The organism is Clostridium estertheticum subsp. estertheticum (assembly GCF_001877035.1).
Classification (GTDB): Bacteria; Bacillota; Clostridia; order Clostridiales; family Clostridiaceae; genus Clostridium_AD; species Clostridium_AD estertheticum.
In genome coordinates, this window is record NZ_CP015756.1 from 115,001 (window position 1) to 172,671 (window position 57,671).

Sequence of the window (57,671 nt, forward strand, 5' to 3'; positions counted from 1 at the left end):
CGGGTTAACCGGGAGGAAGGTGGGGATGACGTCAAATCATCATGCCCCTTATGTCTAGGGCTACACACGTGCTACAATGGTGAGTACAAAGAGATGCAAGACCGCAAGGTGGAGCCAAACTCAAAAACTCATCCCAGTTCGGATTGTAGGCTGCAACTCGCCTACATGAAGCCGGAGTTGCTAGTAATCGCGAATCAGCATGTCGCGGTGAATACGTTCCCGGGCCTTGTACACACCGCCCGTCACACCATGAGAGTTGGTAACACCCGAAGTCCGTGAGGTAACCGTAAGGAGCCAGCGGCCGAAGGTGGGATCGATGATTGGGGTGAAGTCGTAACAAGGTAGCCGTAGGAGAACCTGCGGCTGGATCACCTCCTTTCTAGGGAGTAGATGTATTGACTTCGGTCGATGCAATAGAAGAATTTAATTATTCTTCGAAATATCTATTGTAATTACTCGTTCCTATTTCTCTGTTTAATTTTGAGAGACTAATTATATTAACTCTTAGGAGCTAATTAATTAATAGTTTTTCTTAAAATGTTCTTTGAAAATTGCACAGTGTATAAAATTGTTTTAAAAAGATTTAGATCCACGAGAGTGGTTATAGGTTAATTTATTATGATTTCGCAAAATTAATATTAAGAAACAAAATAGTTTATGAAAATAAACAGAATCAAAGGTCAAGCTACAAAGGGCGCATGGCGAATGCCTTGGCACTAGGAGCCGAAGAAGGACGCGTTAAGCTGCGATAAGCTTTGGGTAGGCGCAAATAGCCTGTGATCCAAAGATTTCCGAATGGGGGAACCCACATAGTAACAACTATGTACTGCATACTGAATAAATAGGTATGCAGAGGTACACCCGGGGAACTGAAACATCTAAGTACCCGGAGGAAGAGAAAGAAATATCGATTTCCTAAGTAGCGGCGAGCGAAAGGGAAAGAGCCCAAACCTAAGTCTTTGACTTAGGGGTTGAGGATAGATCATAAATACTGTAATTCTTTAATTGAAGATAGCTGGAAAGCTGCTCCGCAGAAGGTAATAGGCCTGTAAATGAAAAGGAAGAACAGTCAGATCTAATCCAGAGTACCACGAGACACGTGAAACCTTGTGGGAAGCTGGGAGGACCACCTCCCAAGGCTAAATACTACCTAGTGACCGATAGTGAAGAAGTACCGTGAGGGAAAGGTGAAAAGAACCCCGGAAGGGGAGTGAAATAGAACCTGAAACCGTGTGCCTACAACCGGTCGAAGCACTTTTTATGTGTGACGGCGTGCTTTTTGTAGAACGAGCCAACGAGTTACGATATGTAGCAAGGTTAAGTACTTAAGGTACGGAGCCGAAGGGAAACCGAGTCTGAATAGGGCGTTCTAGTTGCATGTCGTAGACCCGAAACCGGGTGACCTATCCATGGCCAGGATGAAGCGGAAGTAAAATTCCGTGGAGGTCCGAACCACGTTGGTGTTGAAAAACCATGGGATGAGCTGTGGATAGCGGAGAAATTCCAATCGAACTCGGAGATAGCTGGTTCTCCTCGAAATAGCTTTAGGGCTAGCGTCGATTAATTGAGTAATGGAGGTAGAGCACTGAATGGGCTAGGGGCTGACAACAGTTACTGAACCCTATCAAACTCCGAATGCCATATACTTTTATTTCGGCAGTCAGACTGCGAATGATAAGATCCGTAGTCAAAAGGGAAACAGCCCAGACCATCAGCTAAGGTCCCAAAGTGTAAGTTAAGTGGAAAAGGATGTGGGATTTCTAAGACAACTAGGATGTTGGCTCAGAAGCAGCCACTCATTCAAAGAGTGCGTAATAGCTCACTAGTCAAGAGATCCTGCGCCGAAGATGTCCGGGGCTAAAACTTACCACCGAAGCTATGGGTTTACACAATTGTGTAAGCGGTAGAGGAGCTTTCTGTACTGGCTGAAGTCATACCGTAAGGAGTGGTGGACGGTACAGAAGTGAGAATGTTGGCATGAGTAGCGAGAGTTAAGTGAGAATCTTAACGGTCGAAAACCTAAGGTTTCCTGAGGAAGGCTCGTCCTCTCAGGGTTAGTCGGGACCTAAGCCGAGGCCGAAAGGCGTAGGTGATGGACAATCGGTTGATATTCCGATACCACCAATGGACGTTATTAGAAATGGGATGACGCAGGAGGATAAGATGTGCACACTATTGGATGTGTGTCTAAGCATTTAGGCGGAGCAAGCAGGCAAATCCGTTTGCTCTTAACGCTGAGATGTAATGGGGAAGGCAATTTATTGCTGAAGTATCTGATTCCACGCTGCCAAGAAAAGTCTCTATCGAGGATATTGGTGCCCGTACCGCACACCGACACAGGTAGGTGAGGAGAGAATCCTAAGACCATCGGAAGAATTACTGTTAAGGAACTCGGCAAATTGACCCCGTAACTTCGGGAGAAGGGGTGCCTACGTAAGTAGGTCGCAGAGAATAGGCCCAAGCAACTGTTTAGCAAAAACACAGGTCTCTGCTAAAGCGAAAGCTGATGTATAGGGGCTGACGCCTGCCCGGTGCTGGAAGGTTAAGGGGATTAGTTAGCTGAGAGCTTGCTCTTGGCGAGGCTATGAACTTAAGCCCCAGTAAACGGCGGCCGTAACTATAACGGTCCTAAGGTAGCGAAATTCCTTGTCGGGTAAGTTCCGACCCGCACGAATGGCGTAATGATTTGGGCACTGTCTCAACAGTACATCCGGCGAAATTGTAGTTCCAGTGAAGATGCTGGATACCCGCGATTGGACGGAAAGACCCCGTAGAGCTTTACTGTAGCTTAGCATTGAATTTCGGTATTGTCTGTACAGGATAGGTGGGAGACTACGATACATGGGCGTCAGCCTGTGTGGAGTCATCCTTGGGATACCACCCTGACAGTACTGAGGTTCTAACTGGAGGCCATGAATCTGGTCACAGGACATTGTTAGGTGGGCAGTTTGACTGGGGCGGTCGCCTCCGAAAGAGTAACGGAGGCGCCCAAAGGTTCCCTCAGCGCGGTTGGAAATCGCGCGAAGAGTGCAAAGGCAGAAGGGAGCCTGACTGCGACACTTACAAGTGGAGCAGGGACGAAAGTCGGGCTTAGTGATCCGGTGGTACCTCGTGGGAGGGCCATCGCTCAACGGATAAAAGCTACCTCGGGGATAACAGGCTGATCTCCCCCAAGAGTCCACATCGACGGGGAGGTTTGGCACCTCGATGTCGGCTCGTCGCATCCTGGGGCTGAAGTAGGTCCCAAGGGTTGGGCTGTTCGCCCATTAAAGCGGCACGCGAGCTGGGTTCAGAACGTCGTGAGACAGTTCGGTCCCTATCCGTCGCGGGCGTAGGAAATTTGAAGGGAGCTGTCCTTAGTACGAGAGGACCGGGATGGACAAACCTCTGGTGCACCAGTTGTCACGCCAGTGGCATCGCTGGGTAGCTATGTTTGGAAGGGATAAACGCTGAAAGCATCTAAGCGTGAAGCCCACCCTAAGATGAGATTTCCCATTGTCCACACGTAAGTGTGGTGCAAGTAAGACTCCTGGAAGACCACCAGGTTGATAGGTTAGAGGTGTAAGCATGGTAACATGTTCAGCTGACTAATACTAATAAGTCGAGGGCTTGACCAAGATATAATAATAAAATGCGAAAACACTGTGCAATTTTCAGAGAATATTTATATTCTCATCTGGTGATTATGGCCTGAAGGTAACACCCGTTCCCATACCGAACACGAAGGTTAAGCTTCAATGCGCCGATGGTACTGCAGGGGTGACCTTGTGGAAGAGTAGGTTGTCGCCAGGTTGCAAAAAAACACTAAGTATAACTTAGTGTTTTTTTTACGTTGAAATATAAATTACTCCTTTTAAATAAAGGAGGCACAAACAGTACTCAAAACTTTGCCTATATTGTCGTTAATTACTAAATTGGCTTGATTGTCATACTGGGTTGGAGATTTGTTGATGAGAATTAAATTATTTCCATTGAAATATTTAATTAGGTTTGCTGCTGGATATACTACAAGAGATGTACCACCTACAATTAATGTATCAGCGATACTTATTGCCTTAATGGAACTTTCTAAGATATCCATATCTAACCCTTCTTCATAAAGAACTACATCGGGTTTGACAATACCACCACAACTATCACATATTGGAACTATGGATTTGCTAGCTAATATATAATTTAAACTAAAAGATTTGTTGCATTTCATACAAGAATTTCTGTGTATAGATCCATGAAGCTCATAAACATTTTTTGAGCCTGCCATTTGGTGTAATCCATCAATGTTTTGAGTGATTATAGCTTTTAATTTATTTTTATTTTCAAGCTCTGCTAATGTAATATGGGCAGCATTCGGTACTGCATTAGTAAAAATCATATTAGTTTTATAAAATTTAAAAAAGTCTTCGGTATGATTTATAAAAAAAGAATGACTCAAAATAACTTCAGGAGAAAATTTCAAGTCATTTTTTACATTATATAGACCTTTTGCGGAACGGAAATCAGGAATGGAACTTTCTGTTGATACACCTGCACCTCCGAAAAAAACTATATTAGTACTGTTTTTTACAATTGTTTCTAATGATTTGTAACACATAACATCAACCCCTTATATATATTATAACAGTTAAGCGATTAGTAGTTGTTAAATTAAATATAATAGTATGGTTCAATATTAATTAATATAGGACAAGAAACAATATACTTATCCTAGTGTATCAACATGAGGTATTGGAGGATTAATAGTGAATAGTGGAGAAAAATGAGGATAATTTAGATATATGAACTATAATTTTAATATACAATAATGCCGTTATGATAGAATATTCCTTGTCGTCGTAAGTAAGTGACGATATTGAATATGAAGTTAAATTGGTCTTTGAAAATTAAACAGAGAAATAGGTAAAGAAATGAAATAATATTTTATTTTAACCAGTCAATTACTTTAGTAAAAGTAATATTTAGTCGTAAGACTAAAAGTATGTAATGAGCTTGCGTACCAACGTAATGTTGGTAACCAACTTAACAGTTGGCGCAGATTAATTATTTCAACTAAAAAAGTGTAAACTTTTAAATTGAGAGTTTGATCCTGGCTCAGGACGAACGCTGGCGGCGTGCCTAACACATGCAAGTCGAGCGATGCGATCCTTCGGGGTCAATTAGCGGCGGACGGGTGAGTAACACGTGGGTAACCTGCCTCAAAGAGGGGAATAGCCTCCCGAAAGGGAGATTAATACCGCATAATATGTTTTGATCGCATGATCTTAACATCAAAGGAATTTTTCGGAATTTCACTTTGAGATGGACCCGCGGCGCATTAGCTAGTTGGTGAGGTAAAGGCCCACCAAGGCAACGATGCGTAGCCGACCTGAGAGGGTGATCGGCCACATTGGAACTGAGACACGGTCCAGACTCCTACGGGAGGCAGCAGTGGGGAATATTGCGCAATGGGGGAAACCCTGACGCAGCAACGCCGCGTGAATGATGAAGGCCTTCGGGTTGTAAAGTTCTGTCTTCTGGGACGATAATGACGGTACCAGAGGAGGAAGCCACGGCTAACTACGTGCCAGCAGCCGCGGTAATACGTAGGTGGCAAGCGTTGTCCGGATTTACTGGGCGTAAAGGATGCGTAGGCGGACATTTAAGTCAGATGTGAAATACCCGAGCTTAACTTGGGTGCTGCATTTGAAACTGGGTGTCTAGAGTGCAGGAGAGGTAAGTGGAATTCCTAGTGTAGCGGTGAAATGCGTAGAGATTAGGAAGAACACCAGTGGCGAAGGCGACTTACTGGACTGTAACTGACGCTGAGGCATGAAAGCGTGGGGAGCAAACAGGATTAGATACCCTGGTAGTCCACGCCGTAAACGATGAATACTAGGTGTCGGGGGTCGAACCTCGGTGCCGCCGTTAACACATTAAGTATTCCGCCTGGGGAGTACGATCGCAAGATTAAAACTCAAAGGAATTGACGGGGGCCCGCACAAGCAGCGGAGCATGTGGTTTAATTCGAAGCAACGCGAAGAACCTTACCTAGACTTGACATCCCTTGCATAACTCAGAGATGAGTGAAGTCCTTCGGGACAAGGTGACAGGTGGTGCATGGTTGTCGTCAGCTCGTGTCGTGAGATGTTGGGTTAAGTCCCGCAACGAGCGCAACCCTTATCATTAGTTGCTACCATTAAGTTGAGCACTCTAGTGAGACTGCCCGGGTTAACCGGGAGGAAGGTGGGGATGACGTCAAATCATCATGCCCCTTATGTCTAGGGCTACACACGTGCTACAATGGTGAGTACAAAGAGATGCAAGACCGCAAGGTGGAGCCAAACTCAAAAACTCATCCCAGTTCGGATTGTAGGCTGCAACTCGCCTACATGAAGCCGGAGTTGCTAGTAATCGCGAATCAGCATGTCGCGGTGAATACGTTCCCGGGCCTTGTACACACCGCCCGTCACACCATGAGAGTTGGTAACACCCGAAGTCCGTGAGGTAACCGTAAGGAGCCAGCGGCCGAAGGTGGGATCGATGATTGGGGTGAAGTCGTAACAAGGTAGCCGTAGGAGAACCTGCGGCTGGATCACCTCCTTTCTAGGGAGTAGATGTATTGACTTCGGTCGATGCAATAGAAGAATTTAATTATTCTTCAAAATATCTATTGTAATTACTCGTTCCTATTTCTCTGTTTAATTTTGAGAGACTAATTATATTAACTCTTAGGAGTTAATTAATTGATAGTTTTTCTTAAAATGTTCTTTGAAAATTGCACAGTGTATAAAGTTATTTTAAAAAGATTTAGATCCACCTTGCGTATTGTAAAATACGAGTAAGTGGTTATAAGTTGATTTATTATGATTTCGCAAAATTAATATTAAGAAACAAAACGTTTATGAAAATAGACGCGTCTAGTAATAGACGAAATCATAGGTCAAGCTACAAAGGGCGCATGGCGAATGCCTTGGCACTAGGAGCCGAAGAAGGACGCGTTAAGCTGCGATAAGCTTTGGGTAGGCGCAAATAGCCTGTGATCCAAAGATTTCCGAATGGGGGAACCCACATAGTAACAACTATGTACTGCATACTGAATAAATAGGTATGCAGAGGTACACCCGGGGAACTGAAACATCTAAGTACCCGGAGGAAGAGAAAGAAATATCGATTTCCTAAGTAGCGGCGAGCGAAAGGGAAAGAGCCCAAACCTAAGTCTTTGACTTAGGGGTTGAGGATAGATCATAAATACTGCAATTCTTTAATTGAAGATAGCTGGAAAGCTGCTCCGCAGAAGGTAATAGGCCTGTAAATGAAAAGGAAGAACAGTCAGATCTAATCCAGAGTACCACGAGACACGTGAAACCTTGTGGGAAGCTGGGAGGACCACCTCCCAAGGCTAAATACTACCTAGTGACCGATAGTGAAGAAGTACCGTGAGGGAAAGGTGAAAAGAACCCCGGAAGGGGAGTGAAATAGAACCTGAAACCGTGTGCCTACAACCGGTCGAAGCACTTTTTATGTGTGACGGCGTGCTTTTTGTAGAACGAGCCAACGAGTTACGATATGTAGCAAGGTTAAGTACTTAAGGTACGGAGCCGAAGGGAAACCGAGTCTGAATAGGGCGTTCTAGTTGCATGTCGTAGACCCGAAACCGGGTGACCTATCCATGGCCAGGATGAAGCGGAAGTAAAATTCCGTGGAGGTCCGAACCACGTTGGTGTTGAAAAACCATGGGATGAGCTGTGGATAGCGGAGAAATTCCAATCGAACTCGGAGATAGCTGGTTCTCCTCGAAATAGCTTTAGGGCTAGCGTCGATTAATTGAGTAATGGAGGTAGAGCACTGAATGGGCTAGGGGCTGACAACAGTTACTGAACCCTATCAAACTCCGAATGCCATATACTTTTATTTCGGCAGTCAGACTGCGAATGATAAGATCCGTAGTCAAAAGGGAAACAGCCCAGACCATCAGCTAAGGTCCCAAAGTGTAAGTTAAGTGGAAAAGGATGTGGGATTTCTAAGACAACTAGGATGTTGGCTCAGAAGCAGCCACTCATTCAAAGAGTGCGTAATAGCTCACTAGTCAAGAGATCCTGCGCCGAAGATGTCCGGGGCTAAAACTTACCACCGAAGCTATGGGTTTGCACAATTGTGTAAGCGGTAGAGGAGCTTTCTGTACTGGCTGAAGTCATACCGTAAGGAGTGGTGGACGGTACAGAAGTGAGAATGTTGGCATGAGTAGCGAGAGTTAAGTGAGAATCTTAACGGTCGAAAACCTAAGGTTTCCTGAGGAAGGCTCGTCCTCTCAGGGTTAGTCGGGACCTAAGCCGAGGCCGAAAGGCGTAGGTGATGGACAATCGGTTGATATTCCGATACCACCAATGGACGTTATTAGAAATGGGATGACGCAGGAGGATAAGATGTGCACACTATTGGATGTGTGTCTAAGCATTTAGGCGGAGCAAGCAGGCAAATCCGTTTGCTCTTAACGCTGAGATGTAATGGGGAAGGCAATTTATTGCTGAAGTATCTGATTCCACGCTGCCAAGAAAAGTCTCTATCGAGGATATTGGTGCCCGTACCGCACACCGACACAGGTAGGTGAGGAGAGAATCCTAAGACCATCGGAAGAATTACTGTTAAGGAACTCGGCAAATTGACCCCGTAACTTCGGGAGAAGGGGTGCCTACGTAAGTAGGTCGCAGAGAATAGGCCCAAGCAACTGTTTAGCAAAAACACAGGTCTCTGCTAAAGCGAAAGCTGATGTATAGGGGCTGACGCCTGCCCGGTGCTGGAAGGTTAAGGGGATTAGTTAGCTGAGAGCTTGCTCTTGGCGAGGCTATGAACTTAAGCCCCAGTAAACGGCGGCCGTAACTATAACGGTCCTAAGGTAGCGAAATTCCTTGTCGGGTAAGTTCCGACCCGCACGAATGGCGTAATGATTTGGGCACTGTCTCAACAGTACATCCGGCGAAATTGTAGTTCCAGTGAAGATGCTGGATACCCGCGATTGGACGGAAAGACCCCGTAGAGCTTTACTGTAGCTTAGCATTGAATTTCGGTATTGTCTGTACAGGATAGGTGGGAGACTACGATACATGGGCGTCAGCCTGTGTGGAGTCATCCTTGGGATACCACCCTGACAGTACTGAGGTTCTAACTGGAGGCCATGAATCTGGTCACAGGACATTGTTAGGTGGGCAGTTTGACTGGGGCGGTCGCCTCCGAAAGAGTAACGGAGGCGCCCAAAGGTTCCCTCAGCGCGGTTGGAAATCGCGCGAAGAGTGCAAAGGCAGAAGGGAGCCTGACTGCGACACTTACAAGTGGAGCAGGGACGAAAGTCGGGCTTAGTGATCCGGTGGTACCTCGTGGGAGGGCCATCGCTCAACGGATAAAAGCTACCTCGGGGATAACAGGCTGATCTCCCCCAAGAGTCCACATCGACGGGGAGGTTTGGCACCTCGATGTCGGCTCGTCGCATCCTGGGGCTGAAGTAGGTCCCAAGGGTTGGGCTGTTCGCCCATTAAAGCGGCACGCGAGCTGGGTTCAGAACGTCGTGAGACAGTTCGGTCCCTATCCGTCGCGGGCGTAGGAAATTTGAAGGGAGCTGTCCTTAGTACGAGAGGACCGGGATGGACAAACCTCTGGTGCACCAGTTGTCACGCCAGTGGCATCGCTGGGTAGCTATGTTTGGAAGGGATAAACGCTGAAAGCATCTAAGCGTGAAGCCCACCCTAAGATGAGATTTCCCATTGTCCACACGTAAGTGTGGTGCAAGTAAGACTCCTGGAAGACCACCAGGTTGATAGGTTAGAGGTGTAAGCATGGTAACATGTTCAGCTGACTAATACTAATAAGTCGAGGGCTTGACCAAGATAACATAAGTAACAATTAATATTAATAATGCGATAATACTGTGCAATTTTGAGAGAATATTTATATTCTCATCTGGTGATTATGGCCTGAAGGTAACACCCGTTCCCATACCGAACACGAAGGTTAAGCTTCAATGCGCCGATGGTACTGCAGGGGTGACCTTGTGGAAGAGTAGGTTGTCGCCAGGTTACATGGCTAAATAGCTCAGTCGGTAGAGCAGAGGACTGAAAATCCTCGTGTCCCTGGTTCGATTCCGGGTTTAGCCACCAAGTTATGGCGCTATAGCCAAGCGGTAAGGTCAAGGTCTGCAAAACCTTTATTCCCCGGTTCAAATCCGGGTGGCGCCTCCAAAACACTTTGTATATAATACAAGGTGTTTTATTTATTTGTAACAACAAATGAAAGAGAGTTGTTTATTTTTTTAAGTATAGGTCACGTAGCTTATTATACATAGACAATTAAAATATACATTTTAATTACTAAAAGCTAGTAATTAAGAGGAAAACTTAAAAATACCTATGTTGATGTGTATAAGTTGATATAAATTGTATAAATGCCTTTATATTGCGGTATATACAGTATAGAGAACTTAGTACAAGTAGATTATTATATGAAATGCTAGTATAATCACATATGTTGGGAAGGAAACTGTATATGCATGATTTTTTTAATAAATCTAGGGGGTCTGGGTTTGATGTATAAAGAAATGGTTCAGAGAAAGAAGTTGCCAGCGTTGGTATCGCTGTTTATTACATTAATTATATTTATATGCTTATCAGACTTATTACCTAAGGTGAGTATAGGAAGCATAAATATTAAAACATTGGTAACTTTGGTTTTTAATATAATAATGATCGCTCTTTGTTATATGGAGTTTTTAAAGTGTAAGGTTAGATATAAGTATTTAATTGTAGCAGATCAACTTATTATTCATAGAATAAGAGGTCAAGAGGTCATAATACGAGAAGATATTAAGTTGAAAAATATAGAGTACATTGGTAAGTGTAGTAACTATAGTTCAGATATCCATATAAGTAGTAGCAAAAGGTATATATGTTCTACATTTATTCGAAGTAAATTTTGTTGCGTATATAAAGCAGGAAACAAGTTCAAAAAGTTTTATTTTGAACCTAGTGATGGTCTTATGAACAAAATAAGATTACTAAAAGAAAAAGCAGTATTTTAATGAGAAATATAATATACATAAAAAAGAAGTATAATTTGAAATTAATTATACTTCTTTTTTTGTCGTGAGATATTTATAAAATGGTTTTATATTATTTCAACTCAATAGTAATTTCTCTTAATAAATCTTGTTTCTCAATGATATCAAGGCCTGTAATGGCAAGAGCGTTAGCTGCTTTTATGATATTATTTTTACAAAATTCGGTTTGTGTTTCTAAAGCAAAAGAAGGGGATGGGCAATTTATTAGTTTATTCTCCGTAATAGATATTGATGGGTATATACATGGTGTTATATGGCTTATAGCACCTATACCTAATCCATAAGAACTATTTTTGCAACAAGCAATATTAATAATGCCAGATTCTTTTAGGTTGTGGGCAAGTAATCTTGATAAAGACTTATTAGTTAAAAGTTCCTGCGAAGGCAATTCAAATAGACTTATATCTTCTGGTATACTCATTATTTGAGATAATGAATGAATAAGTTCTATAATTTTTTTCTTAAAAATTTCAGCTTCATTTATGGTAGTAGCTTTAATATAAAACTTGGCCTCAGATTGTAAAAAAGAATTATTACTAGGGGAGACGTTGTTTATAGATATATTGTCAATAAAACAGTTAGTAGTTAATCCTTTTAGCAAGTGGTTTAATGAATTAAATACAAATAAATAGGATTCTAAGGATGAATTATTATTATTATTATTACTATTGTATTTAAGCTTAATTGGAAGTATAGCCATAGATGTACCACTTTCTGCATTAGTTATATCACAATGAGGTGCAATTATAATATCTATATCTTCAAAACACTTTTCTTTCATTATAGTTAATTCTGCTCCATTATAATATTCACCAGGGCATCCTAGTACAATTACACTCCCACTACTTTTAGAAACCACTTTTGATAAACCTAATGCTGAGGCGACGGAGATACTAGCATTAACGTTATTACCAAAAACATGACCTGATTTCTCAGTGGCTGTGTATTTGCATATATAACATATTTTAGGATGACCAATGCCGAATTGCGCATAAAAAGCAGTAGGGATATTACAGTAGTTTTCTTTCACATTAAAACCATGAGTTTTTAACATGTTTATTATGTAAGCGGAACCTTTATATTCTTTATAATTTGTTTCTGGATTATTATAAAGGTAGTTTGACAAATTGTATATATCATCCTTTATACTATCTATATAACTTATAATTTCTTGTTTCATAGATTGTTCTCCTCCCAAAATATTATGATTATTAATATGATTAGTATAACCAAGTTACATAAATATATTGATAATAACAAATAAAATAATTAAGGTAAATAAAAATAAGTATTAAATTAATTATGTAGAACAGACGATTATACGGACTTATTATTCATTTTAAGAAACTTAAGGTCAAATAGTAAATTTAAATAGCTGGTTATGGCATAAAATGTAGATAAATATATTTTAAATAATTATGTGGACAAAATAAGAAACTGCACCTAGTTGAATAAAATATATTATAGAGGCCAAACTTTGGGTAGTTTTAACGTAATTTAATAATGGTTTATCTGATTTATAGAAAATGATTTGGGGTAGAGAGGTTAAGGAGGGAATTATGCAAAAAGAAAAGTGTATTATATGTAGAAAGCCTCTAAATGGTGGTATAATAATAAATGGAAGAGGAATTTGCAACAATTGCGAAGGAAGAATTATAAAAGCAAAGCCTAATACCGATTTCTATGAATATTACAAGAACTGTATAAGAAAGACTTTAGTACAGTTTATACCAAGAGGAGTGACTAAGGATTGTCAAGATTACCACTTGTAGATGGAGTGTTAACATATATAAAAGAAAAAAATGTTCCCTTTTGTATGCCAGGCCACAAAGGAGGTCTTGGTTTTTTAAAAACTGCGAAAGGTAGAGAACTTTATGAAAATTTTATTAAAGGAGATATTACTGAAGTTGATGGATTAGATAACCTTCATCATGCAGAAGGAATAATAAAAGAATCTCAACAATTATTGAGTAGCTATTATGGTAGTATAAAATCTTATTTTTTAGTTAATGGTAGTACTAGTGGAAATTTTACTATGGTTTTTTCCACATTCAATGAGGGTGATAAGATTATTGTAGAGAGAAATTGTCATAGATCAATTTTTAACGCAATAATTATGAGAAAGTTAAAACCAGTATATATTAAAAACAAAATTAATTCAAAATATGATGTTCCTTTTCCTTTTGATAAGGAATCTTTTCTTTATTTAATTCACGAAAACAAAGATGCCAAAGGAATCATTATCACATATCCAAATTATTACGGCATATGCCTTGATTTGCCATATATTATTGCTACAGCTAAAAAATACAATATTAAAGTATTGGTAGACGCTGCTCATGGTGCACATTTTGGTGCTAATAAGTTATTACCTGAAAATCCTTTGAAGATGGGAGCTAATATGGTAGTTATGAGTGCACATAAAACTCTACCTAGTTTAACGCAAACAGCCTTTTTACATGTAGGTGAGGATATAGATATAAGTAAGGTCGATTTTTATGTAAGTGCGTTTTTAAGTACAAGTCCATCTTACATGTTTTTATGCTCCATGGATTATGCAAGGTTTTATATTGAGGAGTATGGTGAAAATGATTATGAAGAGTTAATTAAAATATGCAAGTTTAATAGAGTTAAAATTAATAAATTGGATAAATTCCACATACTAGGCCAGGAAGATTTAGAGGATGTATCAGGAAATTCAATTAAATATATTAATAAGTATACACTGGATTTAACTAGATATATATTAAATGTGCCTAAAGGTTATAGTGGTCATAAATTGTTAGAATATTTAAGGATAAACAAAATACAAGCTGAAATGAGTGACAGCAGGAATGTAGTTTTAATATTTTCACCTTTTACTAAGCAGCAAGATTTTGAAAAACTTTACTTAGCTCTTAAAGATTGTGATATGGAATCTCTAAAGGAGCAATATGTGCAGATAATAGATTATGATATCCCATCACAAAGCATGTTTCCCTATGAAGTAATGTTTAGGGAGAAAACTATAGTAGAGTTAAAGAATTCGGAGGGCGAAATATGCGCAGAGGCAATAGTTCCATATCCACCAGGTATACCAATCGTAATGCCTGGGGAAAGACTAGATGAGTACAATATAGCGATGATAATATATTATTTGAAGTATAATGTAACGGTACTTGGAGTTAATGATGGTAAAGTTGCAATAGTAAAATAAACTTTAATGTTATATATACATATGATGGAGGAGATCGAATGGGAAGAGGGCGTATGATAGTACTAGAAGGCCCAGATGGTTCAGGAAAAACTACACAGATAGAATTATTAGAAAAACATTTACAAAAATCTGGATATGAAGTAGTAAGAGTCAGGGAACCTGGAGGCACGGGAATTAGTGAAAAAATAAGAGAAATAATATTAGATAACGATAATTGTAAAATGAGTTATATGTGTGAAGCATTACTTTATGCAGCATCTCGCGCACAATTAGTAAATGAGGTTATAAAGCCAGCACTAGAAAAGGGTAAAATAGTCATATGTGATCGTTTTGTTTATTCTTCAATGGTATATCAAGGCATTGGTCGAGGCCTTGGCATGGAGAGAATAAAGAGTATTAATGAGGTAGCGCTAGATGGTCTTAAGCCTGATTTAACGTTTATGATTGCAATTCCTTACGAGGAAGGGTTAAATAGGAAAAAAAAGCAAGGTAATTTAGATCGCTTAGAAAATAGTGGGAATGAATTTCATAAAAAAGTTTTTGAAGGTTACATGGATATTTGTATAAAATATGATAAAATAGAAGTACTAGATGGTAATAGAAGTGTAGAAGAAATACAAAAGGATATAATAAATACAATCAAAATAATAAAATTATAAAAGGGGTGGGATTATATGAAATTAGTTATTGCAATTGTACAAGACGATGATGCGAACGATTTAATTGAAGAAATAACAGATAAGGGTTTTAGAGTTACAAAACTCGCGACTACTGGAGGATTTCTAAAATCAGGAAATACAACATTACTAATAGGTGTTGAAAAAGAAAAAGTGGATGAAGTTTTAGCTATTATCGAGGAAGTATGTAAGGAAAGAAAGCAAATAATATCATCACCATCACCTGTAGCTGGATCAACAGGAGTCTATATGCCATTTCCTATTGAAGTAGACGTAGGTGGAGCAAATGTATTTGTAGTTGATGTAGATAAGTATATAAAGGTATAACTAATTGGAAGCAAGTATATATAAATTTATACTTGCTTCTATGCATGGAGGACTAAAATGAGTTTTATGGATATAATAGGACATAGTAATATAAAAAATCAAATAACTAAGGCGATACAATTGGATAAATTATCGCATGCTCATATTTTAGTTGGAGAAGATGGTATAGGCAAAAGCATACTGGCAAGAAATATAGGGCTTATGATTTTAGGTGAAAATGAAGATAGGCAGTATGTTGATTTGGTGGAATGGCAAATTGATAAAAACAAGAGCACAATAGGTGTTAGTTCCATAAGAACCTTAATTGAAGAGATTAATAAAAAACCTTTTGAAGGAGATAAGAAAGTTATAATTATTTATCACGCTCACAAAATGACAGTGCAGGCACAAAATGCTTTTTTAAAAACAATTGAAGAACCACCTAAAAATGTGACTATACTCTTATTGTGTGAAAATCTTGAAGTCATATTGGATACAATAAAATCAAGATGTCAGATACATAAGCTAAAGAATTTAAATATAGATGAGATGAAAGAGTTTTTAAGCAAAAATTATTCTGATTTATTAATGGATCAAATAAAAGTGATTTTAGCTTTTAGTGATGGAATACCAGGAAAGGCTGAAAAGTTTATTAAAGATAATAATTTCAAGGATATAAGAGATATTACCTTGGAAATATTACTTAAGTTAAATAGCGCTAAAACTGAGGAACTGATTAAATATGAAAAGAAATTATCCAATCAAAAAGACGATTTTTACGAAATATTAACTGCATTTCTTTCGTATATTAGGGATACTATAATATATAAGGAAGTTGAAGAAGAAAATTTAATTATTAATATAGATAAACTACTAGCTATAAAAGAGTTAGCTAATATATTTTCATTTAACAAGTTAAATGGTATTATAAATATAATCAATGATACTAGAGAGAACTTAGATAGAAACGTTAACCCAGCGTTAGCGTTTGAAGTAATGTTACTTAAAATGCAGGAGGGTTAACGACATTTCAGAAGGAAAGGTCTATCACTTATATAGGTGGGAGATACCTACCTTAGCAAAAATGAAACTTTAGTGGTAGTTAAATCTCCTTTCTGAAGTCGTTAATATGCAGCTGCGAAGGAGATGATTTAACATGGTTACAGTAATAGGAGTACGATTTAAAAAAGCTGGTAAAATATATTATTTTAGTCCAAATGATATAGAGATTAAAAAGGAAGATAGAGTTATTGTTGAAACTGTAAGAGGAATAGAATTTGGGGAATGTGTTATTGGCATAAAAGAGATTAAGGAAGATGATATAGTATCTCCTCTTAAATGTGTTATTAGAAAAGCCACAGATGCGGATGCAGAAAAGGATTTGGATAATAAAAGGAAAGAAAAGGAAGCATATGAAATATGCTTAGAGAAGATACATAAACATGAACTTGATATGAAACTTATAGATGTAGAGTATACTTTTGATAATAATAAAGTTATATTTTACTTTACGGCAGATGGACGTGTGGATTTTCGTGAACTCGTAAAGGATTTAGCTGCAGTGTTTAGAACAAGGATAGAACTTAGACAAATAGGAGTTAGGGATGAAGCGAAAATGGTTGGTGGTCTTGGACCATGTGGTAGACCTATGTGTTGTTCGACTTTTCTTGGTGAATTTGCACCAGTATCAATAAAAATGGCTAAAGAACAAAATTTATCATTAAATCCTACAAAAATTTCAGGTATTTGTGGCAGGCTTATGTGTTGTTTAAATTATGAGCAGGATACTTATGAAAAAATAAGAAAAACTTTACCTACAGTAGGGTCTGTAGTAGATACGCCTTTTGGGAGAGCGGATGTTATTGGCAATAGTGTTGTAAAAGAATCAGTCAAAATCAAGATAAAACTTAATGGTAGTGATGAAGAAATTGTCGAGGTTAAAATTGAAGATTTAACATTAGTTACTGGGAGATACGAAGATGCTGTAAATGATGAAGATATTAAATTAGAACTTGCTAAAAGTGGAGAAGATTTATATATTATAAAGGAATTAATAAAAGACAATTAGGAGGAGGGAAGATGAAGTCAGTTATAAAAGTTTGTAATATGAATACTTCAGAAGATATTAGTAATGTTAATTTAGCAATATCAAATAATCAAGGTGTAATTGCTTGTCAAATAAATATTCAAAGTAAGCAAGTAGAAATAATATATGATGATTATTTTATAACAGCGGATAATTTAATTGAATCTATCGAAGAGGCTGGCTATGCAGTTGTATAAAAAAGCAGAGAGAGAAATTTTCTCTGCTTTTTTATTGTTTTTTGATCGTTAAAATATAAGTAAGGACATTTGAATATGCTTTTCAAAATTGGAGATAATAATTTAAGTAAAGAATTTCAAAGGGAGGAGTAAAACATGAAGAAAATAGCAGTACAAGAGGGATTGAAACCAATTAAAGAGTATTTAAGTAATGAAGGTTATGTTGTCAAAGAATTTGATAATAGTAAAAAGAATGCAGGTCATTTCTTAGATAGATATGATGTTGTTATTGTAACAGGTGAGAATCAAGGGATAATGGGAGACCAGGAAACTATAACATCTACTCCAATTATTAATGCAAGTGGTATGACAGGGGAAGAAGTTAGGGAGCAAATAGATAAAAGTAGTAAAAAATAGAATTTAAAGTTGTAATATATAAAGGCTGTTAACTTAAAAAGTTAACAGCCTAAAGTTTTGTACTATATCGTATTTATAATATATGAGCAAATTTGAAAATAGTATAATTATCAACAATAATAAGAGTTATAACATGTATGAAACCTTTAAATTATGTCAATGATTATAAATATAGTTAATTAACAAATAAATAGTAAAGGGGTTTTAAATATGAGAATGAAAAAAGGAATAATTAGTATATCTACCGTTGCTGTATTGATTTTAGTAGTATTTCTTGCAGTAAGATATGTAGGAGGTCGAGAACACGTTGCCAAGGTAAATGCAGCGGATGCCACTACCACAGATGCTACCACAGTGCAAAATGATAACTCAACTTCTGTAGTCAATACCAATAAAACGACAAATGAAAATACCTTAGAAACAGATACTAATAAAATGGATGTTGCTTATATAAATGATAAAACTAATGTTGGAATTTATACTGTTAAAAAGAATGATACAGTGTTTAGTATTGCTAAAACCTATATGCCTAGTCAGGATAAAAGTAAAATAGTTGAATTTATTAGAAATAGAAATAACATGGGTGAATCTTATAAAATTTCAGAGGGTCAGAAGATAGTAATCCCATATGAAATAAAAGCAGATTCATCAAAATCGGATACATCAAAATCAGATACATCAAAATCTGTAGTTGCAGGAGGGAATACTACTGAATATGTTGTTAAAAAGCAGGATACATTAACTTCAATTGCCAAAAATAATATGCCTTCTTATAGTGTGAAAAAAGCGATTGGAATGCTAAAGGAAACAAATAAAATTGTAGATGAGAATTCAATAAAAGATGGTACACATATTTATATTCCTAAATAATAATCATAAGAAAGAAGTGTATTTTGAGATAATCAAATTTACACTTCTTTTTTTATAATAGTGTCAATTAATTAAAGCAGTTAATTAAAAAATTATTATTTATTAAATCTTAAGTATTTTCATTTCGCTACTTTCGGCAAAAATAAAATCACCATCTAAAGTAAGGAAGAAATCTATATTGTTGCGCTCCGCAGTGGCTATGTGAAAAGCATCATTTACTGATAATAAGCTATCACACATAAACTTTTTAACTAAGAAAATGCATTCTTCAGAAATATTTAGATACTTTATATTTATAATTTTTTCTAATTCTGAAATTATTTCTACAGATTTACTGTAATAGATATTAAGTAAATTTCTTTTCATAGAATTTTTAGAAATATTATCAAAATACCTTTTATATGGAATATGAATAAGTCTGTCTTTTTTCTTTTCTTTTAATATTTTTGTATCATGCCGGCTGAAGCTATTTGTAATAGATCTAATATTATCCATTGAGTTATACGGTCTAACATTATTTATTTTGCATTGAATGTCACTAATAAACAATTTATAAAGTATTTTATTCATGACCTCAGCTGTTATAATACTAGTAGTGTAAAAAACAGATCCCCCCTCTGAAAGTTGTTTTAAGCATGATAAACAATCGCTATGCTTAATATCGTCATCATAAATTAAGCTGATTAAGAAAGATGCATCTAATAACACAGAGTTTTTATTGAAAACTATATTTTTAAATGGATATAATATTAATTGCATTTTTAACCTCATTAAAATCAATTATTCTATACTAATATATATATTCAACAATGATTACTAATAGTAGTTTAATAATTAATTACATATTTATTAAATGAAAATATATATTTAATAATTAAAAAAAATAATAAAGTGTGTATTCTCTTGATTTAGCAATAAAAAGTGAGGTATACTTCTTTTGTTGTGATGTATAAAATAAACGCAAATTTTATAGAAAGGAGATACATAATGGAGTTTTTAAGAACGGATGAAACTTTAGATGATCTTCAACTAAAAGGCATTCACGTTATTCAAAAAAAACACGCTTTTCGATTTGGAGTGGATGCAGTACTGCTTGCTAATTTTGTGAAAGTAAGAAAAAATGCTAAAGTTGTTGATTTATGCACTGGTACGGGCATAATACCTTTTATATTAGCAGGTAAAACTACCGCAAGCAATATAATTGGGGTGGAAATTCAAGAAGAGTTTGTTGATATGGCAAATAGGTCCATAGAATATAACAATTTAGAAGATAAAATTAAATTTATAAATGGAGACTTAAAAGATATAGAACTTATTAAGGGCATTGATAAGGTAGACATTGTTACAGTTAATCCACCTTATAAACTTCAAAACTCGGGCTTAATAAGCTTAAATGATAAGGACGCTATAGCAAGACATGAAATTTGTTGTACATTAGAAGATGTAATTATTGCATGTAGAATTCTCCTAAAGGATAATGGAAGAATGTATATGGTGCATAGACCTGATAGATTAGCTGATATCTTGTGCACTATGAGGAAGCATAGAATTGAGCCTAAACGTATAAGAATGGTGCACCCAAGTGTAAATAAGGCACCTAATATTGTCCTTGTCGAGGGTCAGAGGGATGGTGGGGCATTTTTAAAGTGGGACCCTCCTCTTTATGTTCATGTAGAAGATGGTGGATATACCGAGGAAATTAAAAATATGTATAATTCAGATAGAAAATAATGTAAATACTACAGAGAAGGGTGATAAGTATGGCAGGGAAATTATATTTAGTTCCAACTCCAATAGGAAATTTAAAGGATATTACACTTAGAGCATTAGAAGTTCTTGAAAGTGTGGATATAATAGCAGCAGAAGACACGAGGCAAAGTTTAAAACTTTTAAATCATTTTAATATAAAAAAAATACTTATAAGTTATCATAAGTTTAATGAGTTAGGGAAAAGCGAGGATATAATTAGGCAAGTAAAAGAAGGTAAAAATATAGCTATTATTAGTGATGCAGGAACACCCGGAATATCAGATCCCGGAAGTGTTATAGTTTCAAAGTGTATAGAGCAAAACATAGAATTTGTGGTATTACCTGGAGCTACTGCAATTACTACTGCACTTGTATATTCTGGCCTTGACACTACAAAATTTATTTTTAGAGGATTCCTACCTAGGGAGAATAAAGAAAGAAAACCTATTATTGACGATTTAATAAATAGGAGTGAGACTTTAATTTTTTATGAGGCACCTCACAGACTTTTAAGTACTTTAGAATTTCTATATGAGAATATTGGAAATAGAAAGATATCAATGTGTAGGGAGCTCACAAAACTATATGAAGAGATAATAAGACTAACACTAGAACAAGCAATAGAATATTATAAACAGAATTCTCCAAGAGGAGAATATGTATTAGTAATTGAAGGTAAGAGTAAGGAAGCTATAGATAAAGATGAAAGGGCTAAATGGGATTCGCTAACTATAGAAGAGCATATACAAAAATATATGGATGACGGAATAAATAAAAAAGATGCAATGAAGTTAGTTGCAAAGGATAGAAACCTGCCTAAATCTGAAATATATAAACATTCTTTAAAATTATGAAAATGTGACATAACAATATGTAAATAAATGTATAATAATAGTCATATAATTGAAAAACAAATAAAATTTACAGTATAATCTATGTTTTCGCTGAAGATTATGATAAAATAATGGTACAATGTAACCGTTGATTAAAAAAAAATTTTAAAAAACCAATAAATTGTAAAAAAACATAATATTACATAGGGGGGATTAAGTTGCGTAAAAGAATAATATCATTGATAGTGACAATTGGCGTTGTAGCTACAATAAGCATGCAGGTAATGGCAAATCCATTATCAGATAAACTTAGTAATCAAAAAAGTCAGTTAGAAAGCCAAAAAAACGCATACAAGAAAGCTCAAAGTAACATTCAAAGTATAGAAGCATCAATTGAAAAACTAGATTCAAACATAGAAAAGATGTATACACAAGTTGATAAAACAAAGGTTAAAGTAGGGGAAACCCAGAAACAAATAGTGAAGACAACAAATGATATACAAGTTGCACAGTCTAATATTGAAAAAGAACAAGATTTATTTAATGAGAGAATGCGAAGCATGTATATGAATGGTGCGGGTAGCTATGTGGAAGTTTTATTAGACTCTGATGGAATTGGGGATTTTATTTCAAGAGCTGAAACTGTTAAAAAAATTGTTGAGTATGATAATAGTATTGTAACAGTGTTAACAGCTAAAAAGAGTAAGGTTGAAAACCAAAAGCGAGCACTTGAAACTCAGAAAACAAAGCTATTAGTGTTAAAAGCTGATAATGAAGCAAAACTCGCAAAACTTAAAGATACTAAAAAAGATCAAAGCGTATTAATCTTGGAAGCTACAAAACAAGAAAAATTGTATTCTGGCAAGGTTAATGATGGACAAGCTACAGTAGATGCTACTATGAAACAAATACAACAAATGAAAGATAACCTTCCTAATTACACTGTATCTAGAGGAGGATCATCATCCTTTAGTTCAAATGCTGTAGTTGCATATGCAAGTAATTTTTTAGGTACGCCTTATGTTTGGGGCGCTAGTGGTCCTAAGTTTTTTGATTGCTCTGGATTTATGCAATATGTATATGGTCATTTCGGTGTTTCACTTAGTAGAACTACTTATACACAAATAAATGAAGGTTCATATGTAGCTAGAGGAGATTTGCAACCGGGAGATTTAATTTTCTTTGGTACAGCATCAGATCCACACCATGTAGGAATGTATGTAGGTAATAACTCATATATTGAGGCACCACGTACTGGTGATGTAATCAAAATAACAGAATTGACAAGAGGAGATTATGTTACTGCCAGAAGAGTTAGGTAAAGCTTTATTTAGACAGGCTATTTAAATAGTCTGTTTTTTTTGTTAGTAATAAAATTTGATAAAGATTTAAAACAAGGAATCTTATCATGTTAAATTGAATTTGGTTAAAAATTCATTGAAATAATATAGAAAGCAAATAGCAGAAAAAGATAAATATTGAATGAAAAAAGAAGAAGTGACACTACTTACTACACACAAAAACTAACAGATTATGAACAGGCATTGGTAGACAATGTGGATAAAAATATGTCAGAATAACTTTTAATATGTATAAGCACTGAAATAAGGCTTTCGCATATAAATATAATTGTCCACAGCTTCTGTTGATTAAATGTTAAAAACTGTGGATAACTTATCCTAAATATTAAAAATATAGCTATTTGCAATATTATATTTAAAATAAATCATATTCTATAATGAGAATATTGTAATAAGATAGGGTATAATGTTTACAAAAGGAATAAATGATGCAGATGTTATATATACTGATCTTTGGGCTCAAAGAATTAATTTGTTAAAACCATTAGAAATGATGGATTTAAATTGAAGTTGATATTACATGAAAAATAAATAAAAAATTTAGCATAAACGTCTGTATATTATAATATTTATTTATAGTTGATAAATATTAAGGGGGTAGATATTTATGCTAAATAATATACCGAAATTTATTTATGACCTATGTGGAGAAAAAGTCGAGGTTATGGATTATTCAAAGGTTTTTTTTGAAAATAAGAACGAAGAGGGTTATGTACTACACGTAGAACAACATGATAGAGTTACATCTATAAGTGAATTTGAATTAGAAAGGAGAGAAGAGAAGTATTATTGCACGAGAAAATTGTTTAGTTAATTAAATTTTAATAACATAGATTAAATGGGATTAACACATATAGCTATGAAAGATAATCAAAATAAGGGCAATTCCCATAAGAATTGTCCTTATTTTGATTTAAAGATATTTTAGCGACTCAGGAGATGATTTAACACAAGATTATAAATAGCTATTTTAAAAGACATATAGCATTAGATGATATTCCTGCGCATTGACCAGTGAAACCGAGGCCTTCCTCCGTAGTAGCTTTAATATTAACCTTATCTATAGGCAAATTAAGGGCGGTCGCAATATTTTCTACCATATAGGGTATATGTGGTGCCATTTTAGGCTCTTGTGCTATTATTGTAGCATCAATATTTTCAATTATATAATTTTTATTTTTTATTAGGTTACAAACATTTGTAAGTAAAGAAATACTTGATATGCCTTTATATTTAGTGTCAGTGTCAGGAAAATGTTTTCCAATATCACCAAGTGCAGCAGCACCTAAGAGTGCATCCATAATTGCATGAACTAGAACATCTGCATCTGAATGACCAAGTAAACCAGTCTCGTGGGGTATAGTCACTCCACCGAGTATTAATTTTCTATCGTTAACCAATCTATGAACATCATATCCCATTCCTATTCTCAAGCGAATTACCTCTTTTCAATTTAATTTATAAAGATTTCAAATATATACTTATGTGCCTAATATACCATTTCACGAGATGGTAATCAAGAAATTTTATTAGGGAGATATATTGCAGCTCCACAGGAGAGGATTTAACCGTTTAGACATAGTAAATGCGAGTGATATTATAGATAATAAGTTATTAACATGTTATCAACAAAACTGTGGATAATGTGCATAACTTAATAATTAAATCTTGAATTATTTTATTAAATAAACAGATATTTACATATTATATTCCAATATATACATAATAACGACAAATAACGAATCATTAACATCAACTCCACAAGTTATACACAGAAATGCTGTGGATAATGTGTATAACTATTAAATAGTTCGTAATTTTTAACATATAATTACATATATTAAAAGAGATTGTGGATTAGTAAAACTTAATGTGTACAATCTGTGAGTCTAAATAAAAAAATAATAAATTTAAAATAATTAGTGAAATAAAAAGAAAATAATATAAATTAAATATAATATTATAACTATATGGGCTTATAATTAAATTGGTATAATATATAAGATATAAGATAAAATGTATTTATAAGTTTTACGGCAAAACGTGGCTATAACTAAAATACAATGTGTATAATATAAATTTAAAATGGAGTATAGCTGCGAAATAAGCACTACAGGCCTGAAACATGAAAATGATTACATAGTAGCCTATATTACGATTGAGATCATTAGAGCAGTAGGCAGTGAGTAGTAGCAATTTGAGATAAAGTTAAGGGATTTTACATGAATTTAAGGAGGATAAACAAGTAGTTATTTATAAGTTAAAAGCATAATTTTAAACAAATTTACAACTTAAATATAATAGTTATTATTAACTAAGAATAACAAGTTATCCACAAAATCTGTGTGCACAATGTTGATAACTTTAAAATAAAGCAAAAAACACACAAATTTGTGTGTTTTTCAAGTGTTTTTCAACATCAGAGGTGGTGATTTAATACAAAAACATATTGTGGTTTTTATTTAGAAGCATTTTCAGTTTTTATGGAGTCTGAAATTAGATTATTAATACCTATTAGTTCATTTTTAGATAGATATCTCCATCGCCCGGTAGGTAAATTATTTATAGAAACATTCATAATTCTAAGCCTCTCAAGTCTCATGACAGAGTAACCTAAATACTCACACATTCTTCGTATTTGACGGTTAAGTCCCTGCGTTAAAATTATTCTGAAAACATATTTGCTTTCTTTTTTTACTAAACATTTTTTAGTAGTAGTTTTGAGTATGGGGATACCATTTGCCATATTTTTTATGAAATCAGGAGATATTGGTTTATCTACAGTTACAATATACTCCTTTTCATGACTATTACCTGAACGTAAAATTTTATTTACAATGTCACCATCGTTAGTTAAAAATATAAGACCTTGAGAAGCCTTATCAAGTCGACCGATTGGAAAAATTCTTTTTGGATAATTTATGAAATCTATGATGTTTCCATTAATTTTATGCTCTGTAGTGCATGTTATTCCAACAGGTTTATTGAAAGCTAAATAAATGTGATCTTCTTTGTTTTTTAGTGGGCTACCATTTATTTTAATCTCATCAGTGTTACACACCTGGGTGCCCATTTCAGGTATTTCTCCATTTACTGTGACTTTACCTTTATCAATTAGCTTATCTGCTTCACGCCTAGAACAAAAACCTGTTTCACTTATGAATTTATTTAATCTAGTTTTTGAATCATTAGTTTCATAGTGATTAATAATATTTTTCTCTTTAACGCCTTGTATGATTTTCATTTCGCACCGCCCTTAGAAGTTATAATGTAAATATAAGATAAGTATCTTTAATGTTCATCTAATTAATTATAGGTTGTCCATTATCATTTATTAGAACTTTAAAATTATGCGTCTCTGCATATTTTTCAAACTCAGTTAAGTTTATTGGAGCTTTATTTGGATTGCCAGTAATAAATATAGTAATTTTAAAACCGTCATCTGCATGTGCCTTAGTTAAGTATTTTTGCTTAATAGATTCATCTAAAATTAAATGTAAGGACTGGTTAAGTGATGTATCTTTGAGATTTAGAAGTTGTTTTATTTTATAACCACCAGAGCTAATGCCCTCAACATTTGTAACATCATTTGAAGCATTTACATCCATTTTTAGAGAACAATTCATATTGACGATAACGGAGTAATTATATCTACTATTCATATATAATTGCCTTATTACAAATACTATTAATAAAGAACAAATAAGTGATAAGATGTATTTCCAAAGGGCAAAGGGTTTAACTATTTCACCTACATAAATTTCACCTAGTACAGGCTCAATTACATTTTTTTTGAGAGTTACAAATTCATTGTTTTTGGTAACGACATACACCTTATTTTTTTCAATATTAATTATTTTACCTGATTTTCGCATAGAGGCACCTCTTTCATAAGATAGTAAGCAGTTGTATTAAATGTTTAATAATGCTTGACATAAAGAGAGAAAGTTGTTACGTTCATTGTAGTTATGTATTAAATCAAGTCATAAATATTGTAACCCCATAGCTATAATAAATAATAAATAGAGGTATATTATGATGGAAATATTATCAAACAAATTTTACTTATATATAGGAGTCATAATAATAATAAATATTATAATTATGCATATAGTAATAAAAACAACAATGTTTAAAAAATCAAAGGAATTTGACAAGAAAATCATTTCAAATATTGATATATTTAAATCTACAACAAACATTAATGATATATTTAATAAATTATTAAATAATTTGTATGAAAGTTCAGCTTATGATGCTGCTATAAGTATATTAAAAAATGATACTGAATTTAAAATTATGGCTATTCATGGTAGTAGAGTTGAACTAAACACAAGTAGCTACATTCAGGATAAGAAATTTATTAATCTAATTAATAGAGTTACAGAGTCTGGCACAATGTATTATATTCAGGATTTAAATAAAGTAGATTATGCATTGTATAGTGCCAAATTACAATTATTATTATATCACATGAGAAGCCTATTAATGATTCCAATAATTTATAAAGATGAAATATATGGAGTTGTAATAATGGTTAATTATAAGAAGGCAGCATACAATGAAAGTTATAGGGGTAATGCTTATTCAATAGTTAGTCAAGTAGCTGTAGCAATAGAAAATGCTAAGCTTTTCAAAAAGCTAAAAGATATAGACAAGACGAAAACGGATTTCTTGTCCACAGTTTCTCATGAACTTCGAACTCCATTAACATCAATAATTGGTTTTACAGAAATGGTTAAGAGAAAATTTGAAGGGACTATAGTACCAGAATTAGATCTTTCAATTCAAAAAAATCAAAGCGCAGTAGTTAAAATAAAGAGAAATGTAAATATAATATTATCAGAAGGAGAGAGATTATCGAGTCTTATAAATGATTTGTTAGATATATCAAGGATGGAAGCAGGAAAAGTTGTATTAAATATGAGAAAAATTGATATAGAAGAAATTATAACACAAGTAATAACATTAATGAATCCAATTATTAGAGGTAAATCTCTTCAGGTTATTCAAAGCATAAGTGAAACACTTCCTGAAATTATGGCAGATAAAGACAAATTGATGCAAGTAATAATCAATCTTATTTCTAATGCTATAAAATTTACTCAAAAAGGATGCATAGTATGTAGCGCGAGAGTAGTTGCGCAGAATATAATAGTAAGTATTAGCGATACAGGGGTAGGTATTAGAGAGGAAGATAAAAAATATATATTTAAAAAATTCAGTCAAGTAGGTGATACGCTTACAGATAAACCTACAGGTACAGGACTTGGGTTATCTATATGTAAGTATATTATTGAAGAACATGGTGGAGAAATATGGGTCGAAAGTGAAATAGGAAAAGGAACTGATTTTTCTTTTAGTATACCTATAATAAAAACTAACTGATTAATTAATATATGTAAATAAATATATATAAATAAATATAAATATATATATATATAAATAACACTCCACAAACATTAAAAGGTTTGCGGAGTGTTATTTATTATAGTATTGGAGAAAGTAATCGAGAAATAGATTCCTTAAATTTAACAATAGAACTTCTGTTAGTATATTTTTTTAGAGTTAGTTCATCACAAGATTTTAAATCATCAATAAAAAAACGATCTAAGTTAGAAGTGATCTCTTTATCATAAATAAAAGCATTAATTTCGAAGTTTAAAGTGAAGCTACGAATATCTAGATTCGCTGTACCTACAGAACTTATAGATCCATCAATAGAGAGGAATTTACTATGGAGAAAGCCCTTGGTATAGGTATAACATTTGACACCGGAATCCAGGAGATCTCCCATATAAGATGTAGAAGCCCAATATACAAAGGGATGGTCTGGTTTACTCGGTATAATTATACGGACATCTACCCCAGACAAGGATGCTATCCTTAGAGCCTCAAGTATACTGTCATCAGGAATAAAGTAAGGCGTTTCTATATAAATATTTTTTTCAGCTTTACTTATCATTTTTAAATAGCCATTTTTAATAGAATTCCAAGTGGAATCAGGACCACTTGAAACTATCTGAAGACCTGTTTTACCAAGGTGAGGTCTATGGGGAAAATATTTGTCATCAAAAACAGAATTTTCTTTTGAAGCAAATCTCCAATCCATTAAAAAGTGCAATTGTAGTGCATCAAGTGCATCTCCTTGTATGAATAAATGTGTATCTCGCCAAAATCCGAATTTTTTAGAAAGTCCTAAATATTCGTCTCCAATATTAAAACCACCGATATAACCACACTTACCATCAATAGTACATATTTTACGATGGTTTCTAAAATTTACTCGAAGATTTATATACGGAAGAAAAGGTGGGAAAAAACATGAAACTTTTCCACCAGCTTCTATTAAAGGAGCAAAAAAGTTCTTATGTACCTTAAGGCACCCCATACCATCATAAAGTAATTTTACCTCTACTCCTTCTTTGGCTTTTCTACATAGAATTTCTAGAATAGCTCCTCCTAAATTATCATTTTGAAATATATAATACTCCATATGAATAAATATTTTTGCTTCTTCAAGATCTTTTTTAAGTTGATCAAATTTTGATTTACCATCAGTAAATATAGTTACATTATTATTATTAGTGTAGAAGGAATTATCACTACATAGATTGAGTTTCATTACATCAGAATATTTACTTAAAAAAGGATTAGTTTTAATTAGAGCATCATTACTCAAAAACTCCTTTTGTTTATCTATAATTGACGTGAGATTTTCCTTTTCTTCTTTCTTTAGTGAAAACAATTTCTTCTTTTTTAAATTTTGACCAAGAAATAAGTATAGAATAAACCCTATGCTAGGCAAAAACAATAATACCATAAGCCAGGTCCAAGTGCTTGCAGGATTTTTTCGCTCAAGAAATACAACTGCAAAAGCGAAAAGGATATTAATAATAAATAATAAATTTAAAAAATGCAATAATAGTTCACTTGTAAACATATGAGCCTCCAGAAATTCATTTTATCTTACAATTTGTCGTACAGTGATAGTATACATATAAATGAGTAAAAAGAAACATTGAAAATCCGAAAAAGGTAAAAAAAATAGAAATATTTCAATTATATAATTTATATATTAAAGGAATAGTGAGTTCTATGGTATAATAATATTTAATTGACAAATTCAATTTATGGGCGGTGTATGTACTTAATTGAAATTTAGCTATATTAATAATATATGTCATTTTTTTATTTGTGCATGGAGATTTAAATAAAATGCTGCTTTAAAATGAAAAAGGAATCGAGGATAATGATATGGGCTTAGTTCATAGAACGGTTGATGAGGAAATAAAAAAATCCTTAGAGCTTATAAAAGAATTAGAACATGTGATGAGTGAGATTCAAAGTAATGAAAGCCTATTTATTTCAAATATTCAAAATATGTCATTAGCAGATAAACAAAACATATTAGATAAATGGATTAGTTATGTAAGATGTTATAATGAATTAAATGATATTAGAGAAAAATATAAAAATAAGCTTTTATTTAGGAATACTTCAGATTCTTATAATAAGTATAAAAATATATTATTAATTTATGCATCAACCATAGCAATACGTAAAAACTCTGTTTTGCTTGTAGGTATCATAGAGAAAAACAAGTATTTGGAGTCAATGCTAAATGAACCTAGGGCTGAATACAACATCAATAAAAAACAATATTATTATATTACACAAGAAATTACAGAAATATCTTATATGATATCTTTGTATAGAAATAAGCACTATTTTGATTTTAAGGTTAATTACTATAAGGTTTATGAATTTGAAAGAGATGAGAGCGAAACACAATTATTAGATTACGCAAGTTATAATTATTTGAATGTTATTAAACTAGTTAGGAACCATAGAAGCATTGTTAAAAACAATATGATCGATTTCTTTGGAAAAAATGTTTTTGATTTTTGGTTTCCATTCCAGAAATGGGTTGCAATAAGTATCACTGGGATTGATTATTCTAGTAGAAAAGAAAAATATATTAGTAATGAAGATATCAATATTTTTAAAGAGGAATTGGTACCAGGAGATGTTCTTTTAAAAAGGAATAATTACCAGCTAACCAATATAGGACTTCCAGGATTTTGGACTCATACAGGTATTTATATAGGTTGTTTGGAAAAATTGGATGAGTATTTTGGCGATATGTTATTGGGAGATTGCTTGTGTGTATCAGAGTATGTAAAGGTAATATATCCTAAAGTATATGATAGTTTATGGAGTGAAGAGGTAAATAATAGAGAATATATTATCGAAGTTATTGCTCCAGGTGTTGTAATAAGTCCTTTAGATGCCATTGCAAAGGTAGATTACTTTTCTGCTCTGCGCCCTAGACTATCAAAAGAAGATAAACTAAAGGCGTTATTTACGGCTTTTGAATCTTTAGGAAAGGCATATGATTACAACTTTGACATTATGACAGATAATGCTTTGTTTTGTAGTGAACTAATTTATAAATCATATTTAAGTTCAAGTAATAAAAAAGGAATTACATTTGATCTTCAGCCTAAAGTTGGTAGATTATTACTTTCACCTAATAGTATTATAGAAAAGTTTGATTCAGAATTTAATACTGAAAATGCTGAATTCGATTTTGTAGTGTTTTATGATGGTAATTCAAGGGAAAGAAAGGCTATAAGGAGAAATGCGACTGATTTGAAAAAAACTTGGAAGCTATCTAGGTGGAAGAGGGTAAAGGGTAGAGTTGTTCTAGATGCAGAAACAAGTTATCCTATAGTGAAATTAAGTTCAGTATTGTCAAAACTTAAAATTAAATTGTATGGTATGTTTTATTAATAAAGACATATGTCTATAATATAAGAAGTGAATTAAAAGAGCATCAGAGATGTTGTAACATTAATGACTTAAGAAGGAAGTCTCCTTTTTAAATGTCATTAAATTCTAAAATAGAAGGTAGGATAAATAATAAATATGAGAAATATAAAAATTGTAATTGAATATGATGGTACTAGGTATAAAGGATGGCAGAGACTTGGAGACAGTGATAATACAATTCAGCACAAAATAGAAGCAGTTTTAAGTAAGATGGCAGAAGAAAACATTGAAATAACTGCTTCTGGAAGAACTGATGCAGGAGTACATGCATCAAACCAAGTTGCTAATTTTAGAACAGACTCTACAATGCCTACACATAAAATGCGAAGTTATTGTTACGAATTTTTACCAGAAGATATTGTAATAAAAAGCGTTGAGGAAGTAGATCTTAATTTTCATGCGAGATATAATGCTAAGGTTAAAAAGTATATATATAATATATGCAATAATAAAGTACATGACGTATTTACCAGAAAATATGATTACCATGTACCATTACCATTGAATATCGAAAAAATGAGAAAAGCAGCAGAAGTTTTAGTGGGAGAACATGATTTCCAAAGTTTTACTACACTTAAAACTAAGAAAAAATCTACTATAAGAACTATTTATACAATAAACATTATAAATGATGATGGGAATATAGAAATTAGTGTTCAAGGAAATGGATTTATGAAGAATATGGTAAGAATAATAGTTGGAACACTTGTCGAGGTAGGACTTGGTGAGCGAGATGCAAACGAGATTAGCGATATATTAGATAGAAAAGAAAGAAAATATGCAGGACATATTGCACCAGCTAAAGGATTGTTCTTAGAAGAAGTTAATTATTAAGGAATGATTTAGCTTAACAAATATATAAAGCAAAAAAGGCACATAAGTTAATACTTATGTGCCTTTTTGTTTTATATTATAAAGGCAAAATTAACTACAGGATACCTTCATTTTTTAAGATGTTTTCAATTTCATCAACTTTTTTAGAAAGTGTATAAAAACTTTCTTTTAATATATTTTTTGAAATAGGAGTTTCTTTTATGCTTTTTTCTAGCGACTCAATAGTGTCCAGTGCATCATCAATGCCCTTTTGCGCAAGTTCAAGATTGTTTTCTTTCATTTTTAGGTCTCCTTAACTTATCTTATTTTAATATATACTATTGAATCCTAACATTAGTAATTGTTAATTTCAAGCTGAAAATGATTTTTGACTTTTGTAATTTAGTGAAATCAACCTTTTTTATCCTTATGAATTATCTGTTTAACATCTTTAAAAATAGCATCTAAAGCTTTGAATTTAAGGTCAGGGAATGCTTTTATAATTCGTGAATAATTTGGATATTTTTTTATAAACAAAGAATCATATTTTATTTTAACTTCTTTTATAATATTCTCAATGTTGAATTTCTTCCTACTCATTTTAGTTTCAGCAAGATCTATCAACTGATCCAATTTAATTCTTAACTCAGGTATACTTTTAGTATTACCTAAATTTAATTTGAAATCTAAAAACTTATCAGTTAATTCCGAATATGCAGTAATTAATTGGGTTAAAAGAGACTTTAGTTTGAGTATAGTAATTATAGTAATTATAAAATCTAAAATGAAATATACTAAAGTAATATAAAAAAGGAATACACCAGGATTTGGTGGTATTAAATTCACTATGTATTTAATATAGGGGTGGATTACTTTAAGTATTAAAATTGAAATGAACCCCCATATTATAGAGAATTTTAAGCATATTCTTCCATGAAGATTGTATGGCTCATCGCTATAATCCCACCAAGTACTATCGAATGTAGTTTCTAAAATATAACCCGTTATATATTCAATGAGGGAAGTCAAAAATATTGAACCTAGAAGGAGAAAAATGTAATTATTTTCAATAGGTTTTAGCAAAACAATTATAGATAAGATGGCAAAACCATAAATAGGACAAAATGGTCCATGTAGGAAGCCCCTATTAACAAATTCTTTTTTGCGAATTGTAGTATATACTGTTTCAAGGCACCAGCCCATGAAGGAATAAACAATAAAATAACAAAATAGTGCAAAGACATTAAAATTTAGTAAAGTTATATCAATCATAAATTAACTCCTTCTGTAATGTCGTTAAACAAGAAAATGATAACATAAAATATGCTTTTTTTATAGTGTATTAAATGAACAAAATATTAATATATGCAATTTTATAGAATTAGCTACATATATATTAATAAAACAATGATAAATCAATTTAATATCTAGGAGGAAAATACATGATAAATATCATATGGTTTTTAATTTTATCACTCGGAATAGTTATTGGAATGCTTACTGGAAAAGGAGAAATTGTGTCAAAGTCCCTTGTTTCATCTACAACTAGTTCTGTGGAACTAGTTATGGGTCTTGTTGGAATGATGTGCCTTTGGTGTGGGATAATGAAAATTGCGCAAAAAAGTGGACTAACTGATAAATTAGCAAAGGTACTTAGGCCAATTTTAAAAATGATTTTTAAGGAAACCTCCAAAAGTAATAAAGTTATGTCTAGTATTACTATGAATTTAACCGCAAATATGATGGGTCTTTCTAATGCAGCTACGCCATTTGGTATAAAAGCTATGGAAGAGATGCAGAAAATGAATATAGAAAAAGACACAGTTAGTAATGACATGGCTTTATTCTTAGTTTTAAATGCAACATGCATTCAGTTTTTACCTACTACAGTAATATCTATAAGAGCAGCATATAATTCACAAAATCCAGCGATTATTATAATACCAGCAATTATTACAACGGGTGTTGCTTCAGTCTTAGGTGTAGTTTATTGCAGAATATTACAAAAGTATTTTTAGAAAGATAACCTTTTTACAGGTATATGAATCTAAATGGAGAGTGAATAAATATGGTAATTATAGGTGATTTAATGTCATATATGTTGAAAGGAATAATTCCAATTATTATTATTTTGGTGGTAACTTATGGAGTTATTAAAGGAGTGAAGGTTTATGAGTGTTTTGTAGAAGGGGCAAAGGATGGAATAACAATCTGCCTGAAAATTTTTCCTTATCTTTTGGCTATGATTATAGCTGTTAATGTTTTTAGAGCCTCAGGGGCTTTAGATTTTTTTATTTCTTTAGTAACACCGGTTGTTAAGTTCATTGGGTTACCGCCGGAGGTTGTTCCTTTAGTTTTAATAAAACCTCTCTCAGGTAGTGGAGCTCTGGGAGTATTTACTGACATTATAAGGCAATATGGAGCGGATAGTTACATAGGACGTGTGTCATCTATAATAATGGGGTCAACGGAAACTATTTTTTATACACTGACAGTGTATTTTGGAGCTGTAAATATAAAAAAAATTAGGCATACATTACTAGCCGCAATACTCGCAGATATAACAGCAGTTATAATGGCTGTTAACATAGCTAAGTTTTTCTTCTAAAGATATTTCCGGAGTGATTTGCTTATTATAGTATAATTTTATATTTTTAGGATAAAATTATTGACATAGTGAATTATTTGCAATACAATTATTATTGAATAAATGCAATGATGAGAAGAGTAATAAGCTGAAATGTTAAAAGAGAACTGCAGCTGGTGAAAAGCAGTAGCAAGGTAGTTTATGAACATGGACTCTAAGCAGATTATCCAAATAAAAAGTATAAAAGATTATTGTGATGATAGGCTTTTTTATTTATTTATTAAGGTAATACGGTAGCAACCGTTATATTGACAGGTGATGATAGTCACCCATTGAGATCTTTATAGTGATGTAGGGATGAATTAGAGTGGTAAAACGTTAAATACGTCTCTAAACAGAAGGCTTTTTCTGTTTAGAGATTTTTTTTATTTACCGGGAAATTAATAGTTTAGCTTCAAAGAGATGAATAGTTTAAAAGATAATTATAACTAATTTAAATATGAGAGGTAGGAGAAATTTATGAATAAAAAAACTTTTTACATTACTACACCAATTTATTATCCATCAGCAAAGTTACATATCGGTAATACATATACAACTGTAGCTGCAGATGCAATTGCTAGATTTAAAAGGCTTACAGGTTATGATGTAATGTTTTTAACAGGAACAGATGAGCATGGTCAAAAGATCCAAAGGATAGCTGAAGAAAAAGGAGTTACGCCAAAACAGTATGTAGATAAAGTAGTAGCCGGAATACAAGAACTATGGAAAATGATGGATATAAAATACGATAAATTTATAAGAACTACTGACGAATATCATAAAAAGGCCGTTCAAAAATTATTTAAGCAGTTATATGATAAAGGAGATATATATAAGGGTGCATATGAAGGTTGGTACTGTACTCCTTGTGAATCTTTTTGGACAGAAACTCAAGCCGTAGATGGAAAATGTCCTGATTGCGGAAGACCTGTCGAGAAGGCTAAGGAAGAGGCGTATTTCTTTAAAATGTCTAAATATGCAGATAAACTTATAGAATACATTGAAACTCATCCAGATTTTATACAACCAGAATCAAGAAAAAATGAAATGATAAATAACTTTTTAAAACCTGGTCTTCAAGATTTATGTGTTTCAAGAACAACATTTAATTGGGGCATACCTGTAGAATTTGATCCAGGTCATGTTATATATGTATGGGTAGATGCTTTATCTAACTATATAACTGCGCTTGGCTATAATGGTGAGGATACAACTCTATATGATAAATACTGGCCTTGCGATATACATTTAATAGGTAAAGATATATTAAGATTTCATACAATTTATTGGCCAATAATGCTTATGGCACTAGGGCTACCTCTTCCGAAACAAGTATTTGGTCATGGATGGCTTCTTTTTGATGGTGGAGTAAAAATGTCAAAATCTAAAGGAAACGTAGTAGATCCTGTAATACTAGTTGATCATTTTGGAGTGGATGCTGTAAGATATTATTTGCTTCATGAAATACCATTTGGTTCTGATGGAATATTTACTAATGAAATATTTATAAAGAAAACAAATTCAGATCTAGCTAATGATTTAGGTAATTTATTATCTAGAACAGTAACAATGATAGAGAAATATTTTGATGGAGTTATACCAAAACCAGATGAAACGGCTGATGTGGATAATGAACTTATAGAACTTGCTCTCTCAATTCCAAGTAAGGTAGAAAGTGCTATAGATGACCTTAAAATTCCTGAAGCACTGGATCATGTTTGGACACTCATTAGGAGAACTAATAAATATATAGATGAAACAACACCTTGGATCCTTGGGAAAGACGAAGCTCAAAAGGGAAGACTAGGTACAGTACTTTACAATTTAGTAGAATCTTTAAGAATGACATCAGTATTGATATCAGCATTTTTACCTACTACAAGTAAGAAGATAAATGCTCAAATAAATACCGATGTGGTTACATGGGATAGTTTATCATCATTTGATGGAACTATAGCTGGAACAAAAGTTAATAAAGGTGACGTAATGTTTCCAAGAATAGATGTAGAGGCTAAAATAGAAGAGCTTAATCTACTTGTAGAAGAAGAAAGAAAACTAGCGAGGAAACCTACAATGTTGCCAATAAAAGAAGAAATTACTATAGAAGATTTTGATAAAATAGATATGAGAGTTGTTAAAGTATTGGAATGCGTGCAAATGAAAAAAACAAAAAAACTCCTAAAGTTAAAAGTAGATTTAGGTGGGGAAGTAAGGCAAGTAATTTCGGGAATAGCTATGAATTATAAGCCAGAAGACCTTATCGGAAAGTATGTAGTATTAGTGGCTAATTTAAAACCCGTTAATTTAAGAGGCGAGTTATCACAGGGAATGATAATTGCAGCCTCGACAGATGACGATAGTAAACTATTTACAATATCTATACCTGGTGAGTTACCAACTGGAAGCACAGTGAGGTAGATTTGTAATTGCTTATTTATACTTGAAATTATGAGGAGGAAATAACATGAAGTTTATTATGGGTTCCTTAGTCGGAGCCATTATCGGGTATATAACTAATTGGTTAGCTATAAAGATGCTGTTTAGACCACATAAAGAAATTAGAATATTTAATATTAAAGTACCGTTTACGCCAGGACTTATTCCAAAGGAAAAGTCTAGAATTGCAAGGAGCGTAGGTGAATCTATAGGTCAGCATCTTTTAACAAAGGAAACAATTTTGAAATCCTTATGTAGCGAAGAGATGGATCATCAATTGGATAATTGGGTGCAAGGTAAGGTTAGCACTATGAAAAATAGCAATGCTACAGTAGAAAGTGAGCTAAAGGACATATTAGGCGATGAGTATTGTAATATTAGCCAAAGTACTATAAGTAATGTCTCAAAATCACTTATAAACTATATAAACGACGTGCAAGTTAGAGATGGCATAGCTAAGTATGTATATGCACAGATAATGTCAGAAATAAAGGCAAAACCACAAGCTATTTGTGAGAGTGAATTATATAATTCAATAAAAAACAAAGTATTAAATTTAGTTATAGAGTATAAGGATTCACAAGATTTCTACAAAGGTATTCAAAATATGTTAAAAGCTAAGGTAGCTGAACTAGTGCTTTTAGACAAAAAAATTGAAGATGTTATACCTGGTGAGATAACAAATAGCTTAAAAGTATATGTTTATGGTAAAAGATATAATATTGCTATGGAAATAAAAAAAATGATTAAAGAAGAAAAAAATAGTGAAAAATTAAGAAAAATTGTTGATGAAACAATATCGACTAAACTAAGCCCAATGATAGCCATGTTTATCAGTAAGGATAGCGTTTTTGAAAAAGTTGTAATTGGTATAGATGAATACTTAGATAATGTTGAAAATCATAATGACATTGCTCTAATTATTAATGATATAATAGACAAATTGCTTGAAAATTCAATATCTAGTGTTGTTTTTGATTTGCCAAAAGAGGGAATTGATAATGTTATTGAACCATTAATAAATTTGTTTACAACTAGAATTGTAGATAAAGAACTTATCTTAAGCACCTTTGAAAAACTTGAGAGTAAGTTCAATAGCTACATATCTGTAGCAGAATTGCTCGAAAAGACAGGGATAGAATACAAAAGTGTAATAGAGGGATTTATAAAGAGTCGAATAAATAGTATTATTGAAAATGAGTCTACTAAATCAAAGATTAATGAAATAGTAGGCGTAATGATTAATAGATTGTTACATACAGAGATGAAATCAATATTTAAAGGAGAGGGAGATAAGGTTACCAAATCTGTTTCTAAAGTAGTTAAAACAGTATATAATAAATTCATAGAGAATAAGGCACCAGAAGTAATTGAAGTGTTAGATATAGCCAAAATAGTCGAAGAAAAAATCAATGAATTCGATGTAGCTTTTTCAGAGAGAATTATACTCGAAATAGCGAGTAAAGAGCTTAATGCTATAACTTGGCTTGGAGCATTACTTGGTGCAATTATGGGATTATTATCACCTATACTAGGTTCAATGTAGTATATTATTTGTTATTAAGCAAAAGCCACTTCCGCTAGGAAGTGGCTTTTACTTATTTCAATGTTAGTGATATAATATCTAACATATATTTCGAGTATATTTTAAATCTATAAGTAAATAGAAGGGATGGTGAAAACTGTTATTAGATTACACTCTAAAGTAGCTTATATTAAAGAGTTGAATTAGTGATTTAATGCAGTAGATATTATGATATTTGATTCACATGCACATTATGATGATGAAGCTTTTAATGAAGATAGAGAAAAGGTAATAATGGGGTTAAATGATAAAGGGGTAATAGGAGTATTAAACTGCGGTGCATCACTTGAGGGAGCAAGAATGTCAGTACAATTATCTAATAAATATGATTTTATATATTCAGCCGTTGGAATACATCCTGAATATGCAAATATTGTTAATGATGAAGTTATCAATGAATTAAGAGATTTAACACATCAGCCAAAAGTTAGAGCTATTGGGGAAATAGGACTCGATTACCATACTGAAGAAAACCCAGATAGAGAAATACAAAAGGCAGCATTTAAACTTCAAATGGAACTTGCAAAAGAACTTAAATTACCGGTGGTTATACATGATAGGGATGCTCATAAAGATACTTTAGATATACTAAAAGAATTTCCGCAGGTGACAGGTGTAATTCATTGTTTCTCTGGAAGTGTTGAATTCGCGAGGGAGTGTTTGAAGCTCGGTTATTATATAGGATTTACTGGAGTTATAACCTTTAAAAATGCAAAGAAAACAGCAGAGGTTGCAAGAGAGGTACCAATGAATAGAATACTTGTAGAAACAGATTGTCCATACATGGCACCGGTTCCTCTTAGAGGGAAAAGGAATGAATCTGATTATATTAAATATATAATAGAAAAAATAGCGGAAGTTAAGGAGAAAACTATCAAAGAAATCGAAGATGCAACAATTTACAATATAAAACATTTGCTAAAAATATTAAAATAGAGTAAAATAAGTTATACTTAATTAATGGAATATTTTTACACTTAAATATTTGTAATTAAAATTAAATTTAAACATATAATTTTAATGGCAAATATTGTTTTGCCGGTTTACCCTCAGGACTGGGTTAATTAATTTATTCTGTAATTATAATTAAATATTATAATTGTATGCATAATAATGCATTATCAGTCAAAACTTAGAACAATGGGTCGGAAATTTGACATAATTGTTGCTTCAAGGTATAATACCCAAGTGCTCTTGACTAAGGGAGGGAATTTTTATGATGAGAAACGTGAAGAATAACATTAAGAACTATTTTTCGAACGGACCCAAGACAGTTTTTGTAGTAATGCTATTAGTAATGTGCGTTACGGTGACTATATTTAACATGAAAAAAGCTATATCTGTTATTGTTGATGGTAAGGCTATACAAGTTATTACTCTAAAAAGTAATGTTACACAAATACTAAAAAGTAATAATATAGCATTAGGGGCAAAGGATCAAATAACAGTTAGTTTAGACAGTAAAGTAAAAGACGGAGATAAAATATATATAAAAAAGGCTGTAAATGTTAAAGTAGAAGTCGATGGGAAAAAATACAATATTCTAACTGCTGAAAATACAGTAGAAGATATGCTTAAAGCAGAAAAAATTGTATTGAGCGGAGCAGACAAAATTACTCCATCAAAAAGCAAGGATTTAACATCTGGGTTACAAGTAGTAATAACAAGAGTAAACACCAAGACACTTGAAGAGACAAAAGCAGTAAATTTTGCAACCGAAACCAAAAATAGTGATGAGCTAGATAAGGGTGTAAAGAAAGTTATTCAAAAGGGTAAAGCGGGTCAGAAGGTTATAACTTCATCTGTTGTCTATGAAAATGGAAAAGAGATATCAAGAAAATTAATTAGTGAAAAACTTAAATCAGAGCCTGTTAAACAAATAGTTGCATTAGGAACTACTAACGTTTATACCGCATCTCGTGGAGGAAACGTTCGTTACTCTAGGAAACTGAGTGTAAGGGCAACAGCATATACTGCTGATTATAGTTGTACGGGCAAAGGTCCGGATGACCCTGCATTAGGTATAACATCCACTGGGGTACGAGCAAAAAGAAACGCTGATGGATACAGTACTATAGCTGTTGATCCTAGGGTTATACCTCTAGGTTCTAAAGTTTATGTAGATGGATATGGATATGCCATTGCAGAAGACATAGGCGGGGCTATAAAGGGTAATCACATAGATTTGTATTTCGATTCCAGTGATGAAATGTGGGGTTGGGGAGCACGAAATGTTAGTATCTATATTATGGAATAGGAGCATAAGCTCCTTTTTTTTTGTCTTATAGTTTATTATTAATAATTAAAATGGTATTATATATACAGTAATAGAAGGAAACACTAAGAGAGTTCTTTATTATAATTATATAATAGTGGATATGGTCTTAGTTTAGAATAGCACTTGAGATGACAGTTATTATTTGGAATCTCTCGCGATAAATAGCAAGGGGGATAATATGATTAAAGAAGTGATAGTAGTTGAAGGACGCGATGATGTTACAGCGGTTAAAAGAGCAGTAGAGGCTGAACTCATTTCCGTAGGCGGATTTGGAATTAACGAAAAGGTAATTAACAAAATAAGAGAAGCTCAAAAGAGAAAAGGTGTAATAATTTTTACTGATCCAGACTTTGCTGGAGAAAAAATAAGAAGAATTATTACTAAAAGGGTAGCGAATGTAAAGCATGCATACATATCTCAAAAAGAAGGAACTAAGGATGGAGATATAGGCGTTGAAAATGCATCACCTGAAACAATATTAAGAGCACTTGAAGCTGCAAAATTTGAAGTGCAAGAGAAAAGAAAAGAATTTGATGTGCATGATATGATATTTTTCAAGTTAACAGCGGATATCAAGGCAAGGGAAAGACGAGATGCTCTGGGAAATGAATTAGGTATAGGGTATGGAAATGCGTCACAATTTTTGACTAGGTTAAATAACTATGGAATTATAAAAGAAGAATTTATAGAGGCTTTAGAAAAAATAAACAAGGAGATGAATTATGGCGGATTTGACGATTAGTGAAGTTAGTAAAAAATATGAATTTAGGTTTAAAAAAGGATTAGGCCAGAATTTCTTAATAGATGACTCTGTGCTTGATGATGTTGTAGATGGTGCAGAAGTTAATGAAGATGATTTTGTTATAGAAATAGGACCAGGATTTGGTACATTAACTAGAGCTCTTTTAAGGAGAGCGAAAAGAGTTTGTGCTATAGAACTAGATGATAAACTTTTGCCGATACTAGAAGATGAGCTTAAAGAGTTCGATAATTTTGAACTTATACATAATGATGCTTTAAAAATAGATTTCGATGAATTAATTGGGGATGAAAAATCCGTGAAATTAGTTGCTAATTTACCATATTATTTAACTACTCCAATAATTGTTAAATTACTTACTGGAGGTTATAATTTTAAATCTTTAACTATAATGATACAAAAGGAAGTTGCGCAGAGGATAGATTCAGAGCCTAACTGTAAAGCTTACGGAGCCTTTTCAATATTAGTTCAGTACTATTGTGATACGAAAATACTTCGGCTTGTGCCACCCACAGCATTTTTGCCTGAACCTAAGGTAGAATCTATGGTTATAAGATTAGATAGATTAAAGGAGCCTAAAGTTAAGGTTAATGATGAAGCTTTATTTTTTTCTATAGTAAGAAAATCTTTTAACATGAGAAGAAAAATTTTATGGAATTCTGTTAAGGATATAGGGATTCCTAAAGAAGAGTTACTAAAATGTTTTGAAAAAGCAAATATTGATCCTAAAAGAAGAGGAGAGACTTTATCTCTTGCGGAATTCGCATTGCTTTCTGATGAAATAGGATTTATAAAATAAATTTCAATATGTTGTTCATTTTTTATTATATACTTCATATATTATAATGAATAAGTTTTATATGGAGGTAAAAGAAGGTGACACCTAAAAAAAATTATAGTAGGTATTTCATTATATTACAAGAAGATGAAAAAGGCTATTCATTAGAGTCTGATAAAATTCCTTCTGGTTATGCAAAGCTTGAAATGAAAAACAATAAATGCAAGATTTCATACTATGTACAAAACCTAAAGAAAGAAAAACAACCTTACTACATGATTTTAATATGTGGTAAAAAAGATGTAAACAAGATTATAAAAGTTGGTAAATTGAACATAGACGATCATGGTAGGGTAGACATTTTTCATGAATATGATATGGATAATATAGCGGACACAGGTATTAACGCTGAAAAAATTATTGGAGCAGCAATTGTAAAATTTCTTGATAACAATGTTATTTCAATAATGAGTGGTTTTTCAACAACTGAAAAACCAAATGAATGGAAAAGTTATAAACTAGCGGATTCTAATAAGGAAACTAAAGAAACTAGAACAGATGAAGTGAAAAATGAATTTGATGAATATGAAGAAAGCATCGAAAAAATTAAGGTTAAGAGCGACGAAGCACTCAAACATTTAGAGGTTAAAGAGAATGTAGGTAAGAAAGTAGAAGAAAAGAAAGTAAATATTGTGGAAGAACCAAAAATGGATACTGAGCAAAGGATTAAAGGTAGTGATATTTTACCTTTAGAAAAGCAGAATAATGTAGATGAAGAAGTAAAAGTAGAAGAGAAAGTAGAAGAGAAAGTAGAAGAAATAGAAGTAGAAGAGAAAGTAGAGATTAATCGAATAGATAATATTTGTGACAGTGAAATTCCAGAAAAACTAGAAGAAAAGCCAGAAGAAAAACTAGAAGAAAAAGATGAAATTGATAACTCAGAAGATATTGTTGATTTAAACAGAGATAAATATAAAAAGCAATGTAAAGAAGATAAAAAACAAAAGGACTGTAAGTGTAATAATAAGGAGAATAATGCTTATAAAGGTGAATACCCTAAAGGTGCCATGGGCGATTTCTTCAAGTCAGTGGTTCAAGATTTCACCCAAGTACCTGATTTTACTAAGGAAATAAAGTGGTGTAAATGGTATAAGGTACCGGTTCATAACTTGGAGAATATGTATGATTTGAGTGACTATAATAAATATACCATAGCATATTACCCTATGATTTGTTATTATCCATATATTAGAAATTACAAATCGTTTATGCTAGGATACAAATGTGATTCAAGTGGAAAAATGAAATATATAGTTTATGGTATCCCTGGAAGTAAAAATAAAGCCCATCAGCCCTATGGAGGCAAAACTGGTTTTGTGACTTGGATTGCAGATAAGGGAAATGATGAAATGGGACATTGGTTAATGTTTTATGATTTTAAAAATTCTACAGTTGTTGTCCCTATAAAAAAGTAATATAGAAAGAATAAAATGTGTGACTATAATTTAGTTACACATTTTATTTTTTAATATTCTTATACTATTTATCATATAGTATATTAATATTAATATTTGGGGGGGAACCATTGAAGATTATATTTATAAACAGAAAAAAAGTTGGCATTATAGTAATAGTTTTTGGGCTCATGATTACACTACTTGGGATATCAAAACAATTTGATCAAAAGCTAAAAGTGACTATTCTTGTAGAAAACAATATTAAGTTATCGGATCATTATGTGGTTATAAATGGGAAAGCAAGTTATAAATTGCCTAAGGGATGGACAACAAACGAAAAGAAATTTTCAGGGGATGAGATTCTATACCACAACGATTTTCAATCATCCGATGCAGTAATTCATGGATTCGCAGAAGTATGGAAAGGGAGAAAGGACTTAAAAGCATTTTTGGATAATAGTAAAAACATATCAGAGGTACAAAATAAAATTAAAAGTTATAAAATAGATGACACTACTATTAATGGCAAAAAAACATATGTAGTACAATACTTAATTAATGTATCGGACAATAATTGGTATAAGTCCTATGAATATTTTATTGATGATGGTGAAGAGTTTTATAGATTTTCATTTTTTATAAAAAATGTTAATTTTAAAGAAACCTACGGAGCTATTTTTGAAAGTATAGTTGAAACATTAAAGATACGATAAGATTAATTATATTTGCTTTAAATTTTTTAGTGTATTATAATTTATCTAATAAGAATTAAGTAAATAAAATTATAAGAGAAGCATATGCTTCTCTTAGTGTTTTATTGCGATAAGTATATGGGGTGGATCAAATAAAAGCATAAGTTTAATTAGTAGGGGGGTACAAATGAAACCGATATTATTTGAGTTTTCTTTTGTGAAAATTTATGGATATGGATTAATGATAATGATAGGAATACTTTCAGCACTTTGCTTATTATCTTGCAGAAGTAAGAAAGAACAATATAATGAGGACAATATTTGGGATATGGCTATACTCACAATAATTTGTGGAGTAATAGGCGGAAAGGTAATGTACATAATTACAGATATTAAAGAAGTATTACAAAATCCTTCAGTATTAAAAGATGTTGGAAATGGTTTTGTTATTTATGGAGCTATTTTAGGAGGCATATTAGGAATTTATATCTATAGCAAAAAAAAGAATTGGGATACGCTTAGTGTGCTTGATTTATTAGTTCCAAGTTTACCGCTAGCACAGGGATTTGGTAGGATAGGATGTTTTCTAGCTGGATGTTGCTATGGTAAGGTCACTTCACTACCAATAGGAGTAGAGTTTAACAATTCACTCTTTGCACCTGCAAATGTATCTTTAATACCAACGCAAATTTTTTCTTCAATATTTGATTTTATGTTAGCATTATTTTTACTTTGGTATGATAGACGAGAAAGAAAAAAAGGAAGAGTGTTTTCTCTTTATCTTATTATATATAGTGTAGGAAGATTTTTAATTGAGTTTTTAAGGGGTGACCCAAGAGGAAGTGTAGCAATATTTTCTACATCTCAATTTATTAGTTTGTTTGTCTTAATCATTGGAATTTTATTATTTAATTTTGAAAAAATAAAAAAAAATACTTCTAAATAGTACAAGAACTGTATTTATAAAAATAAGTACAGTTCGTTTTATTGAAATTCTATTAAAAAAGATTAAACATATCATTCTTAAATATATTAGTGAAATTAGAATTATCTAAATCGATAGTATCTCCTATTTTTGAATTTCTAGGTAATCGAGTTATGCTTACATCTATAGTAGTTCCATCTTGAAAATTTATAAAAGCATCTGTACTGTTCATATCTATTATTTTTCCAAACATTATAAAAACATCCTTTCATAAATAGCCTTACTATAGTTTTAGCAAAAGACACTATTATATTCAAGAAAGTTATAATGTTATTATAAATTATATACAGAGATGTCTTAAACTATTAATAATTATATATAGGGGCTTATTTGACATTGTGGTTAGTTTTAAATACGATAAGTTATTATCCAAGGTAAAACTGAATATGATGTATGAGATGTGATATTTCTTCATATAAGCCTTGCTGCTTGTTTTTGCAACTAAATTAAAAAAAACCTATCACAAGGTGATAGGTTTTTTTTCTATAATATAAATTATTATAGATTAATTAGATTTTGAATTACAATCTAGTAACGTTTGAAGCTTGAGGGCCTCTAGCGCCAGTAGTTATTTCAAATTGGACTTGTTGTCCTTCTTCTAAAGATTTGTATCCGTCTCCTTGAATAGCTGAGAAATGTACGAATACATCCTCTTCTCCTTCTACTGATAAAAATCCAAACCCTTTTTCTGAATTAAACCATTTAACTGTACCTGTTTTCATATAACTTTCCTCCTGAATAAAAAAATTTGTAACATTCATAATATAATTATAATGATACTACACTTTAGTATATTTTTAAATAGATTTTAGAAAAAAATAAATATATTTATCATATTTATAGTAGTTTATATTAAATATGTATGCATTGGAACTAATTAATATAAATGTAAATATAAAGTATTTATCTGTTAAACAAAATTTAATATTTTAACGGCTAGAGAGTCGGTCATTTTATCATCAATTACTAAGGTATTACTACCTGTTTTTGTGGCATTTTTCATATATATAAGAAATTTTTCGATACCATCTAAAGGGAGAGACACCTGGGATGTTTTGTAGTGCATAGGTATAACTATTTTAGGATTTATTTTCTTAGTAACTTGTGAGGCCTCTTTTCCGTCTAGTGTGTAGTTACCGCCTACAGGAACAAACAGTATATCTATAGAACCAATAGCATGAAGATCATCATTAGAAAGGGTGTGACCTAAATCACCTAAATGACACACTGAGTACCCATCCATTGTAAAGGTGAATATTATGTTTTCACCACGTTTTGCACCCTTATTTTTGTCATGATAAGAAGGAATACCTTTTATAGGTATATCATAAATAGTGGACATACCAATCCTATTTACAATTTTATAATTGCTAGTAAGTTCTCTAGTGTAATTATGATCAAAATGTTGATGGCTTATAGTTACAATATCGGGGCTACCTTTATAAATTTTATAACCTAAAGTAGCATCAAATGGATCCGTTAAAATCTTATTACCTTTTGAATCTTCTAAAAGAAAACATGAATGACCTAGCCAAGTGATTTTCATGTAATTCCTCCCTTCTTTAAAAAAAATGTATTTATTTACATAAACTGAAACCATTATTTAAATGGAACGTATCTTATAGTGAATGAATATTTTATAATACTATTTATAATTAAATTATGCCACTATTTATAGAGTAATAAACTATAAAAATTTAAAGAAGCAGATTTTTAATGAATAGTTAAAATATATTGTGAATTATTGTAATGATTTTGTTCAGCAATTATGAGGATTTAGGAGGGATTATATGAAAAAGATTTTTAAAACATTTATAATTATGATTTTAGCTTTAGTTGTGTGTATACCTATGCAAACAATAGCAAAGGCTAGTACAGTAACAAATATGGATTCTAAAAAAGATGTAGTAGTTAGTAAGCCTTGGACAGTAAGTTTTAACAAGGTACTTAGTACAACTACGGTGAACACCACAAATATTAAGGTGCTTTCCCAAGATGGTAATTACATAGATATTAAAGTTAGTTTAGAAAATAATAATAAAAATGTAGTGGTCCAACCAGTGAAAGATTATGAATATAATAAGACATATACTTTAATAGTTACAGATCAGGTTAAGTCTTCTGATGGAAAATTTCTTCCAAGTGAAGTTAGGATGAATTTTACTACTAAAAGTGAACCTGCTAAAAGCGAACCTACAAAACCAAGTGAATTTACTGTATGTATTGATCCTGGTCAATACTATAGCGTAATTAAAGGCTCAAGTGGAATTAAGGCTAAGGATATAAATTTAAGTACAGCATTAAAATTGGGTAGTATACTAAAAGCAAGAGGATTTAATGTAGTGTATACAAGAACTACAGATTCAGTAGCTTGGACTCAGAGTGGTGAAGATGACGCAAAAGCGTTGATAGCTAAGAATGCTAATGCGAACGTGTTTTTAAGCATAAACACCAATGATTCAGATGTAAATACTGCCAATGGAATTGAAACATATTATACAACGGGTCTTAGTAAGAATAAGACGCTTGCGACCTTCGTTCAAGCCGAATTAATAAAAGCAACACAGGCTAAAGATAGAGGGATACAAGTAGGAAGTACTACAATATTAAATAAGACAAGTTGTCCTTCAATAGTAACATATCTGGGTTTCTTATCCAATCCAGCTGAACAGTCATTGCTTATAAGTGCACAGTATCAAAATAATGCTGCAAAAGCTATAGCTAATGGTTTAATGAATTATGCTGGCTTTGCAAATACTGATACTACTTATGACAATACCTTAAAAATATCTTCAATACCAGATATAACAGGTAGTGTAACAGTAGGGGGTACATATACATTACCCAAAACTGTAACGGCAATTATGAGTAATGGTTCAAAACAAACGGTTAGTGTGTCATGGCTTAAATCAGTTGCTACAAGTGTTGTAGGATCCACTACCTACTATGGAACTGTGGTTGGAGCAGTTATTAATGCAAAGGCTGATATTACTGTAAAAGCAGCACCTACTACGTCAAAGTACAAGGTAGTTTTAGATCCAGGTCATGGAGGATATGATTCTGGAGCAGTAGGACCAACAGGCGTTATGGAAAAAACCGTAAATCTTGCCATTGCTTTAAAAGTGGGAGCGGTATTAACGAAAAATAATGTTGAGACAATATACACAAGAAATAGTGACAAAGTAAGCTGGACAAGCAATGTTACACAGAACCTTCAAGCAATATGTGATATTTCTAATAATGCTAAACCAAATTATTTTGTAAGTATTCATGCGAATAGTGCCGATGCTGTATCAGCTAGCGGCACTGAAACTTATACTTATGCGGGGAGCGCAGCTTCATCAAAACTTGCACAAGCAATTCAGACTAATATAGTGAATGCAACTGGATCAACAGATAGGGGAATTAGAACTGCAAATTATTATGTTATAAAAAATACGGATGCTACAGCTGTACTTGTAGAAACTGGATTTATTTCTAATTCAGCACAAGAAAAACTATTAAATAACGCAGCATACCAAACTAAAGTAGCTAATGCAATAGCAAAAGGTATTCTTAATACTTTAGGAATAACAAGCATAACTTATTAATTATTATTTAAATGCTTAAAGTAAAATCACAAAAAACAACCTCAATAGTAAAATACTATTGAGGTTGTTTTTGTGATTAATATTATATAAGTTTAAAATTTATTATATATCTAGTAAATTCTTTTTATAGTTAGAATAACAGAATCTAAGTTCTTCGATTTGTGCATCTAATTGTATTTGTAATGTAGAAAGTTCCTTGTAATTTTCAATGTTTGAAGCTTCGTTTATCTTAGTAAATAGACTAGTTTTAGAATAAGTATCTTTCATAAGAGCATGTCTTAGATCATTAACTTTTTGCCAATTTGCTAAGTCTAAATCTAAAGCTTTTTCAGCAGTGTGAATCATTTTACACTTTCTAATTTCTTCTGCATAATTGTTTAACAATCTATTGTTTATTTCAGTAACCCATCTAGATGTTATTGCCATTCTAAAACTATTTATTATGCTAGTAGTAAATACACCGCCAGTTTTAAGAATTTCAAGTTTAGTTGGAAATTCGTCTAGTGAACTAACATTTTCATAAACAGTTTTAGGTGCTTTACCAAAGTAATCTGCACGCTGCGCTTCAGTATAGTATTCAAATACATCTTCTTCACTTCTGTAAGCTCTATCTTTTTCTAAATAATCTGCGTCGTCTCCTGGTGCTTTAGATAATTCTTTCAAAAGATCATCTTCTGATTTATTATTTTTGATTGCGTATACTATACCATCAAGCATACCCATGTATAAAGTAGATAAAGCAAGGTAAGTATTAGTATGTGGGCATGGAGCGCGAAGTTCAAACCTTGTAGCAAGTGGATTATCAAGATCTCTTATTAATGCGAGTAGTATAGATCTATTTCTAGATGGAACATCAACGCTGTGACCAAGTGATGTTACTATACATATAGGAGCCTCAAAACCAACTTTTAATCTTCTTAAAGAATCATTTGTTGAAGAAACAAATGGGTTTATTACTTCATAATTTTTAAGTACACCCATTACTGAAGCATAACCTAAAGTACTTAGGAAGTGGTTGTTATCGGAATTGAATAAGTTAACTCTCTTTCCACTCTTTAATTTTACAGCGATTCCAATATGAGTATGTTCACCACTGCCGGCTACATCATGAACAGGTTTTGCTAAAAAGTTAACATCTAAACCGTTAATTCTGAATGTTTCTTTTACTAAATTTCTAATGAATAACTCATTATCTGCACATTGAAGAGCATCAGAGTATTTCCAATCTATTTCAAGTTGTTCCATAATATGTGTAAGAGAACCAGCTTCACCTATTTGAGCTTTTACTCCGCCAACTTCTTTATGTCCCATTTCAGGTTCGAAACCATATTCTTGCATTAATAGAAGAGTTTGTTCAAGGGCTGTTCTAACGTTTCCTTTAGTTTTACTCCAATATTGCTCTTTTAGTACTTGAGATGTAGAAAGTTCTTCTATATCAGCCTTATCATTAGGAGTTTTTACCCAAAATTCTAACTCAGTAGCAGATGTGAGCATTAAATTATCAATATCTTTATATTCAAAATCAAAAGAACTTAAAGCAGATGGATTTTCTTTAAGTAAATCAAGAAGAGTTGTTTTAAAAGTTTCAACAGATCTCTTTAGGATTGATCTTGAATCTACTGGAATTTTATCATGTAATAATGTACATGGAACTTTTAAGGTACCTATTGGTAGTTGTGTTTCAGGGTCAATATTTTCATAATTATAATCAATGTACCAATTACAGTCAGCATCTGCAAGCATATCCAATTTAGCATTGTTTAGAGTTGCGATACCTGGCAATACTACAGATGAACCATCAGTTTGAATAACACCATTTGAGAAACCACTGATATCATCCAAAAATATTTTCATTGGAATTCTCTCATCAGTGTCATTACCCGATAAGTCAATACCAACAAGGGAAACGAATTTCACCTCAGAGTGTGCAAGTAGGATGTCTTTAATGTCCTTTTCAGAATGTTTTTCTTTAGGGATTACATAAATTAATTTTTTCAAAATAATAGTCCTCCTTTAAATATATATTTAATTGACATTTTAATTAATAGAATTTTTAATAAAAATGTTTAAATTGTTTGTGATAATTTGAATACACATAGGTATGTAAAATGCATATTAATACATAACTAAATTATAGTAGTAAATAAAATGATTTTATTACAAAAATGAATTTGTGTCAATACAAAACATCAAGAATTTTAATTAATTACGAAATAATGATAGTATTTTGCAAGTTGATGAAAACGTAAATTCATTAAATAAACAAATTTTAAAAGCATTTATATTTTTGTATTCATTTTTAACTAATATTATATCACATATATCTAGGGAAATGTGCGAAATGAATAATCATAGCAGTTATTGCAAGCATTGTATAATAATACTTAACAAATATTGAGGCTTTTATTTTTTAATATGGATCAAAAGATTTAAATAAGTAGTTTTTGAGCATATTAATTGTAAGAAAATTCAAAAACAAATTGACAACAAAAATCCATTATAATATAATGGTAAGAAGTTATATTAATTATGACTAATTAAAAGCTTTGATTAGGAAAAGTATTTAAGCAAGTAACTTAAAGAGAGTGGGGAAAGGTGAAAACCCATAGTGAAGGTTTAAAGAAAATCACCTATGAGCTGAGAGCTGAAAGTTTAGTAAGCTTATCCGTATTTCTGCGTTAAAGAATAAGGTATAATTGTACTTGACTTTATATTTGTGTTATAGGTGGTTTAGCGAATTTAACTTCGCCCTATTAAATAGGGCGGAGTTTTTATATTTAAAAATGTAGTTTCAATTAATATCTAATAAAGGTAAAAACAATTAAGATGAAAAGTTCTACATGTCTAATTGGTTATTATCAAATAAAATTGAAAAAGGAGTTTTATTATGTATAAAAAAATTGATCCTTCTAAAAACTTTATGGACATAGAAAATGATGTACTTAAGCTTTGGAAAGAAAAAGATATCATTCAAAAGAATTTTGACTTAAATAAAGAGGGAAAGACCTTTACTTTCTATGATGGTCCACCAACAGCAAATGGTAAACCACATATAGGTCACGTTTTAACTAGAGTTATGAAGGATTTAATACCAAGATATAAGGTAATGAAGGGATATAATGTTCCAAGAAAAGCTGGATGGGATACTCATGGATTACCAGTAGAACTTGAAATAGAAAAGAAACTTGGAATCGACGGCAAGCCAGGCATAGAAGCATACGGAGTAGAAAAATTCGTTGAAGAATGTAAGGCTAGTGTTTTTAGTTACGTTAATATGTGGAAAGAAATGTCTGAGAGAGTAGGATATTGGGTTGATATGGATAACCCTTATGTAACTTATCATAATGATTATATTGAATCAGTTTGGTGGGCATTAAAACAAATGTGGGATAAAGATCTATTATACAAAGGTCATAAGGTAATGCCTTATTGCCCGAGATGTGGAACTTCTTTATCTTCTCATGAAGTAGCTCAAGGATATAAAGATGTAAAAGAAATGTCAGCATACGTAAAATTCAAAGTGAAAAATGAAGATAAATACATACTTGTATGGACTACGACTCCTTGGACACTTCCAAGTAATGTAGCACTTGCAGTTAATAAAAAATATGATTATGTTGAAGCTGTCCAAGAAGGTGAAACTTTAATACTCTCAAGAGATTTATTAAGTAAACTCGAGGGAGAGTATGAAGTAGTACGTGAATTTAAAGGAGAAGCTTTACTGGGCCTTGAATATGAGCAAATGTTTGATTTCTATACACCAAAAGAAAAAGCTTTCTATGTAGTTCATGGAGATTTTGTAACTCTTTCTGATGGTACAGGGATAGTTCATATTGCACCAGCATATGGTGAAGATGATAACTTACTTGGTAAGAAATATGACTTGCCACTTATTAACTTAGTTGACGTGGAAGGTAAGTTTGTTGACTGTGTTACTCCATGGAAAGGCATTTTTGTTAAAGATGCAGATGCTAAGATATTAGAATACTTAAAAGAAAATAATGTTTTATATAAAGCAGAGAAATTTGAACATTCATATCCACATTGTTGGAGATGTGATACACCACTTTTATATTATCCAAGAGAAAGCTGGTTTGTAAGAATGTCTTCTATGAGAGACAAACTTATAGAAAATAACAATAAGGTCAATTGGATGCCAGACAACGTACGAACAGGGAGAATGGGTAAATTCCTTGAAGGCGTTATAGATTGGAGTATAAGTAGAACAAGGTATTGGGGAACTCCACTTCCAATATGGGAATGCGAATGCGGACATCGTGAACTTATAGGAAGCATAGCGGAACTTAATGAGAAAGGAATAGATGTACCTGGCGGAATAGAACTTCATAAACCATATATAGATAATGTTCACTTAAAGTGTCCTGAATGCGGAAAAACTATGACTAGGGTAGAAGAAGTCATAGATTGTTGGTTTGATTCAGGATCAATGCCATTTGCTCAACATCACTATCCATTTGAAAACAAAGAAGTATTTGAAGCTAATTTCCCAGCTCAATTTATTTCAGAGGCAGTGGATCAAACAAGAGGATGGTTCTATACATTACTTGCAATATCTACTACTGTATTTGATACAAACCCATTTGAAAACTGTATAGTACTAGGCCATGTATTAGATAAAAACGGACTTAAAATGTCTAAACATAAGGGTAATGTGTTAAGTCCATTTACGATTCTCGAAAATCAAGGCGCAGATGCTCTTAGATGGTATTTCTATACAGCTAGTGCACCATGGTTACCATCAAGATTTTATGAGGGTGCAGTTATAGATGCACAAAGAAAGTTCATAGGAACACTTTGGAATGTATACTCATTCTACATTTTATATGCTGATATTGATAATTTTGACCCTACTAAATATGAAAGCTTTGAATCAGTTAATATTATGGACAAATGGATGATGTCAAAATTAAATTCATTAGTGAAAGATATAGATGAGCACTTAACTAACTATAGAATAACTCAAGGAGCACTTGAACTAGAAGACTTTATTGAGGAACTTTCTAATTGGTATGTAAGACGTAATAGATCAAGATACTGGGTAGAGTCACTTACAGAGGATAAGATAGGCGCTTATATGACGCTATATAGAGTTATCACAACTTTTGCAAAAATATCTGCACCATTTATACCGTTTATAACAGAAGAACTATATCAGAATTTAGTAGTTGCTTTTGACAAAAAAGCGCCAGAAAGTATCCATTTATGTGCTTGGCCTGAATATAGAGAAGATCAAGTAGATAAGGCATTAGAAGAAGAAATGGATGTGGCTTATAGAACTGTTAAATTAGGAAGAAGTGCACGAAATGCTGCTAATATAAAAAATAGACAGCCACTTTCTAAGATGCTTGTTAGTTCTAAATCTCTTCCAGAGTATTATGGACAGATAGTTAAAGAAGAACTTAACATTAAAGAAGTAGAGCTAGGAGCTGATATTTCTAAATATGTTAAATTTGAAATTAAACCTAATTTACCAGTACTTGGAAAACCATATGGCAGATTAATACCTGGTATAAAAAAAGCTATTGGCGCAATGAACCAAATGGAACTTGCTCAAACTATAAATAAGGGTAATGTAGTTACTATCGATGTAAATGGAACTGAAATAGAATTAGATAGTGAGAAATTACTTGTTACAATGCAAGGACTTGAAGGATATGCTTTTGCTGGCGAAGGCGAAATGGGAGTAGTATTAATAACTCACATAACTGATGAGCTTAAAGAAGAAGGAAACGTACGTGAAATCTTAAGCAAAATTCAAAACATGAGAAAAGAAAGTGGTTTTGAAGTTGCTGATAAGATTACAATATACGTATCTGGAAATGAAATGCTTCAAAATGTAATAGCTAAATTTGAAGATCAAATTAAAAAAGATACTTTATCTGTGGAAATTCTATATAACAAAGATAGAGAATACAAGACGGTAAAGATAAATGGTGAGGACTTACAATTAGATTTAGTTAAGTTATAATTAATAATAGCAAAAGGGAGTATGTGACGAGTGCCACATACTCCCTTTTTATTAGCTGTAAAATTTGGATATAATCTATAAAATTAGGAAATAAATAAGATAAGGTTACGATTAAGGAATATATTAACTGGCAATAATAAAAAGTATAGGTTAAGATTACTGTATTGGGACATACTTTAGTGTAAGTTCGTATTATAGCTTGAAATGAAAGGGTTTTATAAGTATAATGATAAGATAAGAAAATAGTAGGAGTTGAAAAATATGGCTGCTTCAATAAAAGATGTTGCAAGAGAGGCGGGAGTTTCTATTGCAACAGTATCAAGAGTATTAAACGACATAGATGTTGTAAATGAAGACACCAAGAAAAAGGTAAAAGACGCTATAAAAAAATTATCATATAGGCCGAACATAGTTGCAAGAAGTTTAAAAACACAAAAATCTAGTACAATAGGAATAATTATACCGGATATATCCAATCAGTTTTACCCTGAAATAGTTAGGGGTTGCGAGGATGTAGCTAATATTTATAATTATAATATTATGCTTTGTAATGCAGATTTAGACGTAGAAAAAGAAATGGAATCTTTAAGAATACTTAAAGAGAAAATGATAGATGGAGTTATATATATGAGTAATTCCATAGGGAATAATGTAATAGAATTAATAAAAGAATTAGAAATGCCAGTGGTTCTTGTAGAGACAGCAGATGAACAGGGTATATTCCCTAGTGTTGCTATTGATAATGTAATGGCAGCAGCGGATGCAGTAAAATATTTGGCAAATAAGGGAAATAAAAATATTGCATACGTAGGGACTTCTATAGAAAAAGTAAATGCATTATCTCAAAGATATACAGGCTATACAAAAGGACTTTCAGATATGGGAATAACTCTTAATAAAGATTTAGTTTATCATGGTGGAGTTAAGGCTAGAGACGGGTATACAGGAATTAATGTTATATTAGATACAGGTGCCCAGGTGGATGCTGTATTCTGTGCTAGTGATGAAATAGCTATGGGAGTAGTAAATGCATTAAGAGATAAATCTATTAATGTCCCAGAAAAGATAGATGTCATGGGTTTTGATGATATTTATTCAGCTTCAACATTTTATCCAAAGCTTACCACCGTATCTCAACCAATGTATGATATGGGTTCTGTTGGTATGAGAATGCTTATAAAATCTATAAACAATTTAGTAGTTGAAGAAAAACATTTTGTATTACCTTATAGAATAGTGGAGAGAGATTCTTGTAAATAAATATAAGTCTTATTAAAACTACTTTAGTTTTAGTAAGACTTTTTACATTTTTAATAAATTGGAGGTAATAAACCTTGAATATTAATGATAAAGTAGAAAAAATATTCTCATATTTACTCAGTATTAAAAATATGAATCAAAAAACTATAAGAAATATAAATGAATATGAAAAAGTATATTGGGAAAAAGAACTCCAAGATATTAGTGGATGTACTTTTAATATTGATGATAATAAAGATTATTGGTTAAGTATAGATGAGAGGGCAGAAAAATTATATAATCAATTTCAAAAAACATATTTACAATTAGAAAAAAACAGTGAAGACCTAGAGATAATTTGGTCAAATGGATTACTAAGTTGGGAAAAAGAGGATAAAAAAATAATTCATCCTATCTTTACTACTAAAATGGAGATAAAATTTGATTCAAAGAAAAAGAGATTCACTTTAAAACCATATAATAATCAAACAAATGTGGAACTTGAATTTTTAAATGAGTATTTGGAGGTAAATCTAGATAGTTTACTAAAAATTAGAAATAAAGCAAAAGATATGGCTTTAGATGTAAGAAATATTAAAATAGCTTCAAAAATATTTGAAGAGTTAGCTATGCTTTTAAATTCTTATACTAAGGATGTCTATATTGATGAGCTAAGTAGTGATTCTGATATATTAACTAAAACTAATATACAATTTTATAATGCACCTTGCATAATACTTCGAAAGGTTGACACAAGACTTTGGAATATGGAATTAAATGACGTGTTATCACAAGTAAGAGCAGGATACCATATTCCTAAAACTGTAGAGGCCCTTGTCTCGGAAGAGGAAATA

45 protein-coding genes, 2 tRNA genes, 6 rRNA genes and 1 other annotated feature (2 of these 54 running past the window's edge) are annotated in these 57,671 nt (G+C 32.4%); of the genes, 40 read left to right on the forward strand and 13 right to left on the reverse strand.

Features of this window, described 5'->3' with window-relative positions:
- The 3 genes from A7L45_RS00545 to rrf (A7L45_RS00555) all read left to right on the forward strand — a co-directional run.
- Positions 1-379, forward strand: a 16S ribosomal RNA gene (locus A7L45_RS00545); it begins 1,135 nt to the left of the window's first position.
- 299 nt (positions 380-678) lie between these two features.
- Positions 679-3,617: ribosomal RNA gene (locus tag A7L45_RS00550) — 23S ribosomal RNA — on the forward strand.
- A 58-nt stretch (positions 3,618-3,675) separates the two neighbouring features.
- Positions 3,676-3,792: ribosomal RNA gene (gene rrf / locus A7L45_RS00555) — 5S ribosomal RNA — on the forward strand.
- A 61-nt stretch (positions 3,793-3,853) separates the two neighbouring features.
- On the opposite strand, the gene A7L45_RS00560 is transcribed toward rrf (A7L45_RS00555), so the two are convergent.
- Entirely contained in the window at positions 3,854-4,591 is a 738-nt protein-coding gene (locus A7L45_RS00560) for an NAD-dependent protein deacylase (RefSeq protein ID WP_071610966.1), read from the reverse strand.
- 474 nt (positions 4,592-5,065) lie between these two features.
- On the opposite strand from A7L45_RS00560, the gene A7L45_RS00565 reads away from it, so the two are divergent.
- From A7L45_RS00565 to A7L45_RS00590, 6 genes are all read left to right on the forward strand, one after another.
- Positions 5,066-6,579, forward strand: a 16S ribosomal RNA gene (locus tag A7L45_RS00565).
- Positions 6,580-6,914: 335 nt separating this feature from the next.
- A 23S ribosomal RNA gene (locus A7L45_RS00570) occupies positions 6,915-9,853 on the forward strand.
- A gap of 73 nt (positions 9,854-9,926) precedes the next feature.
- A 5S ribosomal RNA gene (gene rrf / locus A7L45_RS00575) occupies positions 9,927-10,043 on the forward strand.
- Together the 16S, 23S and 5S rRNA genes with 2 tRNA genes alongside form the textbook arrangement of a ribosomal RNA operon.
- Positions 10,044-10,048: 5 nt before the next feature.
- Positions 10,049-10,124: transfer RNA gene (locus A7L45_RS00580), tRNA-Phe, on the forward strand.
- 6 nt (positions 10,125-10,130) lie between these two features.
- Positions 10,131-10,205 (forward strand) — tRNA-Cys (locus tag A7L45_RS00585).
- A gap of 341 nt (positions 10,206-10,546) precedes the next feature.
- Positions 10,547-11,041: a hypothetical protein gene (locus A7L45_RS00590; RefSeq protein ID WP_151554045.1), complete on the forward strand. Its 495-nt coding sequence runs from the start codon at positions 10,547-10,549 to the stop codon at positions 11,039-11,041.
- 91 nt (positions 11,042-11,132) lie between these two features.
- Here the strand turns inward: A7L45_RS00590 and A7L45_RS00595 are convergent, their stop codons facing one another.
- Positions 11,133-12,260, reverse strand: a complete 1,128-nt coding sequence (locus A7L45_RS00595) for a zinc-binding metallopeptidase family protein (protein ID WP_071610967.1) — start codon at positions 12,258-12,260, stop codon at positions 11,133-11,135.
- Between the two features lie 379 nt (positions 12,261-12,639).
- On the opposite strand from A7L45_RS00595, the gene A7L45_RS00600 reads away from it, so the two are divergent.
- From A7L45_RS00600 to A7L45_RS00640, 9 genes are all read left to right on the forward strand, one after another.
- Positions 12,640-12,852, forward strand: a complete 213-nt coding sequence (locus A7L45_RS00600; RefSeq protein WP_071610968.1) for a sigma factor G inhibitor Gin — start codon at positions 12,640-12,642, stop codon at positions 12,850-12,852.
- Complete coding sequence (locus A7L45_RS00605) at positions 12,831-14,276, forward strand: aminotransferase class I/II-fold pyridoxal phosphate-dependent enzyme (RefSeq protein ID WP_071610969.1); 1,446 nt, start codon at positions 12,831-12,833, stop codon at positions 14,274-14,276. Before A7L45_RS00600 ends, A7L45_RS00605 begins: the two co-directional genes overlap by 22 nt.
- A 38-nt stretch (positions 14,277-14,314) precedes the next feature.
- On the forward strand, positions 14,315-14,935 hold the full coding sequence (gene tmk / locus A7L45_RS00610; RefSeq protein WP_071610970.1) for a dTMP kinase: 621 nt from the start codon (positions 14,315-14,317) through the stop codon (positions 14,933-14,935).
- A gap of 15 nt (positions 14,936-14,950) precedes the next feature.
- Positions 14,951-15,280 carry a cyclic-di-AMP receptor gene (locus A7L45_RS00615; protein ID WP_071610971.1) on the forward strand — a complete coding sequence of 110 codons (330 nt, stop codon included), beginning with the start codon at positions 14,951-14,953 and terminating at the stop codon, positions 15,278-15,280.
- A gap of 57 nt (positions 15,281-15,337) precedes the next feature.
- Positions 15,338-16,282, forward strand: coding sequence for a DNA polymerase III subunit delta' (locus A7L45_RS00620; RefSeq protein WP_071610972.1), 945 nt, complete (start codon positions 15,338-15,340; stop codon positions 16,280-16,282).
- Between the two features lie 133 nt (positions 16,283-16,415).
- Positions 16,416-17,327 (forward strand): PSP1 domain-containing protein, encoded by a 912-nt coding sequence (locus A7L45_RS00625; RefSeq protein ID WP_071610973.1) that lies wholly within the window; start codon positions 16,416-16,418, stop codon positions 17,325-17,327.
- Between the two features lie 11 nt (positions 17,328-17,338).
- Entirely contained in the window at positions 17,339-17,542 is a 204-nt protein-coding gene (locus A7L45_RS00630) for a heavy-metal-associated domain-containing protein (RefSeq protein WP_071610974.1), read from the forward strand.
- A 135-nt stretch (positions 17,543-17,677) separates the two neighbouring features.
- Entirely contained in the window at positions 17,678-17,938 is a 261-nt protein-coding gene (locus A7L45_RS00635; RefSeq protein ID WP_071610975.1) for a YkuS family protein, read from the forward strand.
- A gap of 210 nt (positions 17,939-18,148) precedes the next feature.
- Positions 18,149-18,808 (forward strand): LysM peptidoglycan-binding domain-containing protein, encoded by a 660-nt coding sequence (locus tag A7L45_RS00640; protein ID WP_071610976.1) that lies wholly within the window; start codon positions 18,149-18,151, stop codon positions 18,806-18,808.
- A 102-nt stretch (positions 18,809-18,910) separates the two neighbouring features.
- On the opposite strand, the gene A7L45_RS00645 is transcribed toward A7L45_RS00640, so the two are convergent.
- Positions 18,911-19,567: a type II toxin-antitoxin system VapC family toxin gene (locus A7L45_RS00645; RefSeq protein ID WP_071610977.1), complete on the reverse strand. Its 657-nt coding sequence runs from the start codon at positions 19,565-19,567 to the stop codon at positions 18,911-18,913.
- A 228-nt stretch (positions 19,568-19,795) separates the two neighbouring features.
- Between A7L45_RS00645 and A7L45_RS00650 the strand changes: the two genes are divergently transcribed.
- From A7L45_RS00650 to A7L45_RS00665, 4 genes are all read left to right on the forward strand, one after another.
- The gene (locus A7L45_RS00650) at positions 19,796-20,539 is read left to right on the forward strand and encodes a tRNA1(Val) (adenine(37)-N6)-methyltransferase (protein ID WP_071610978.1); all 744 of its coding nucleotides are present in this window, start codon (positions 19,796-19,798) and stop codon (positions 20,537-20,539) included.
- A 29-nt stretch (positions 20,540-20,568) separates the two neighbouring features.
- Complete coding sequence (gene rsmI / locus A7L45_RS00655) at positions 20,569-21,411, forward strand: 16S rRNA (cytidine(1402)-2'-O)-methyltransferase (protein WP_071610979.1); 843 nt, start codon at positions 20,569-20,571, stop codon at positions 21,409-21,411.
- A 197-nt stretch (positions 21,412-21,608) separates the two neighbouring features.
- The gene (locus A7L45_RS00660; RefSeq protein WP_071610980.1) at positions 21,609-22,712 is read left to right on the forward strand and encodes a C40 family peptidase; all 1,104 of its coding nucleotides are present in this window, start codon (positions 21,609-21,611) and stop codon (positions 22,710-22,712) included.
- Positions 22,713-23,358: 646 nt separating this feature from the next.
- Complete coding sequence (locus A7L45_RS00665; protein ID WP_071610981.1) at positions 23,359-23,565, forward strand: hypothetical protein; 207 nt, start codon at positions 23,359-23,361, stop codon at positions 23,563-23,565.
- Between the two features lie 151 nt (positions 23,566-23,716).
- Here the strand turns inward: A7L45_RS00665 and ispF are convergent, their stop codons facing one another.
- The 3 genes from ispF to A7L45_RS00680 form a co-directional block, all read right to left on the reverse strand.
- On the reverse strand, positions 23,717-24,184 hold the full coding sequence (gene ispF, locus A7L45_RS00670) for a 2-C-methyl-D-erythritol 2,4-cyclodiphosphate synthase (RefSeq protein WP_071610982.1): 468 nt from the start codon (positions 24,182-24,184) through the stop codon (positions 23,717-23,719).
- A 1,025-nt stretch (positions 24,185-25,209) separates the two neighbouring features.
- On the reverse strand, positions 25,210-25,995 hold the full coding sequence (gene rluF, locus A7L45_RS00675) for a 23S rRNA pseudouridine(2604) synthase RluF (RefSeq protein ID WP_084647310.1): 786 nt from the start codon (positions 25,993-25,995) through the stop codon (positions 25,210-25,212).
- 58 nt (positions 25,996-26,053) lie between these two features.
- Positions 26,054-26,626: an anti-sigma-I factor RsgI family protein gene (locus tag A7L45_RS00680; protein ID WP_071610983.1), complete on the reverse strand. Its 573-nt coding sequence runs from the start codon at positions 26,624-26,626 to the stop codon at positions 26,054-26,056.
- A 160-nt stretch (positions 26,627-26,786) separates the two neighbouring features.
- Here A7L45_RS00680 and A7L45_RS00685 point away from each other — a divergent pair, with 160 nt between their 5' ends.
- Positions 26,787-28,139: a GAF domain-containing sensor histidine kinase gene (locus tag A7L45_RS00685; protein WP_071610984.1), complete on the forward strand. Its 1,353-nt coding sequence runs from the start codon at positions 26,787-26,789 to the stop codon at positions 28,137-28,139.
- Between the two features lie 100 nt (positions 28,140-28,239).
- On the opposite strand, the gene cls is transcribed toward A7L45_RS00685, so the two are convergent.
- Positions 28,240-29,694 carry a cardiolipin synthase gene (gene cls, locus A7L45_RS00690; protein WP_071610985.1) on the reverse strand — a complete coding sequence of 485 codons (1,455 nt, stop codon included), beginning with the start codon at positions 29,692-29,694 and terminating at the stop codon, positions 28,240-28,242.
- Positions 29,695-30,008: 314 nt separating this feature from the next.
- Between cls and A7L45_RS00695 the strand changes: the two genes are divergently transcribed.
- Positions 30,009-31,547 carry a YiiX/YebB-like N1pC/P60 family cysteine hydrolase gene (locus tag A7L45_RS00695; RefSeq protein WP_071610986.1) on the forward strand — a complete coding sequence of 513 codons (1,539 nt, stop codon included), beginning with the start codon at positions 30,009-30,011 and terminating at the stop codon, positions 31,545-31,547.
- Between the two features lie 135 nt (positions 31,548-31,682).
- On the forward strand, positions 31,683-32,420 hold the full coding sequence (gene truA / locus A7L45_RS00700; RefSeq protein WP_071610987.1) for a tRNA pseudouridine(38-40) synthase TruA: 738 nt from the start codon (positions 31,683-31,685) through the stop codon (positions 32,418-32,420).
- A gap of 94 nt (positions 32,421-32,514) precedes the next feature.
- Here the strand turns inward: truA and A7L45_RS00705 are convergent, their stop codons facing one another.
- The gene (locus A7L45_RS00705; RefSeq protein ID WP_071610988.1) at positions 32,515-32,700 is read right to left on the reverse strand and encodes a hypothetical protein; all 186 of its coding nucleotides are present in this window, start codon (positions 32,698-32,700) and stop codon (positions 32,515-32,517) included.
- A gap of 110 nt (positions 32,701-32,810) precedes the next feature.
- Positions 32,811-33,671, reverse strand: a complete 861-nt coding sequence (locus A7L45_RS00710; RefSeq protein ID WP_071610989.1) for a putative ABC transporter permease — start codon at positions 33,669-33,671, stop codon at positions 32,811-32,813.
- A 170-nt stretch (positions 33,672-33,841) separates the two neighbouring features.
- Between A7L45_RS00710 and A7L45_RS00715 the strand changes: the two genes are divergently transcribed.
- The 11 genes from A7L45_RS00715 (at position 33,842) to A7L45_RS00765 (ending at position 45,960) form a co-directional block, all read left to right on the forward strand.
- Positions 33,842-34,417: a nucleoside recognition domain-containing protein gene (locus tag A7L45_RS00715; protein ID WP_071610990.1), complete on the forward strand. Its 576-nt coding sequence runs from the start codon at positions 33,842-33,844 to the stop codon at positions 34,415-34,417.
- Between the two features lie 71 nt (positions 34,418-34,488).
- The gene (locus A7L45_RS00720; RefSeq protein ID WP_071614809.1) at positions 34,489-35,007 is read left to right on the forward strand and encodes a spore maturation protein; all 519 of its coding nucleotides are present in this window, start codon (positions 34,489-34,491) and stop codon (positions 35,005-35,007) included.
- Between the two features lie 498 nt (positions 35,008-35,505).
- Positions 35,506-37,446 (forward strand): methionine--tRNA ligase, encoded by a 1,941-nt coding sequence (gene metG, locus A7L45_RS00725; protein ID WP_071610991.1) that lies wholly within the window; start codon positions 35,506-35,508, stop codon positions 37,444-37,446.
- Positions 37,447-37,492: 46 nt separating this feature from the next.
- Positions 37,493-39,010, forward strand: coding sequence for a DUF445 family protein (locus A7L45_RS00730; RefSeq protein WP_071610992.1), 1,518 nt, complete (start codon positions 37,493-37,495; stop codon positions 39,008-39,010).
- 207 nt (positions 39,011-39,217) lie between these two features.
- On the forward strand, positions 39,218-39,985 hold the full coding sequence (locus A7L45_RS00735) for a TatD family hydrolase (RefSeq protein WP_071610993.1): 768 nt from the start codon (positions 39,218-39,220) through the stop codon (positions 39,983-39,985).
- A 280-nt stretch (positions 39,986-40,265) separates the two neighbouring features.
- Positions 40,266-41,306 (forward strand): 3D domain-containing protein, encoded by a 1,041-nt coding sequence (locus A7L45_RS00740; protein ID WP_071610994.1) that lies wholly within the window; start codon positions 40,266-40,268, stop codon positions 41,304-41,306.
- Between the two features lie 199 nt (positions 41,307-41,505).
- Positions 41,506-42,069 (forward strand): ribonuclease M5, encoded by a 564-nt coding sequence (rnmV, locus tag A7L45_RS00745; protein ID WP_071610995.1) that lies wholly within the window; start codon positions 41,506-41,508, stop codon positions 42,067-42,069.
- Positions 42,050-42,886: a 16S rRNA (adenine(1518)-N(6)/adenine(1519)-N(6))-dimethyltransferase RsmA gene (gene rsmA / locus A7L45_RS00750; RefSeq protein WP_071610996.1), complete on the forward strand. Its 837-nt coding sequence runs from the start codon at positions 42,050-42,052 to the stop codon at positions 42,884-42,886. Before rnmV ends, rsmA begins: the two co-directional genes overlap by 20 nt.
- 77 nt (positions 42,887-42,963) lie before the next feature.
- Entirely contained in the window at positions 42,964-44,340 is a 1,377-nt protein-coding gene (locus A7L45_RS23025) for a DUF7922 domain-containing protein (protein WP_071610997.1), read from the forward strand.
- 110 nt (positions 44,341-44,450) lie between these two features.
- The gene (locus A7L45_RS00760) at positions 44,451-45,035 is read left to right on the forward strand and encodes a hypothetical protein (RefSeq protein WP_071610998.1); all 585 of its coding nucleotides are present in this window, start codon (positions 44,451-44,453) and stop codon (positions 45,033-45,035) included.
- A gap of 166 nt (positions 45,036-45,201) precedes the next feature.
- Positions 45,202-45,960 carry a prolipoprotein diacylglyceryl transferase gene (locus tag A7L45_RS00765; RefSeq protein WP_071610999.1) on the forward strand — a complete coding sequence of 253 codons (759 nt, stop codon included), beginning with the start codon at positions 45,202-45,204 and terminating at the stop codon, positions 45,958-45,960.
- A 52-nt stretch (positions 45,961-46,012) separates the two neighbouring features.
- Here A7L45_RS00765 and A7L45_RS00770 read toward each other — a convergent pair whose 3' ends face one another.
- The 3 genes from A7L45_RS00770 to A7L45_RS00780 form a co-directional block, all read right to left on the reverse strand.
- Complete coding sequence (locus tag A7L45_RS00770; RefSeq protein WP_071611000.1) at positions 46,013-46,192, reverse strand: hypothetical protein; 180 nt, start codon at positions 46,190-46,192, stop codon at positions 46,013-46,015.
- Positions 46,193-46,520: 328 nt separating this feature from the next.
- The gene (locus tag A7L45_RS00775) at positions 46,521-46,721 is read right to left on the reverse strand and encodes a cold-shock protein (RefSeq protein ID WP_071611001.1); all 201 of its coding nucleotides are present in this window, start codon (positions 46,719-46,721) and stop codon (positions 46,521-46,523) included.
- A 188-nt stretch (positions 46,722-46,909) separates the two neighbouring features.
- On the reverse strand, positions 46,910-47,545 hold the full coding sequence (locus tag A7L45_RS00780) for an MBL fold metallo-hydrolase (protein WP_071611002.1): 636 nt from the start codon (positions 47,543-47,545) through the stop codon (positions 46,910-46,912).
- A gap of 244 nt (positions 47,546-47,789) precedes the next feature.
- On the opposite strand from A7L45_RS00780, the gene A7L45_RS00785 reads away from it, so the two are divergent.
- Complete coding sequence (locus A7L45_RS00785) at positions 47,790-49,589, forward strand: N-acetylmuramoyl-L-alanine amidase (RefSeq protein ID WP_071611003.1); 1,800 nt, start codon at positions 47,790-47,792, stop codon at positions 49,587-49,589.
- A gap of 102 nt (positions 49,590-49,691) precedes the next feature.
- On the opposite strand, the gene A7L45_RS00790 is transcribed toward A7L45_RS00785, so the two are convergent.
- On the reverse strand, positions 49,692-51,590 hold the full coding sequence (locus A7L45_RS00790) for a type I glutamate--ammonia ligase (protein WP_071611004.1): 1,899 nt from the start codon (positions 51,588-51,590) through the stop codon (positions 49,692-49,694).
- Between the two features lie 536 nt (positions 51,591-52,126).
- Positions 52,127-52,345, forward strand: a binding site (T-box leader).
- Between the two features lie 131 nt (positions 52,346-52,476).
- Here A7L45_RS00790 and ileS point away from each other — a divergent pair.
- The 3 genes from ileS to A7L45_RS00805 all read left to right on the forward strand — a co-directional run.
- The gene (gene ileS, locus A7L45_RS00795; protein ID WP_071611005.1) at positions 52,477-55,578 is read left to right on the forward strand and encodes an isoleucine--tRNA ligase; all 3,102 of its coding nucleotides are present in this window, start codon (positions 52,477-52,479) and stop codon (positions 55,576-55,578) included.
- Between the two features lie 261 nt (positions 55,579-55,839).
- Positions 55,840-56,838 (forward strand): LacI family DNA-binding transcriptional regulator, encoded by a 999-nt coding sequence (locus A7L45_RS00800; RefSeq protein ID WP_071611006.1) that lies wholly within the window; start codon positions 55,840-55,842, stop codon positions 56,836-56,838.
- A gap of 74 nt (positions 56,839-56,912) precedes the next feature.
- Positions 56,913-57,671, forward strand: partial view of an AAA domain-containing protein gene (locus tag A7L45_RS00805; RefSeq protein ID WP_071611007.1) — the 5' portion only. It continues 3,321 nt past the right edge of the window; the window shows 759 of its 4,080 coding nt (coding positions 1-759); its start codon is at positions 56,913-56,915; its stop codon lies beyond the right edge, outside the window.

Excerpts from the sequence above, each read along its gene's own strand:
- A7L45_RS00560 (WP_071610966.1), bottom strand. The coding sequence starts at position 4,591 with ATGTGTTACAAATCATTAGAAACAATTGTAAAAAACAGTACTAATATA.
- A7L45_RS00595 (WP_071610967.1), bottom strand. The coding sequence starts at position 12,260 with ATGAAACAAGAAATTATAAGTTATATAGATAGTATAAAGGATGATATA.
- A7L45_RS00600 (WP_071610968.1), top strand. The coding sequence starts at position 12,640 with ATGCAAAAAGAAAAGTGTATTATATGTAGAAAGCCTCTAAATGGTGGT.
- tmk (WP_071610970.1), top strand. The coding sequence starts at position 14,315 with ATGGGAAGAGGGCGTATGATAGTACTAGAAGGCCCAGATGGTTCAGGA.
- A7L45_RS00615 (WP_071610971.1), top strand. The coding sequence starts at position 14,951 with ATGAAATTAGTTATTGCAATTGTACAAGACGATGATGCGAACGATTTA.
- A7L45_RS00620 (WP_071610972.1), top strand. The coding sequence starts at position 15,338 with ATGAGTTTTATGGATATAATAGGACATAGTAATATAAAAAATCAAATA.
- A7L45_RS00625 (WP_071610973.1), top strand. The coding sequence starts at position 16,416 with ATGGTTACAGTAATAGGAGTACGATTTAAAAAAGCTGGTAAAATATAT.
- A7L45_RS00630 (WP_071610974.1), top strand. The coding sequence starts at position 17,339 with ATGAAGTCAGTTATAAAAGTTTGTAATATGAATACTTCAGAAGATATT.
- A7L45_RS00635 (WP_071610975.1), top strand. The coding sequence starts at position 17,678 with ATGAAGAAAATAGCAGTACAAGAGGGATTGAAACCAATTAAAGAGTAT.
- A7L45_RS00640 (WP_071610976.1), top strand. The coding sequence starts at position 18,149 with ATGAGAATGAAAAAAGGAATAATTAGTATATCTACCGTTGCTGTATTG.
- A7L45_RS00645 (WP_071610977.1), bottom strand. The coding sequence starts at position 19,567 with ATGCAATTAATATTATATCCATTTAAAAATATAGTTTTCAATAAAAAC.
- A7L45_RS00650 (WP_071610978.1), top strand. The coding sequence starts at position 19,796 with ATGGAGTTTTTAAGAACGGATGAAACTTTAGATGATCTTCAACTAAAA.
- rsmI (WP_071610979.1), top strand. The coding sequence starts at position 20,569 with ATGGCAGGGAAATTATATTTAGTTCCAACTCCAATAGGAAATTTAAAG.
- A7L45_RS00665 (WP_071610981.1), top strand. The coding sequence starts at position 23,359 with ATGCTAAATAATATACCGAAATTTATTTATGACCTATGTGGAGAAAAA.
- rluF (WP_084647310.1), bottom strand. The coding sequence starts at position 25,995 with ATGAAAATCATACAAGGCGTTAAAGAGAAAAATATTATTAATCACTAT.
- A7L45_RS00680 (WP_071610983.1), bottom strand. The coding sequence starts at position 26,626 with ATGCGAAAATCAGGTAAAATAATTAATATTGAAAAAAATAAGGTGTAT.
- A7L45_RS00685 (WP_071610984.1), top strand. The coding sequence starts at position 26,787 with ATGATGGAAATATTATCAAACAAATTTTACTTATATATAGGAGTCATA.
- cls (WP_071610985.1), bottom strand. The coding sequence starts at position 29,694 with ATGTTTACAAGTGAACTATTATTGCATTTTTTAAATTTATTATTTATT.
- A7L45_RS00695 (WP_071610986.1), top strand. The coding sequence starts at position 30,009 with ATGGGCTTAGTTCATAGAACGGTTGATGAGGAAATAAAAAAATCCTTA.
- truA (WP_071610987.1), top strand. The coding sequence starts at position 31,683 with ATGAGAAATATAAAAATTGTAATTGAATATGATGGTACTAGGTATAAA.
- A7L45_RS00705 (WP_071610988.1), bottom strand. The coding sequence starts at position 32,700 with ATGAAAGAAAACAATCTTGAACTTGCGCAAAAGGGCATTGATGATGCA.
- A7L45_RS00710 (WP_071610989.1), bottom strand. The coding sequence starts at position 33,671 with ATGATTGATATAACTTTACTAAATTTTAATGTCTTTGCACTATTTTGT.
- A7L45_RS00715 (WP_071610990.1), top strand. The coding sequence starts at position 33,842 with ATGATAAATATCATATGGTTTTTAATTTTATCACTCGGAATAGTTATT.
- A7L45_RS00720 (WP_071614809.1), top strand. The coding sequence starts at position 34,489 with ATGTCATATATGTTGAAAGGAATAATTCCAATTATTATTATTTTGGTG.
- metG (WP_071610991.1), top strand. The coding sequence starts at position 35,506 with ATGAATAAAAAAACTTTTTACATTACTACACCAATTTATTATCCATCA.
- A7L45_RS00730 (WP_071610992.1), top strand. The coding sequence starts at position 37,493 with ATGAAGTTTATTATGGGTTCCTTAGTCGGAGCCATTATCGGGTATATA.
- A7L45_RS00735 (WP_071610993.1), top strand. The coding sequence starts at position 39,218 with ATGATATTTGATTCACATGCACATTATGATGATGAAGCTTTTAATGAA.
- A7L45_RS00740 (WP_071610994.1), top strand. The coding sequence starts at position 40,266 with ATGATGAGAAACGTGAAGAATAACATTAAGAACTATTTTTCGAACGGA.
- rnmV (WP_071610995.1), top strand. The coding sequence starts at position 41,506 with ATGATTAAAGAAGTGATAGTAGTTGAAGGACGCGATGATGTTACAGCG.
- rsmA (WP_071610996.1), top strand. The coding sequence starts at position 42,050 with ATGGCGGATTTGACGATTAGTGAAGTTAGTAAAAAATATGAATTTAGG.
- A7L45_RS00765 (WP_071610999.1), top strand. The coding sequence starts at position 45,202 with ATGAAACCGATATTATTTGAGTTTTCTTTTGTGAAAATTTATGGATAT.
- A7L45_RS00770 (WP_071611000.1), bottom strand. The coding sequence starts at position 46,192 with ATGTTTGGAAAAATAATAGATATGAACAGTACAGATGCTTTTATAAAT.
- A7L45_RS00775 (WP_071611001.1), bottom strand. The coding sequence starts at position 46,721 with ATGAAAACAGGTACAGTTAAATGGTTTAATTCAGAAAAAGGGTTTGGA.
- A7L45_RS00780 (WP_071611002.1), bottom strand. The coding sequence starts at position 47,545 with ATGAAAATCACTTGGCTAGGTCATTCATGTTTTCTTTTAGAAGATTCA.
- A7L45_RS00785 (WP_071611003.1), top strand. The coding sequence starts at position 47,790 with ATGAAAAAGATTTTTAAAACATTTATAATTATGATTTTAGCTTTAGTT.
- ileS (WP_071611005.1), top strand. The coding sequence starts at position 52,477 with ATGTATAAAAAAATTGATCCTTCTAAAAACTTTATGGACATAGAAAAT.
- A7L45_RS00800 (WP_071611006.1), top strand. The coding sequence starts at position 55,840 with ATGGCTGCTTCAATAAAAGATGTTGCAAGAGAGGCGGGAGTTTCTATT.